We start from the raw sequence: 56,331 nt of genomic DNA on the forward strand, positions 1-56,331 counted from the left end.
TCTACCGACTGAGCTAACGACCCATCGAAATCATTTTTTAAAGCATGGTGGTCGTTACTGGGCTCGAACCAGTGACCCCCTCCTTGTAAGGGAGGTGCTCTCCCAGCTGAGCTAAACGACCTGGGATTCAATGTTCAGAGTGGTGGGTCGTGTAGGGTTCGAACCTACGACCAATTGATTAAGAGTCAACTGCTCTACCGACTGAGCTAACGACCCACATCCTGAACCTTTCACCAACCGCATGTGGCGGCCAGTGTTACAACATGGTGGTCGTTACTGGGCTCGAACCAGTGACCCCCTCCTTGTAAGGGAGGTGCTCTCCCAGCTGAGCTAAACGACCTGGGATTCTGTGTTCAGAGTGGTGGGTCGTGTAGGGTTCGAACCTACGACCAATTGATTAAGAGTCAACTGCTCTACCGACTGAGCTAACGACCCACATCCTGAACCTTTCACCAACCGCATGTGGCGGCCAGCATTACAACATGGTGGTCGTTACTGGGCTCGAACCAGTGACCCCCTCCTTGTAAGGGAGGTGCTCTCCCAGCTGAGCTAAACGACCTGGGATATGACTGAAATGATGGTGGGTCGTGCTGGATTCGAACCAGCGACCAATTGATTAAAAGTCAACTGCTCTACCGACTGAGCTAACGACCCTCACCACGACCAGTGCCGACTGCATTACTGCTCCGGCTCTGACGGCGGCCTATATTACGGATTTATCATCCTGGCGCAATAGAAAAATCTTAAATTAAATCTGATTGTTCACTGCGCATACAAAGCAGAGAGTTCTTTACAAGAGTGTTACGAAAACAGTGACATGCAGCAATGTCACAGCTTGGCCAGACTCTGTTTGGCCAGCTGGGCCGGCGAGGTGTTGGGGTAACCCTTGATCACCTGCTCATAGAAGGCCTTGGCCTCTGCTTTTTTACCGTCAAGCTGGGCGAGCATGCCGAGTTTCAGCAGGGCATCGGCCCGCTTGGGTGACTTGCTGTATTTGTTCGCCACCGTGGAGAACTGGCTCGCGGCCCCCGCCCTGTCACCCTTGTTGAACATCAGCTGGCCGAGCCAGTAGTGGGCATTGGGAACATAGCTGGAGTTCGGGAACTGCTTGATGAACCCTTCGAAGGCAGGAATGGCCTTGTCATAGTTCTTCTCCTTGAGCACCATGTTCACGGCCGCGTCGTAGGCCTGGTTCTCATCCTGGTTGGTGGAGTAGTTGGCAGCCGTGGCAGGAGGCGTTGCAGCACCTGCAGCAGGTGTTGCGGGCGCGGCGGCAGGCTGGCTGTTGGCCACCTTGTCGAGCTCTTGGTAGAGTTGGCGCTGGCGCTCCTGGGACTGCTCCATCTGGTAGGTCTGCTGTTCCAGCTGACCACGCAGCTCGGAGACCTCCCCTTGCAGGGAGTCGACCTGTTGCTGCAGTTCGGCCTGCAGACGCAGACGGGCATTGAGGGTACGCTCCAGCAGAGCAACCCGGTCTTCCAGGCTGCCGGTCGGTACGATGGCACCATTGTTGCCGCTCAGCACCACGCCGCTGCTGCCAGAATCCCCGCTCAGATCGCTCACCGGTGCCGCCGCTTGCGCATTCAAAGCAACCAACACGGCCAGCGCAACACCAGCTTGCTTGTACACAGATTTCATTCGGATCAAACCTTAGCGTTTAGTGCAAATAAAACGGCCAGCGCATAGTCGCTCGCTGATACAGATTTCATTCGGATCAAACCTTGACGTTTAGTGCAAATAAAACGGCCATCGAAATGGCCGCTTGCATATAAACGAACTTCGTTCGACTCAAACCTTAGTAAACCAGGACCGCACGGCGGTTCTTGGCAAAGGCTTCCTCGGTGTGGGACAGATCCAGCGGCTTCTCTTCGCCATAGCTGACGATGGAGAGCTGCTCGGCCTGCACACCCAGGGTTTGCAGATACTTGGCAACAGCCTTGGCACGACGCTCACCCAGCGCGATGTTGTATTCCGGCGTACCGCGCTCGTCGGCGTGGCCTTCGATCAGTACCTTGACGCTCGGACGTTCACGCAGGTAGCTGGCGTGGGCATCCAGCAGGTCGGCGTACTGACCCTGAATGTCGTAACCATCGTACGGGAAGTAGATCACGTTGTCGCGTTGCAGCGCTTCGAACTTCTGACGCATCTGCTCTTCCGGGGACAACATGCCATTGGCGCCGCCGGTTTGTACGCCGCCCATGCCGTCGGTCATGCCGGACTCGGCGCCAGCGGCGTCGGAGTCGGAAGAGGAGCTACAGGCAGCCAGGGTGAACAGTGGCAGTGCGATGGCCAGACCCTTGAGCAGTTTATTGAGTTGCATGCTATTTCCTTAAACCTTTATAACAAAACAAAAAACAATCGATTTTTATCAATTCAAGAAGGGCGACCAAGCTGGTGCACGAATTTCACCGCTACTGGTCGGAAGCACTGCCTTGAAGCGACCGTCGGTCGACACCAATGCAAGACTCTTACGACCCTGATAGATGGTGGCATAAATGATCATGCTGCCATTGGGAGCCACACTTGGCGATTCATCCAGAGCACTCTGGGTCAGTACCAGCATGGCTCCATTTTCCATATCCTGGCGAGCGATGCGATATTGTCCCTGAACCCGGGTCACCATCACCATGGACTTGCCGTCCGGTGTGATGGATGCCCCCTGGTTGGAATCCCCTTCCCAGGTCATCCGGCGAGTCATGCCAGTCGCCAAATTTACGCTATAAATCTGGGGTTTGCCACCACGTTCAGAGGTGAACAGCAAAGTTTGACCGTCCGGCATCCAGGAGGGTTCGGTGTCGATGGTGCGGTTATTTGTGACTCGAGTGAGTTGCTTGCTAGCAACATCAACGACATAGATGTCAGGCTGCCCATCTTTGGACAGAACAATAGCCAAACGACGACCATCCGGAGACCACTCCGGCGCACCGTTGATGCCACGGAAGCTGGTGATCAGACTGCGCTGCTGGGTGTAGATGTCCTGCACATAGATCTCGGACTTCTGGTTCTCAAAGCTCACGTAAGCCAGCTTGCTGCCATCCGGCGACCAGGCCGGGGACATCAGGGGTTCACGGGAGCGCAGTAGAGTCTTCTCGTTGTAGCCGTCGTAGTCGGAGATCCGCAGCTGATACGGGAACTGGGTGCCCTGCTGCACGGAGACATAGGCCAGACGAGTCAGGAAGGCACCACGCTCACCGGTCAGACGCTCGTAGACGATGTCGGAGATGCGGTGGGCAAACTGGCGCATCTGGGCACCCGGGATGGTCGCCATGCGGCTGTCCAGGATGTAACCGTTCGCCTCACCGCCCTGGGTCTTGGCCAGCTGGCCTTTCAGGACGTCGACCAGCTCGAAGTTGATCTTGTAGGTGCCATCACCCACGGCGGCGATGGAGCCGACCACCACGGCTTCGACCCCCTGGGAAGCCCAGGGCGCGAAGTTGATCTCGCCGCTGGTGCTCGGCGTCTGCGGCATCTGGCCACGGGCCAGCGGCTTGAACTTGCCGCTGCGCATCAGGTCGTTGGAGACCACTTCCGCGATATCCTGCGGCAACTGGCCATTGCCCTCCCACTTGAAGGGGGCGATGGCGATGGGGCGCGCACTGTCGATACCGCCGGTGATGACGATGTCCAAGGCCGCCTGAGCGCTCTGGCCTAGCAGAAGGCAGCCAACCAAAGCAAAAAACACTTTTCTTATCATGGCTTAAATACTCTGTTCCAAAAAAATGAGAGGTGAAATCCCTTTATCAGCAGATGCTGCCAACCACGGTCATTGACCCCGTTCTATCACGCTTAGATGCTCGGTTCTAACTTGAGGTTAAACTCCTTCAACATCTCGAATGCCGCCGGATCCTTCGGCACCGGCAACTGGTTGGCCTTCAGAACCGCCGCCTTGCCGGAGCGGCAGACCGCCGGATCACCCTGACCGTTGTCCACCGAGATGACGAAGCCGCTACTGGCCAACTTGACACCGATAGTACATGTTTTGCCCCGCATGGTGGGATCCAAAATCATGTAGCGCTCGACCGTGGCCTTGATGAGGGCGGCATACTTGTCGACCTCGCCCTTGGCGGCTGCCGATGCTGCCTGACTGCGCGCATTGGCCTCGGCGGCCAGCTGCTGCTCCATCATGGCTTCCATCTCTTTTTGCAACTTGGCCTCTTCGGCCGCCTTGCGCTTGCGCTCCGCCTCAATCTTGGCCTTTCTGTCAGCCTCGGCCTTCGCCTTCTTCTCTGCGTCAGCTTTTGCCTTCTTGTCAGCCTCTTCCTTCGCCTTCTTCTCGGCCTCCGCCTTGGCTTTCTTCTCGGCTTCCGCCTTCGCCTTTTTCTCGGCTTCGGCCTTGGCCTTCTTCTCGGCTTCCGCTTTCTTGGCCTTGGCCTCTTCCGCCTTGGCCTTCTCTTCAGCCTGCTTCTTCTCCAGCTCTTCTTTTTTCTTCTTGAGCGCCAGCGCCTTGGCCTCTTCCGCCGCCTTGCGTTCGGCTTCGGCCTTCTTGGTCTTCTGCTCTTCCAGCTTGCGGGCTTCCTCGGCTTTCTGGGCCTTCTCTTCCGCCTGCTTCTGTTCAGCCTCTTTCTTCTGCTTGTCGGCTTCGGCCTTGCGGGTCGCCTCTTCGGCCTGCTTGCGCTTGGTCTCGGCGATACGCAGACGCTCCTGCTCCTGTGCCAGCTCGCGTTTGACGCGCTCAGCGTCTTCCTTGTCCTTCTGCTGCTGTGCAGCCTTGGGCTGGGCCTGCTTCTGCTGCTGGACCTGCTGCATCTGCTGCTCCAGCATTTCGCTGTCCATCATGACCGCATTGACGATCTGTCCCTTGGACTCGGGGCGCTTGGGTTTGCTGAAGTCGACACCGACCAGCAGGATGATGCCGATGATCAGATGCAGCAGCAGCGACGCGACGAGATAACCGGAAATACCACGCTTCACATCCATCTCCGTCAGTTCACCGGATCCGTCATCAGACCAACCTGAGGCACACCGGCTTTCTTGAGGGCCACCATCAGCAGGATCACCTCCTCGTAGCGTACGGACTTGTCACCGGCGACCACCACGGGCGCGTTCTGGTTGATGGCCAGATAGCCCATGGCCTTCTCGGTGATGTACTGCTGCATCGCCTCTGGGGTGCCGCTCGGTACGGGTTCGTCATCCGCCTCGCCGGCCTTGATGACGTACTCACCCTCGGTATTGACGCTGACGATGAAGGGCGGCTTGGAGTCTTCCGGCAACTGCTCGGACTCCGCCTGGGGCAGGTCGACCTTGACCCCCTGCGTGATCACGGGCGTGACCGCCATGAAGATGATGAGCAGCACCAGCATGACGTCGATATAGGGCACCACGTTGATCTCGGCGACCTTCTTGCGTTTGAGCCGCTGATAGGTTTGCATTACTTCTCACCCTGCTGTGCGATTTGGCGGTTCAGAATGGTGGTGAACTCGTCCATGAAGTTGGCGTAGGCGTTTTCCAGCCGTTCGACCTTGTTGGTGAAGCGGTTGTAGAAGATAACGGCCGGGATGGCGGCAAACAGACCCATGGCGGTGGCGATCAGCGCCTCCGCGATACCCGGTGCCACCATCTGCAGGGTCGCCTGCTGAACCTGACCCAGAGCGATAAAGGCGTTCATGATCCCCCAGACGGTACCGAACAGACCGATATAGGGGCTGATGGAGCCGATGGTCGCCAATACCGGCAGGTTGGACTCGAGATCGTCCACTGCACGGGACAGAGAGACCCGCATGGCGCGATAGGTACCGTCCATCACCGCATCCTGACCGCGGGCACCGGCCTTGAGCAGGCGGGCATACTCCTTGAAGCCGGAGTAGAAGATGTCTTCCATGCCTTCGATGTCGTCACGACGGGAGGAGGACTCCTGGTAGAGACGATTGAGGTCGACCCCGGACCAGAATCTGTCTTCAAACTGCTCCGAGGCGAGGTTGGCCGCCTTGATGGCCTTGGAGCGCTGGATGATCAGCGCCCAGGAGACGACCGACATGCCCATCAGGGTCATCATGACCAGTTTCACCAACAGACTGGCTTGCCAGAACAGGCCAATAAACGAAATTTCAGCGTGCACTTAACAGCACTCCCTTGATTTTTTCAGGTATTGCAACAGGTTTCATTTGCGGATGACTGACACAGGCGATCTGTACCATGGCCTGAGTGATCAGCCGTCCATCAGCCGCCAGGATCTGCTGTGAAAAACGCATGGAAGCGCGTTTCACTTCAGTTACTTGCGTCATTACGGTCAGCAGTTCATTGAAGCGGGCCGCCGCGCGGAAGTCGATTTCGGTGCGACTCACCACAAACGCGATCCCTGCCTGCAGCAGGACATCCTGTTCGATGCCGCCTGCGCGCAGGAATTCGGTGCGGGCCCGTTCCATAAACTTGAGATAATTGGCGTTGTAGACGATGCCTCCGGCATCCGTGTCTTCGTAGTAGACACGCACCGGAAACTCAGAGACTTCCCCCATAAAAATCTGTGATCCATTCGACAGTCAGATGGGGGGCTATCATAGCGCAGGGCTGAATAGGAAAGAAGCAGGGGGAGACAGGGAAATCCCGTCTCTTCCTGTTTTTTATGGCGTGCTGCGGCGCCGACAGACCGAAGACCACAGGGCTGTCAGCATCGCAAGAAAAGCGGAAAAGAGAAGTGGCTGCGAGCGGCGTGACGAGCGAGGTTCGGTTGCTCTGACCGGGCGACGGCACGCCCGTCAAAAAAAGAAGAAGGAGGTGGGCTGATGCCGACCTCCTTCATCATTTATGGCAGGTAGTAGCTGCTGGTCAGCCAGAGCCCGCAGAGCAGGCTGGGCAGGGCGAGCCAGGGGAAGAACAGCACGCGACCCACCAGGCTGCGCGGGTGAAACCCCAGTCCATGCATGACACCGCAACAGACCGCCCACATCAGCCAGGGCGCAAGCCAGAGGCCGTGCTCACTGGTGTTGGCCGCGACCAGGTTGGGCGCCTGCAAGATGGCGACAGCCAGCAGGGCCGCCGCCAGCAGCATCAGACCTTGCCATGGCTGGCGCTCCAGAGGAGCGGCCAGCCGGGCGAGCCTGTCACTTGTCTTCATCAATCTGACGATCCAGGTTCTCGGTGTGCTCCAGCCAGAGCGCATTGATAATCCCAAACGCACAGGCCAGCAGCAGCCCCAGGATCCAGGTGAAATACCACATATCAGGGCACCTTCTTAGTAGAGCGATTGTTGGTTGTCTTCGATGTGCTTGTTACTCACCCGGCCGAACATCTTGATGTAGGTCCAGATGGTGTAAGCCAGCACGGTCGGCACGAAGACGACTGCGACTACCGTCATCACCTTGAGGGTGTTGAAGGAGGCGGTGGAATCCCACATGGTCAGGCTCTGGGACGGCTCGAGGCTCGAGGGCATCACGAACGGGAACATGGAGAAGCCCGCGGTCAGGATGATGCCGGCGATGGCCAGGGAGGAGAACAGGAACGCTACCCAACCCTTGTCCAGCTTGGCCGCCACGGCGGTCAGCAGACACATCACCAGACCCAGCACGGGTGCGGCAATCATCCAGGGATAGAGGTTGTAGTTCTGCATCCAGGCACCGGCCTGCACCACCACTTCCTTGTGAAGGGGGTTGGTGACGGCGTCGGTGGCGACGGAGCCCACAATCACATAACCATCCATGCCGCTCACCCAGACACCGGCCAGGGCGAACAGCACCAGGGTCAGCAGGGAGAAGATCATGGCGGCGGTGCGAGAGCGCGCCAGCACTTCACCTTCGGTCTTCATCATCAGCCAGGTTGCACCCTGGGTGATAATCATGAAGAGGCTCACCAGACCGGCCAGCAGACCGAACGGATTGAGCAGACCGAAGAAGTTGCCGTGATAGGTCATCATCAGGAACTGGTTGAAGCTGAACGGTACACCCTGCAGCAGGTTGCCGAACGCCACCCCGAAGATAACAGGGGGAATGGCGCTACCAGCAAACAGAGCCCAGTCCCAGTTGGAGCGCCACTTGGCGTCTTCCTGCAGGGAGCGGTACTTGAAGCCGACCGGACGGAAGAACAGCGCCATCAGGGTCAGGATCATGGCGATGTAGAAGCCGGAGAAGGCCGCCGCATAGACCATGGGCCAGGCGGCAAACAGGGCACCACCGGCGGTCACCAGCCAGACCTGGTTGCCTTCCCAGTGCGGCCCCATGGTGTTGAGCATCACGCGACGCTCCACATCCTTCTTGCCGACGAAGGGGAGCAGGGCGCCCACCCCCATATCGAAACCGTCGGTGATGGCAAACCCGATCAGCAGCACGCCGACCAGCACCCACCAGACCAGACGCAACAGTTCGTAATCAAACATGGGTCACTCTCCTTATGCCTTGCTCTGTTCGAAGTGGTACTTGCCCGTCTTCAGGCTGCTTGGGCCCAGGCGCGCATACTTGAACATCAGGTACATCTCGATGATCAGCAGTACTGTGTAGAACAGGAAGATCCCGATCAGAGAGAACCAGATCTCGGACGCAGGAATGTTGGATGCAGAGACATAAGTCGGCAGCATCTCGGCGATGGTCCAGGGTTGACGACCATACTCAGCGACAAACCAGCCAGCCTCGATGGCGATCCAGGGCAGCGGAATGCCGTACAGCAGCGCCTTGAGCAGCCACTTGCGCTCACCGATCTTGTGGCGGGTGCTGTCATAGAAGGCCAGACCGATCAGCACCAGCATCAGGATGCCGCAGGCAACCATGATGCGGAAGGCGAAGAACAGCGGCAGTACCTGCGGGATGGAGTCATCCACGGCAGCCTTGATCTGCTCGTCGGTGGCGTCGGTCACATTGGGGGTGTAACGCTTGAGCAGCAGACCGTAGCCCAGATCCTGCTTCACTTCGTCGAAGCGGGCGCGGGTATCGTCGGACTTGTCACCGGATTGCAGCTTGGTCAGCAGGTCGTAGGCGGTCATGCCGTTGCGCACGCGCAGCTCATGCTCGCTCTTGAGATCCTTGAGACCAGTTACCTGACCGTCCAGGGAACGGGTGGCGATGATGCCGAGGGCATAGGGGATCTTGATGGCGTAGTCGGTGCGCATCTCCTCCTGGTTCGGGATCCCGAACAGGGTGAAGGATGCCGGAGCCGGCTCCGTGTTCCACTCGGCCTCGATGGCCGCCAGTTTCACCTTCTGCACTTCCCCGGTCTCGTAGCCGGACTCGTCACCCAGCACCAGCACGGAGAGGATGGAGGCCATGCCGAACGCGGCCGCGATGGCGAAGGAGCGACGAGCGAACGCCACATCACGATTCTTCAGCAGGTAATAGGAGGAGATCCCGAGCACGAACATGGCGCCCGTGGTATAGCCTGCCGCCACGGTGTGGACGAACTTGACCTGGGCAACCGGGTTGAACACCAGGTCGGCGAAGCTCACCATCTCCATGCGCATGGATTCGAAGTTGAACTCGGCACCCACCGGGTTCTGCATCCAGCCGTTGGCGACCAGGATCCACAGTGCGGAAAGGTTGGTCCCGAGCGCCATCAGCCAGGTAGCCGCCAGGTGCTGGCGCTTGCTGAGACGATCCCAACCGAAGAAGAACATACCGACGAAGGTGGACTCCAGGAAGAAGGCCATCAAGCCTTCGATGGCCAGCGGGGCCCCGAAGATGTCGCCGACATAGTGGGAGTAGTAAGCCCAGTTGGTACCGAACTGAAACTCCATGGTGAGCCCGGTGGTAACCCCGAGGGCAAAGTTGATACCGAACAACTTGCCCCAGAACTTGGTCATGTCCCGGTACACTGTGTTGTTGGTCATCACATAGACAGACTCCATGATCGCCAGGATGAAGGCCATCCCCAGCGTCAAGGGTACAAACAGGAAGTGATAAAGGGCCGTCGCAGCAAATTGGAACCGCGATAGGTCTACCACATGCTCAGCAATCATGATGTTTCCTCACCGATTATTGGCACGGCTATTTTAAGTTTTAAGGACAAAGCTTCCATAGGAAGTCCCCGAACGGTCGGTCACCCCTCGCGGACTGACCGGATTCGACTGCCACCACATTAACAACAAGGCAATATACAGGAACAAAAAAAGCTAATGTTTAACATCTAATAAACAATAACCAGGGTTCTATTCCCGCCTATAATGATCGCTGTTTTATATCACCTTTATTTGATTGAAATCAATGTAAAACCACCCTCAATACATGTTTTTTCAAGGTAACTTATGGGGCTTTTCCCATTAATTATGGGAGCTTCATCACAAAAAACACCAAGCCGTAAATAATTGATTTAAATCGATTTTATGACACATCAAAATAGTTTCAATTCTGTTAAACAAATACGCAACCCCGGAAATAAAGCCCTCGCGTCTCGATTATTTCAATAAATGGCCAGGCTCATCCAAAAATCAATTTAAACCCAGTAAAAACACATGTTTATGCGGATTGACACCCCCACCAAAATCATTAGTTTATCTAATCAAAAGCCCATAGATTTTCTTGTTTGTCCCACCCGGAAAGAGCTCCTACAATGCGCCTCGCAGTGAGGGCATACCTCTGAATACAGGCCGGTCATTCCGGGTTCCCGGTACGTATTCGATGAACATTTCGAACCTGTTTGTTGGGATTAATGATGAAAAAGTTTGTTGCCAAGACCATCCGTTACTACAAGCTTTCTTTCGTTCAACTCTATCAAATGAACCGACTCTGAAGCCTCGCGACGGCTCCTCTGTTTTTTCCCGACCGGTCTGCAGACGCGCTCACTGTCTGTGAACATCCATCCTGAATTGTCTTTGCCCACCGCCTGTGCCGTGGGCTTTTTTTTGCCCGCAAAACAAAAAGCCGCCTCAAGGGCGGCTTTTTGGTTCATATCGCAACGTCTACTGATCTGCCGGTCGTTCCAGGCCAAAGTGTGCGTAGGCTCTCTGAGTTGCGATCCGCCCTCTGGGTGTACGTTGCAGATAGCCTTGCTGGATCAGATAAGGTTCCAGCACGTCTTCTATGGTGTCCTTCTCCTCACCGATGGCGGCGGCCAGGTTGTCGAGCCCGACGGGCCCCCCCATAAACTTGTCGATGACGGCCAACAATAGCTTGCGATCCATGAAGTCGAAACCTTCGTTGTCCACGTCCAGCATGTCCATGGCTCGGGCAGCAATGGGTCCGTCAATTCGCCCGTCAGACTTCACCTGGGCAAAATCTCGTACCCGCCTTAACAAACGGTTAGCAATCCGCGGTGTCCCCCGGGAGCGACGGGCTACCTCGAGAGCGCCGTCTTCCGTCATGTCGAGCCCGAGGCAGCGGGCGCTGCGAGAGACGATGTCGGTCAGGTCCTTGACGTTGTAAAACTCGAGGCGCTGCACGATGCCAAACCGATCCCGCAGGGGGCTGGTGAGGGAGCCGGCCCGGGTGGTGGCACCGATCAGGGTGAAGGGAGGGAGATCGAGCTTGATGGAGCGGGCCGCTGGCCCCTCCCCTATCATGATGTCGAGCTGGTAGTCCTCCATGGCCGGATAGAGCACCTCCTCCACCACCGGGCTGAGACGGTGGATCTCGTCGATGAAGAGCACATCGTTCGGTTCCAGGTTGGTGAGGAGCGCCGCCAGATCGCCGGCCTTCTCCAGCACGGGGCCCGAGGTGGTCTTGATGTTGACCCCCATCTCGTTGGCGACGATGTTGGCCAGCGTGGTCTTGCCAAGGCCGGGAGGCCCGAAGATCAGCAGATGATCGAGGGCCTCCCCGCGCTGGCGGGCGGCCTCGATGAAGATCTCCATCTGATCGCAGACGTGATCCTGTCCGGTGTAATCGGCCAGCTTTCTGGGCCGGATGGCCCGATCGATGATCTCGTCCTCACGGGCGGCACCGGCCGAGATGAGGCGATCCGCTTCAATCATTGTCTACCTCACACCAGGCTGCGCAGGGATTCACGAATGATCTCCTCTACCGACATGCCGTCGGCAGCCACCTTGCTGACGATCTGGCTGGCCTGCTGCGGCTTGTAGCCGAGGGCCACCAGTGCACTGGCCGCCTCCTCGCTCGCATCCGGGGCTCGCAGCGGGCTCTCTTTCGCGGGCAGGGTGATTTCGGCCGGGGAGAAGAGATCGTGGCTGACCCAGCCCTTGAGGCGGTCTTTCATCTCCACCACCAGGCGCTCGGCGGTCTTCTTGCCCACGCCGGGCAACTTGACCAGGGAGCTTATCTCCTCGCGCTCGACGCTCATCACAAACTGGGTGGCCGTCATGCCGGAGAGAATGGCCAGTGCCAGCTTGGGGCCGACCCCGTTGGTCTTGATCAGCTCGCGAAACAGCGCCCGCTCCTGCTTGTGGTTGAAGCCGTAGAGCAGCTGGGCATCTTCACGCACCACGAAGTGGGTGTGAATGACGGCCTCCTTCCCGAGTTCGGGCAGATCATAGAAGCAGCTCATGGGCATATGAACCTCATATCCCACCCCTCCGACTTCCAGCAACACCTCGGGGGGTTGCTTCTCGATGATGACGCCTCTCAAGCGACCGATCATGTTCTTTTCCTCGCCACGCAGACTCTCGCAAATTGGGTCATAGCATAAAGAATAACTGGATAAGTATCCAGCATAGGTCCATGCAGATCATGGGATGACCCGCTCTTCATACCCGGCCATTTCCCTCGTTCAGAACACTGTCTGTCACTTTATTTTCCATCGGGGATGGCACATCTTCGTCATTGATTGAACACTGAAATGGTCTTGTTCGGCACCATGGAAGGCTTGAATCATGAAAATCGTCACCACATCCAACCTCGGACTCACCATTCTGCTCGGCTGCACCCTGGGCATGGGGGCGATCGGCTGGTATGGCAGCCAGCGGCTGGCTGATCTGCTCTCCTACGTCCTGGGGGCCGCCTGGCAGACGGCAGATGGTGCCATGGAGGGCTCCATCGAACTCGGCAACCAGTCGCTCTATATCCAGAAGATGCTCTCGGGGATCCCCCTCGACGCACCGGAGCTGCAACGGGCAAAAGAGGCGGCCAGCGACGCTTTGCGCCGGGTGGAGCAAGGCGGGCTCATCGATGCGGCAGCCATCACCACGCTGAAGCAGCATGAGCAGACCTATCAGCAAGAGCAGGCACAGCTGCTGACCCTCTATCGCACCTTCACGAGCGCCGATGAGGCGCTGCGCGCCAGTTCTGAACGCATGTCACGCCTCTCGACCAGGCTGGAGGTGATCGGTGACGAGGCCGTCGAGAGCCTCACCCGCTCACCGGATCAGGCCATCAGCTGGAACGGCGGCCTTGCAACCCGCTGGCAGGCGGCCGATGGCAGCATGGAGGCCAACATCGGATTCCTGCGCCAGCTCTATGCGCTGGAGAAGATGCAGAGCGAAGGCCTCACTCCTGCCATCCAGGCCGAGCTGGCACAAGCCACCCGCTTCTATCAGGACGCGGTTGACGGCATGCTGGCAACCGGCCAGTTCGATGTGCCCGGCGACGGGGAGTTTGCAGGCCAAATGCTCTCCACCCAGTATCGTGCCCTGCAAGCCGACAATGCCCGCCTGATCCGTGAATGGACCACAGCCCTGAGCGCTTATCAGAACCAGCTGGCCCGTTACGAACACAGTGCCGACCAGCTCAGGCTGGCGCTGGTCGAGGTCGAGGCCCAGGGGGACGCCACCGTCGAGGATCAGGTTCACCAGCTCAACGCCATCATCGACTACACCAGGGGACTCATCCTGGGGGGCTTGCTGCTCAGCCTGCTGATCGTCACCGGCTGCGGCTTCTGGCTGGTTCGCACCATTGTTCGCCCGCTACTCCAGGTCGACAAGCGCATGCAGGACATCGCCGCCGGGGAAGGAGATCTCAATGCCCGCATCAACCTCTCACGCGACGACGAGATTGGCTCCCTGGCCGGCAGCGTGGATCGCTTCATCGAGAAGCTGCAGAAGATGATCAGCGCCACCATGGACAACAACCAGCACATCAACCAGCACGTGCACACCTCGGTCAACCGGGTCCAGGCCATCAGCCAGAGCAGCCGCCAGACCGCTGCGCATGCCCAGGCGCTGCACCACGACAGCGAGCAGATGGTGCAGGTGGCCACCACCATCTCGGGCAACTGCAACCTGGCGGCACACAACGCCAACGAGGTACGCCAGCTCACCACGCAAAGCAGCCAGTATGTCTCCTCCGCCACCGCCGGCATGCAGCGGGTGGTCATGGAGGTGGGTGAATGTGCCACCGCCATCAACGCCCTCAAGGAGCAGGCAGGGCAGATTGGCCAGATCATCTCCACCATCAGCAATATCTCGGAGCAGACCAACCTGCTGGCTCTCAATGCCGCCATCGAAGCCGCCCGGGCGGGCGAGATGGGGCGCGGTTTTGCCGTGGTGGCCGACGAGGTGCGCACCCTGGCCAATCGCACCGCCACCTCCAGTGCCGAGATAACGGATGTGATCAACAGCATCCAGCAGCAGACAGAGCAGGCTTATCTGATGATGCAACGTAACCTGAAAACCGTGGAATCGGGTATGGCGGACTCCGACAACACCAAGCAGATCCTGTTCAAGGTAGAAGAGGCCATCGATCTGCTCGCCGACATGGTGCAACAGGTGGCAGAGGCGACCAGCCAGCTCTCCCACACCCTGGGGCACACCACGGGCAAGGTTTCGGATATCAGCCTGCAGGCCCAGACGGGCGAACAGGAAGCCCAGGAGTGCCTGCAACTGGCCTCCTCCCTCCATCAGGCCAGCCAGCAGCAACAGCAGTTGCTGTCGCAATTTCGGGTCTAGTGCGGGCGGGGCAAGGCCCCCGCCCTACCCCAGCGCCGCTGAATTTAGCCCTTGGGCCGGGGGGCTTCGCCTGTTAAAATTCCGCACTTGAAATTTTCCAGGGCCAAGCCGCCCGAACTAGCGAAGGTCTACCGCGATGCGTACCAGCCAATATCTGCTTTCCACTCTCAAGGAAACCCCCTCCGACGCTGAAGTTGTCAGCCACCAGCTGATGCTGCGCGCCGGGATGATCCGCAAACTCGCTTCCGGCATGTACGCCTGGCTGCCGACCGGCCTGCGGGTCCTGAAGAAGATTGAAAACATCGTCCGCGAAGAGATGAACAATGCGGGTGCCGTCGAAGTATCCATGCCGGTGGTACAGCCCGCCGAGCTGTGGCAGGAGTCCGGCCGCTGGGATGACTACGGCCCCGAGCTGTGCCGCCTGACCGACCGTCACAACCGCCCCTTCGTGCTGGGGCCGACCCACGAAGAGGTGATCACCGCGCTGGTCCGTTACGAAGTGAACAGCTACAAGCAACTGCCGCTGAATCTGTACCAGATCCAGACCAAGTTCCGCGATGAAGTGCGCCCCCGTTTCGGCGTGATGCGTGGCCGCGAATTCCTGATGAAGGATGCCTACTCCTTCCACATCGACAAGGCCTCCCTGGTCGATACCTATGAGAAGATGCACGCGGCCTACTGCACCGCCTTCACTCGCATGGGTCTGAACTTCCGCCCGGTGCAGGCCGATACCGGCTCCATCGGGGGCACCGGCTCCCACGAATTCCAGGTGCTGGCCGAGAGCGGTGAAGACTTGATCGCCTTCTCCGATACATCCGATTACGCCGCCAACATCGAGATGGCCGAAGCCCTGGCACCGGCTGGCGAGCGCGCTGCCGCAACCAAAGCCCTGACCAAGGTGGCCACCCCGGCCGTCCACACCATCGACGAAGTGGCCACTTTCCTGAACGTGGCGCCGACCGCCATCGCCAAGACTCTGCTGGTACTGGCCGAGGAAGACGAGCACGGCAAACAGGCCGTCATCGCCCTGGTATTGCGTGGCGACCACGAGCTGAACGAAATCAAGGCCGAGAAGCTTTCTGGCGTGGCTAACCCGCTGACCTTCGCCAATGACGAGCAGATCAAAGCGGCCGCCGGTTGCGACGCAGGCTCCATCGGCCCGGTCGGCTTTGCCGGTCGCATCATCGTCGATCGCAGCGCCGCCCATCTGAGCGATTTTGTTTGCGGCGCCAACGAGACCGGTTTCCACCTGACAGGTGCCAACTGGGATCGCGACATCGCCTCTTTTGAGGTTGCCGACCTGCGCAACGTGGTAGAAGGCGACCCGAGCCCGTGCGGCCAGGGCAAGCTGCTGCTCAAGCGCGGTATCGAAGTGGGCCACATCTTCCAGCTGGGTACCAAGTACTCCGAAGCGATGAAGGCGAGCGTGCTGAACGAAGGCGGCAAGTCCGTCACCATGGAGATGGGTTGCTACGGTATCGGGGTTTCCCGTCTGGTGGCTGCCGCCATCGAGCAGAACAACGACCAGTACGGCATCATCTGGCCGGACGCCATCGCCCCGTTCGAAGTGGCCATCGTGCCGATGAACATGCACAAGTCCGAGCGCGTGGCCGAGCAGGCACAGCAGTTCTACGCCGAGCTCAAAGCCGCCGGTGTGGACGTGCTGTTTGACGACCGCAAGGAGCGCCCGGGGGTGATGTTCGCCGACATGGAGCTGATCGGTGTGCCCCACGCCATCGTCATCGGTGACCGTGGTCTCGACAACGGCGTGGTGGAGTACAAGTGCCGCCGCTCCGGCGAGAAGCAGGAAGTGGCGATCAAAGAGATCGTTGCCCTGCTCAAGGCCAAGCTGGGTCGCTGATAACGCGACATACCGCCTTTCGCTTTTCATAGGAAAGCCCCGAGTGCCACGGCACTCGGGGCTTTTTATATGGCTCTCAGCCATGATGCACAAAAATGCGTCTCCAGCGTGAACCAATGAGATAACTGCATTGCCCTGTACACGGCACAGCTGATTTCCTAGACTGGCGCTCTTTACCCAGCTTGCCCGAGAAGTTATGTCCATCGCCTCAGCCAATACCGTTGTCGTGCTCGACTTCGAGACCACAGGGCTTTCACCCGGACAAGGGGATAGAGCCATCGAGATCGGTGCCGTCAGAATCAAGGATGGCCATATCAGTGAGCGTTTCTCGGCATTGATGAATCCGGGCTTCAACGTGAGCAGCTTCATCGAGCAATATACCGGGATCAGCAATGCCATGCTGAAACAGGCTCCCCCCTGTAACGAGGTGATGGCGGATTTCGTCGACTTTATCGGTGATGACAATCTGGTCGCCCACAACGCCTCCTTCGACAAGCGCTTTCTGGATGCGGAAATAGAGCGATTGCCGGCGCAATACCGCGGCCAGTTCGCCTGTTCCCTGCTGCTATCGAGGCGCCTGTTTCCCGATGCCCCGGATCACAAGCTGGGTACCCTGGTGCAATACCGGAGCCTGCCCAATGACGGGGTGTTTCACCGTGCCTTGGCGGATGCAGAGGTGACGGCCCACCTCTGGCTTGCCTTGTTGGAAGAGCTGGCGTGTCGACATGGCATTATCGACCCGGACTTTGAATTGCTGCTGACCCTTGGCAAGAAGCCAAAACAGGCGATTCCATCCTTCCTGCGGGAATATGCGACTCGGAAATAATATGTGCCGACATGCATCATCAATCATCCATGCCATGTCGGCACTGAATTTACCCGCCTTCACATCCATGATGGCCCGGCGTAAAGAGAGGCAGGCAAGCAGATAATTTAGCACTGCACATCAATGAAAAAGCGCGCCAAATGGCGCGCCTTTTGTTTCTGCTCTTCTGGGCGGCAAGGGCCGGAGCCCACTATCTCAACTATTGCGACCGATAAAGAGATCGGTCACATGGCAGCTACTTCTCGCGGCCAGCGCATCCAGCATGTAGGCTGCCGCGTCTTCCGGCGTCATGAAGCCGCTCGGGTCCACATGATCCGAATTCTCCCAGAACTCGCTGCGGATCCCGCTCGGATAGAGGTTCACCAGTCGCAGGGGAGCACTCTTCAGCTCGGCCCGCAAGGATTCGAGAAAGCCGCGCATGCCCCATTTGGAGGCGCAATAGAGGCTCTCGTTTGCCTTGCCGGTCTGGGCGGCAGAGGAGAGCACATTCGCCAGCACCCCGCCCTTGTCGCCGATGAGGCGTACCGTCTGCTGGGCCACCAGTATGGTGGAGATGAGATTGCTCTCCACCACCCGGCGGATCTGCTCGGCGGTGTAGACACCCACCGGGCCGAACTCGCCGACACCGGCACAGTGGATCACCATGTCGGGCAGGCCGCCCCACTCCACCGCAGCGGCAAAGGCGACATCCACCTCTTCGTGGTGCGCCAGATCGGCGGCAATGCCGATCACCGCCTTGCCGAGCAGCTCTTCCTGCTCCTGCAGTTTCTGGTAACGGCGACCCATCATGGAAACCTGATGGCCGCGTTCAACCAGCCCTATGGTCAGGGCGCGGCCCAGTCCGGACCCCGCGCCAGTCACTATGATGTGGCCCATGTGTGCTCCTCAGGGAGATCAGAAGGTGAATTCACCACCGATGAACCAGCCGTCGATGGTCTGATCGACGCGATCGAAGTCCATCTCGGCCTCACGCCAGCCGGCGCGGATCTTGAGCGGCACGGAAGAGAACTTGTAGGAGCCGCCCAGACGGTAGTCGTAGTTGTCGGCATCCTGCACCCGCATATCGCCAAACGCCGCAAAGCCGGTCCCCGGGATGCGTACTTCACCCCCGGTGTAGGCCATCAGCACATCCTTGTCATAGGAGTAGTGCTGGGTGTTGAAATCACCGTCGTAGCGACGACCGGTCAGACCCAGATCGATCTGGAACAGATCGTTGTTGAACAGGCGATAGTAGAGGCTCAGGTCGTAAGCCAGCAGATCGTTGTTGAAGCTGCCGCCGCTGCTGCTGAAGTCGGACATTTCGAACTTGGCGTTGGGCAGCAGCAGGATGCCGTGCTCCAGTTGCAGGTAGCCGCTCCAGTTGTAGTTCTCGTCGTAGCTGCCATCGGCACCCACGCTGCTGACCTGGCCACTTCCCTGGGCATTCCACAGATCGGCACCCGCCGCAAAACGCCAGTCATTGGCGGCCATGGCCCCATGGCTGAGCAGAGCCATCACAGTGCCGGCAATCAGGGTCTTCTTCATCACTTCGCTCCATTTTGGACTGGAAAGGCCATCATTTTACCCGCTGGGCAAGGAATACCTAGAGTAAAAAGCTGAACAAGCGTCCATAAATGTCAGTGCTTCATCCCTTTCATGGGTTCGACCGGCTTCACGGGCAGGCTCAGTGACAGCGTCTGACCATCGTCCAGGGTCAGGGTCAGCGGGAAGGGCGTGCCCTGGGCCAGGGTATGGATGTCGAACAACATGATGTGCAGGCTGCTGGGCTTGAGCACGGCCTCCCCCTTGGCCGGGATCTCGATGCTCTCCACCTGGCGCATCTTCATGACGCCGTTCTCGTGCAAATGGGTGTGCAGCTCGACACGGCCCGCCTCAGGGGACGCACCCGCCACCAGTTTCACCGGTTTGTCCCCATCGTTCCTGAGCACCATGAACGCCGCCGTGTTCGGCGAGCCAGGGGGCAGCAGGCGCACATAACCATCGACCGCGTCGACCTTGGCCAGGGCCGGGGCGGCCAGAAGCAGTGCCATGGTGGAATAAAACGCACGTTTAAACATGGTTGAAATCCTTTTATGATGTTGTTAAACGAGACAAAGCTTACCCCTGTGGCAAGCATTTGACAGCCCCCGACAACAAGGATTCAGACATGGCCCTCACAATTCTGGCCGAACAGCAGGACGGCTTGCTCACCCTGACCTTCAATCGACCGGAAAAGCGCAATGCCCTCAACACGGAGACGTATCTGGCGCTGACCGACGCACTGCGCCAGGCCGCCCGGGACGAAGAGGTCCATGTGCTGCTGTTGCAGGGCCAGGCGGAGTGCTTCACCGCCGGCAACGATCTGGCCGACTTTGTTGGCAAGCACGCCCTTGAGCCGGACGATCCCATCCTGCAATTTCTGCACACCCTGGCCGACTTCCCCAAACCGGTGATCGCCGCCGTGGGCGGCCCGGCAGTCGGCATCGGCACTACCCTGCTGCTGCACTGCGACCTGGTCTATCTGGGTGACAACGCCCGGCTGCAGCTGCCTTTCGTCGAGCTGGGGCTGGTGCCGGAGTTTGCCGCCAGCTTGCTGCTGCCACGCGCCGTCGGTCACCTCAAGGCGGCGGAGCTGTTGCTGCTGGCAGAGGCCATCGATGGGGAAGAGGCGCTGCGTCTCGGGCTCGCCAACCGGGTGCTGGCCCCGGCGGACCTGCTCCCCTTCGCTCGGGAGCAGGGACTGAAACTGGCGGCCAAGCCGCCGATGGCGCTCCAGAAGAGCAAGGCGCTGCTCAAGCAGGAGCTCAAACAGGCGGTGCATTTCGTCATCGACCTGGAAGCGCGCGCCTTCGCCCAGGCCCTGCAAGGGGAAGAGGCGCAAAGCCGCATCGCCAGCAAGCTGCAAAAACGGCGCTGAACTCAGTTGAGACGGAACCGGCCTATCAACTCGCAGCCCTGCACCCTGTCCTGCACCTGAATAAGCCGGGCAATCTCCGGATTGGGGTGGCGCTTCAAGAAGGAGAGCAGGGCGGCGCGGCAGCAGCCCAGCTCACTGATGAGGGATTCGCACTCCCGGTTGGGGCACTGGGGCACCAGGGCGGTGACCAGCTCGGAGGCGAGCTTGAGGTAGCGCAGTTCATAGGCGGGCTCTTCCATGGCACGCCAGAAGTCAGCCATGCGGTGACAGGTGGCGACCCGCATGCTGGCCAGTTCGTCCAGATCCCCGGAGGCCAGCTCATAGACTTCCCCCAGGGCCTGCTGATAGAGGCAGATCGCCGTACCCAGAGCCCCCATGCCAAGGGCATTCTCCGCCTCCAGCATGTAACGTTGCCAGTTCTGATGTTCCATGTTCCTCTCCTTTGCCGACACGAGTGGAGTCTGTATCATGGCCAATCGAGAACAAATATCAACCAGACCCTTTGTGCTGGTTTTTATAGCACTTGGCAACCTGGGGGCGTCTCGATTACGATCCTCACCCTCGATATTCAACTGCATGCATCACTCATGACGCCTCGTCTCCCTCAAATGCTGGGCTGCTCCCTGCTCTGCATCCCCCGCATGCTGGTCTGGATCTATTAGCTGCGCTCTATCGAACGCCACTAACCAGATCCATCAACAAGAGGGAATACCAAGATGAAACCCTGCAAGCACTGGTCTCAGGTCGAATATCTGCACCTGACTGTGACCAATCCCAACATCTGTCTCAAGGGGAAGCACAGCTACTACTCCGGCGCCTGGGACGGTCCGTTCGAAGACGCCGCCGTACGCTATCTACATGGCGACAGCTTTAGCCGCCATCCCGACACTGGCTGGGAACCGCTATGGCACATCGACAGACTTCACATCGGCGACTACGTGCAGATCGCCGCAGGTGTGAAGATCCTGATGGGGGGCAACCATACCCACAATACCGACTTCATCAGTACTTATCCGTTTCTGGAGATGGAGGCACTCAAGCGCAGTTATCGACCGGCTGGCGATACCTGCATAAGCAATGATGTCTGGATCGGCATGGACACGATGATTATGCCCGGAGTCAGTATTGGTGATGGTGCCATCATTGCAGCGCGCTCGCTGGTCAATCAGGATGTCCCACCCTACGCCATGGTCGCAGGGACGCCCGCCAAAGTCCTGCGAATGCGTTTCGGCGATGACGACATCGTGCGACTGCAGGCGCTGGCCTGGTGGGACTGGCCCGATGAAAAGGTACAGGCGCTGCTCCCCTGGATCCAGCAAGGGGAAGTGTCCCTGCTAGAGCAAGCGGCCAAGCAGTGGCAAGAGCATTCGAGCCCACTCACTGGGCGCTGAATACAAAAAAGGGCGACCCGGTGTCGCCCTCTCTTGTGAATATATTTGCTCATTTCGCAATTTGTGACGGATTGACGCGACACTGCTTGCCGGGGTAACCAGGCAGATCCGCCGCCTTGCTGCTGCACGCCAGCCGTTTGGCTTCGGCGAGGCGATCCGCGAGGTTGACCTCATCGATCGGCTGCCAGGCCATCTGCTGGCCGAGCCAGCTGGCCCAGGCAAACTCGACGAAGTAGACCTGATCCTTCTTGCTGAAGTAGCCCGCATCCTGCAACAGCCCCGCCAGGGTGCGGTAGGGATAATCCGGCAACTCACCGATATGGCCGGGCAACTGCTCGGGAGTCAGGGGTTGACCCCGTTCATCCTTGAGCCAGGCCCAGTGGTTGTTCTGCATCTGGCTCCAGAAATTGGCCCTGTCCTGCAACCGTGCGATCACCTTGACCCTGACCTGCTTCACCCCCTGCTGCCACAGCGCCTTGGTCAGGTGGTGCCTGTCCACCAGCCAGTAACCCCCATCCGGCGCGATGACGATAGGGATCTCTTTCTTTTTCATCAGTTTGTCGAGCTGCTTCTCGCTCTTGTCCGCCAGCTCCCGGGCAGTGGTATCCACCTGCAACTGACCGACGCCACCCTGGGTGGGGTGCAGCGCCTCTATGTTTACCTCGCACCAGCTTCCCACCGGGCTGCTCTTCTCGCACGGGGACAACGCCCAGGCGCCCTGGCTCAGCACGCAGGCCAACAAGATCCATGCTCTCATCACTCTCTCCTTTTCCTGGCGCTCACGGCGCCCCCTCGTTGACAGCCGCATCGGATATCATGGGACTCATGCTGGCGGTCTGACCAGCAAAGGGGATATCATGATTTCCCATCTGCCGGCGATGCATTCTCGCCGAGTTTTCTCCCCGCTTCACACATTTTGAAGGATTCACCATGAAAGGATGGAGCCCCCTGTTGGCCCTGCTGGGCTGTGCCTGCGTCCAGGCTGCCGATGTGCCGCCCGGTACCCCACTCGCCGCCGAACAGGCCGTCGTCCGTCATCTCAAGGATGAACCGGCGAGCCTGAGCCCTCTCAAGCTGGTGGGACTGCCGGAGCTGCAGGTCCTCAGAGACCTTTACGAGGGGCTGCTGACCCAGGGGCCGGACGGCAAGGTGCTGCCCGGGGTGGCCGCGAGCTGGGAGAACAAGGACAACCGGCAGTTCACATTCCATCTGAGGCAGGATGCCCGCTGGTCCAACGGCGACCCCGTGCGCGCCGCCGACTTCGTCTATGGCTGGCGCAAGCTGGTTGACCCCAGGGAAGCCGCCACTTTCGCCTGGTTCGCCCAGCTCGCCCGCTTCGACAAGGTGGACGACATAGTGGCAGGCAAGCTGGCCCCCGATGCGCTCGGGGTGGAGGCCGTCGATGACCATACCCTGAAGGTGACCCTCTCCCAGCCGGTGCCCTATTTCCTGAGCCTGCTGACCCACCCCAGCCTGTCGCCCCTGCACCAGGCCAGCATGGAACAATATGGCAACCAGTGGACCCAGCCCGGCAAGCTGGTGGGCAACGGCGCCTTCGTGTTGAGTCACCGGGTGGTGAACGAGAAACTGGAGCTGACGCCCAATCCCTACTACTGGGATCGCGCCCACACGGTGCTGACCCGCGTCACCTTCGTGCCCATCAACCAGGAGAGCGCGGCCACCCACCGCTATCTGGCCGGGGATCTGCACATCACCGAATCCTTCCCCAAGGAGCAGTACCAGAGCCTGATGGCCCAGATCCCGGGGGAGGTCTATACCCCGGAACAGCTCGGCACCTACTACTACGCCTTCAACACCCAGCGCCCGCCCCTCAATGATGTGCGGGTGCGCCAAGCGCTCTCCTACACCATCGACAGGGGCCTGATTGCCGACAAGGTGCTGGGCACCGGGGAGAAACCGGCCTACCACTTCACCCCGGACGTGACCGCCGACTTCGACCCCAAGCCCAATCTGCTTTCCACCAGCAGTCAGCAGGCGCTGGACGAGCGTGCCAGAGCCCTGCTGAAAGAAGCGGGCTACGGCCCAAGCAATCCCCTCAAGCTGACCCTGCTCTACAACACGGCGGAAATTCACAAGAAGATGGCACTGGCCATCGCCAACCTGTGGAAACAGAAGCTGGGGGCCCGGGTCGAGCTCACCAACCAGGAGTGGAAAACCTATCTCGACAGCCGTCAAAGCGGCCAGTTCGAGGTGATCCGCTCCTCCTGGGTCGCCGATTACAACGACCCCTCCGCCTTCCTCGGGCTCTGGGGATCGGGCCACAGCGGCAACATGGCCCGGTTCGCCAACCCGGCTTACGACAAGCTGCTGGCGCAGGCGGCCAACAGTCAGGATCCCGCAGAACGGGCCCGCCTGTTCGATGAGGCCGAGGCCATCTTGCAGAAGGAGGCCCCCATCGCCCCCATCTACCAGTACACCAATGCCCGGCTCATCAAGCCCTGGCTCAAGGGGTATCCCATCAACAACCCGGAAGACGTGGCCTACAGCCGTCAGCTCTACCTCGTCAAACACTGAGTCCGGGGAGGGGTCGGGACATCTGACCCCTCCTGGCACTGTTCCTGTTCAAGTTCCCGGCATAAAATGCCGCCTCTTTTCATTCATCAACCCCGTGATCCGATCCTGCCATGCGTGCTCTGCTCCTGATTGCCCTGTTTGTTGCCCTTCCCGCCAAGGCCGCCGATGAAACCGAATGCCGCCAGGCCTTCCTCGAATGGATGTTGAGCCAGCAGAAGCAGTTCAGCGACCGCAAGGCCAGCAAGATGGAGCGGCGCAATGCCGAACGAGCCATCGATCAGGCCCGGGATGCCTTCGCCAAGCAGGAGAGTTTCTGCCAGGCCATGGCCTGGGTCGCCAGCGCAGAAGACAATGACCCCCGCTTCAAGCCGAGGACGGGGGAGATCCACGACTTCACTCCCCGCGGCTGAGCCGCCATCTACGACTTTTTTCAGCCTTTCCCGTGTTGATTTATTGACCCAAGCCAAGGTGGTGTAACAGTCCGCATCTACAATGACGCCGTAACAATCACAAAAATAAAAAATAATTTTATCAGTTACTTGGCTCATTCAGGATGCGCACATGACCACAACCCGGCACGAAGGGGAGATCCGTTTCCCCGATCACATATCACTGATCTCGACCACGGATCCCGCCAGTCACATCACTTATGCCAACCAGCACTTTTGCGATGTGGCGGGCTACAGCGCGACCGAAATGGAAGGGGAGCCCCACAATCTGGTCCGCCACCCCGACATGCCCAAGGCCGCGTTCGCCGACATGTGGCGCCGCCTGCAACAAGGAAAGAGCTGGATGGGGCTGGTAAAGAACCGCGCCAAGAGTGGTCAGTTCTACTGGGTCAACGCCTACGTCACGCCGATTCTCAACGATCAGCAGCAGATCATCGAATACCAGTCTGTCCGCACCCGTCCCCAGGATCACGACATCGCCTGGGCAGAGCAGCTCTATGCCCGGATCCGTGACGGCAAGGCACTGCCCTGGCTGGCCCGGCTGACCCTGGAGCCGGGGCAGCTGTGTCTGCTGCTCTCTGGCACCGCCCTGCTCGGCATGGGGGCCAGTCTGGTCACCGGCCAGCCGGGGTGGGGAGTCATCACCCTGCTCTGCTTGCTGGCCCAGATGGGACATGGCTGGCATCTGCAACGGCGGCTGGCCAGGCTGCTGGCCATGGCGGGCGAGGAGCAGGGCAGCGCCCTTTGCCAGGTACTCTATGCCAGGCGTCAGGACAGCCTGGCCGCCCTTGAACTGCTGCTGCGCATGAAGAAGGCGGAGCTGCGCGCCGTGGTAGGTCGCAGCGCGGACACCAACCAGCAGATCCTGCAGGCGGCGGAAGATGACAGGGGGCATATCCAGACCATAGACACTCACCTGCAACAGCAGCGGGCCCAGAGCGAGCAACTGGCGGCGGCCATCACCCAGATGAGCCAGTCCATCCGCGATGTGGCTGACAATGCCCACCAGGCCAATGCGCTGGTGGGCGAGGTCCAGCAGGTGTCCGCCAGTGGCCAGCAGGCGCTGGCCACCACCCGGGATTCGGTCGACAGGCTTCATCAGGAGCTGGACGCCAGCCAGGGCGTGCTGGCGCGCCTGACCCAGGACAGCCAGAAGATCAACGGCATTCTGGAGGTGATCGGGCAGATTGCGGATCAGACCAACCTGCTCTCCCTCAATGCGGCCATCGAGGCGGCACGGGCCGGTGAACAGGGGCGCGGCTTTGCGGTGGTGGCCGACGAGATACGGGCCCTGGCCCAGAAGACCCGCAGTTCTACCGGCGAGATAAGCGACATGATAGGGGCGCTGCAACAGAGCACCCGGCAACTGTCCGATGGCATGGAGCAGGGGGCCCAGACATCAGTGCTCTGCCAGCAGCACATGGGGGCCACCGCCGAGGTGCTCGACCAGATCAACCGGATGCTGGCCCGGGTGACCCACACCAGCGACGAGATAGCCCAGGCGGTGAGCCAGCAGGCGGATGTCACCAGCACCCTGGATCAGGGGATCCACCAGATCCACCAACTGGCGAGCCACACCGCGGACAACAGCCGTCAAGCCCTCGATGGCATCACCCTGCTGGTGGAGCGGCTGCAAAACCTCTCCCGCCTGATCAACCAGTTCCACGACTGACCCCCTTGCCGTGTAGTTTGGCGCGCCCCCGGGCGCGCTGCCGATCTCTCCTCTCCTTCACGACGACAGGCTCCCGCCGGGGGCAAGAAGTCCGTCTCAGGATTTGCCCTTGAACTGCTTGATGCTTCGCTTGCCCTGGGTGCGACGGTTCGCCTGCTTGTCTCTTGGCGCCCGTTTGCTCTCCCCGCTGGCGGGTTTGTCGGTCACCGGGAAACCTGCCAGCGCCGCCAGGGGCAGGGGCCGACCGGTCAGGGCCCGGATCCCCTCGAGCGCCTCCCCATCCCCGTGGCAGGTAAGGGAGATGGCCAGACCGCTCTGTCCGGCACGGGCGGTACGACCGATACGATGCACGTAGACGGGCGCATGCTCCGGCAGATCCAGATTGATCACCACCGGCAATGCCTCCACGTGGATGCCGCGCGCCATCAGGTCCGTGGCCACCAGCACCCGCACCCTGCCCTCCTTGAAATCCGCCAGCGCCTGCTCCCGCGTGGCCTGATCCTTGTTTCCGTGCAGGGCCGCCACCGTCATGCCAGCCCTGGCGAGTTTCTTGGCCACCCCGTCCGCGTCGTCCCTGGCACTGATGAAGACCAGCACCTGGGGCCACTCTCCGGCCTCCAGCAGGGCGATCAGCGCAGGCACCTTGCTGCTCCTGTTGACCAGATAGAGCCGCTCCTCGATGTCGTTCACCAGGCTGTTGAGCGGCTCGGCCTCGATGCGCACCGGATCCTGCAGCAGGCCCGAGGCCAGGCTCTCCAGCTCGACCGGCAAGGTGGCGGAGAAGAGCATCTGCTGCCGCGCCTCCGGCATTGCCTTCATCAGCCACTGGATATCGGGCCAGAACCCCATCTCCAGCAGGCGATCCGCTTCATCCAGCACCAGCATGCGCAGGGCACCCAGCCCCAGCGTCTGCTGGGCCAGCAAGTCCCGCAACCGTCCGGGGGTCGCCACCAGCAGTTGGGGGCCGAGAGCCAGTTCCTGCTCCTGCCACTCCTGGGCCACCCCGCCACACAGGGTCAGAAGGCGCACCCCCAACCCGTCGGCAATCTCCTGCAGGGCGGCGCTCACCTGGCTTGCCAGCTCCCGGGTGGGGACCAGTACCAATCCCTGTACCCGGTCACTGGCTGCGTCCAGCCTCTGCAGCAGCGGCAGGCCGAATGCCAGGGTCTTGCCACTGCCGGTCCTGGCCAGGGCAAGCAGATCCCGTCCTGACAAGGCAGCAGGAATGGCTAGCTGCTGAATGGGGGTCGGTTTTTCCAGCGCTGCGGGCAGCAGGGGCAACAGGGCGGGGTCAAGGGCGAGTTCGTCAAACGTCATGGGGATCGCAGATACAAGCTGAACGAGGATGTGGAGGCGAAGTCTAGCCAGACCCACCCCATAAGTAAAAGGTTCGGGAGCGCAATAAAAACGGCCTGCCCCGTGTGAACGGGGCAGGCCGTCAGGCAATCAGCCTGTGGCGCGACTTACAGAACGGCCAGGGCGGCGGCGTAGTTCGGCTCGTCGGCGACTTCGGCCACCAGCTCGCTGTGCAGCACCTTGTCATGCTCATCCAGTACCACGATGGCACGGGCAGCCAGACCCACCAGCGGACCGGAGGAGAAGGCCACGCCGTAGTCCTGCAGGAAGGAGACGCCACGCAGGGTGGAGAGGTTCACCACCTTGTCCAGACCCTCGGCGCCGCAGAAACGGGCCTGGGCGAACGGCAGGTCGGCGGAGATGCACAGCACGACGGTGTTGTTCAGGGCGCTTGCCTGCTCGTTGAACTTGCGTACGGAAGTGGCGCAGGTCGGGGTGTCGACGCTCGGGAAGATGTTCAGGATCTTGCGCTTGCCGGCGAAGGTCGCCAGGGTCGCATCGGACAGATCGCCAGCAACCAGGGAGAAGGGCTTGGCCTGCTCACCGGCAACGGGGAAGTGGCCGGAGACGGAGACGGGGTTGCCTTGCAGGGTGACGGTATTGCTCATGTTAGGTCCTTGATGATTGATGTGGGATCCAGGGTCCCCAGTATAGGCCCGCCACGGGATGACAAACACCCGCTAATGAAAGGGATTTGGCATCCCTTTGCATCCCCCCTGCTCCAGAGGCAGCTCAGCGGCCACTGACATGGCCCCGGACAAAGAGGAGAAGAGGGCTTGACCTTGGACTTTACACCAAGGTTTACACTCGGCTCAGTCATCCAGGATCCCGCAGGGGCGGGATCCCTCAAGAGGAACGCATCATGAGCAAATCCTGCTGCAGCCATCAACACGCCGCCGCCCCCATCAAGGCCGTCAGCAAGGCCGCCACCCCACAGGCCGGGCACAGCCACACCAGCCACTGCTGCGACAACGCGGCACAGGCCAGTGGTGTCGCCAACCCGACCCGCCACGATCATCAGGGGCAAAGTGGCGCAGACGGCCCGGGGGATGAAGAGCCCCCCAGAGGCACTTGCGCCACCGACACAGCCCACGACCACGATCATCATGAGCAGGGGCACGCCCACACGGGCGCCGCGACCGAGCCGCCGCTGGCTACCCCCGAGCAAAACAGCCGCCGCCACAGCTGGCAGGTGCTGGGCATGGATTGTCCCAGCTGTGCACGCAAGATAGAGACCGCCGTCAGCCGGCTGGAGGGCGTACAGCAGGCTCGGGTGCTGTTTGCCACCGAGAAGCTGGTGGTGGATCTGGCCCCCGGCCTCTCCCCCGATCCCGTCACCGCCGCCGTGCTGGCCGCCGGCTTCCAGCTCAAAGGGGGAGCTCAGAACACGGCTCGCAGCGAACCGGGCCGCAGCCCGCTGATGCAGAGAGTCAGCAACCTGCTCGGCAAATACTGGCAGCCCCTGTCGCTCGCCGGCTTGATGGGGGTGGCGGCCCTGCTGCCGAGCCAGATCGGTCAGCCGCTGTTTACCCTGGCCACCCTCTGGGGGCTGTGGCCCATCTCCCGCAAGGCATGGGCGCTGACCAGAAGCGGCTCCCCCTTCGCCATCGAGACCCTGATGACGGTCGCCGCCGTGGGGGCCCTGTTCCTCGGTGAAACGGCCGAAGCGGCCATGGTGCTGCTGCTGTTCATGCTGGGGGAACATCTGGAGGCCTACGCTGCCGGCCGCGCCCGCGCCGGGGTCACCGCCCTGATGGCGCTGGTGCCCGACAAGGCGCTGCGCATCCGCACCACTGCCGAGGGCGAGGTGCGCGAAGAGGTCGCTGCCGACCAGCTGCGTCCCGGTGACATCATCGAAATCGCCCCGGGCGCCCGCCTGGCCGCCGATGCCCGCCTGCTCGACCCCCTCGGCGCCTTTGACGAGAGCGCCCTGACCGGCGAATCCATCCCGGTGGAGCGCCGTCAGGGTGACAAGGTCCCCGCCGGCAGCCTGGCGGCGGATCGGGTGCTGCGCCTCGAGGTGGTGTCCGAACCCGGCAACAACGCCATCGACCGCATCCTGCATCTCATCGAGGAGGCCGAGACCCAGCGCGCGCCCATCGAGCGCTTCATCGACCGCTTCAGCCGCTGGTATACCCCGGCCATGATGCTGGTTGCCCTGCTGGTGGTGCTGGTACCGCCGCTTGCCTTCGGCCAGAGCTGGGACGAGTGGGTCTATCGCGGGCTGGCGCTGCTGCTGATCGGCTGCCCCTGCGCCCTGGTCATCTCCACCCCGGCGGCGGTCACCTCGGCACTGGCGGCAGCCACCCGGCAGGGTGCCCTCATCAAGGGGGGCGCCGCGCTGGAGCGCCTCGCCCACATCGATACCCTGGCCTTCGACAAGACCGGCACCCTGACCCTGGGCAAGCCGCAGCTGACCGAACTGGTGAGCCTCAATGGCCAGCCGGAGGCCGAACTGCTGGCGCTGGCGGCCGCCATCGAGCAGGGCTCCCACCACCCGCTGGCCCGCGCCGTGGTGACGGCGGCAGGGAAGCGGGGTCTTGCCCTGGCGGCGGCCCAGGATCTGCGCGCCCTGCCCGGCATGGGGGTAGAGGGTCGCATCGACGGCACCCTCTGGCAATTGCTGGCGCCGAGTCGGGTCGCCTCCCTCGATGACGCAACACGGGGCCGGGTCGCCGCCCTGGAGCTGCAAGGCAAGACAGTCGTGGTGCTCGATCAGCCCGACGCCGCCCCGGCCGCCCTGCTGGCCCTGCGCGACCAGATCCGGCCGGAAGCGGCTGCGGCGCTGCAAGAGCTCAACCAGCTCGGTCTGCAGAGCATCATGCTGACCGGCGACAACCCCCGCGCCGCCGAGGCGATCGCCACCGAGCTCGGCATGGGCTGGCGCGCCGGCCTGCTGCCGGAGGGCAAGGTCGATGAAATCGCCACGCTCGGCCTCAGCCAGAAAGTCGCGATGATCGGCGACGGCATCAACGACGCCCCGGCCATGAAGCGGGCGAGCATCGGCATCGCCATGGGAGGCGGCACCGACGTGGCGCTGGAGACCGCCGATGCGGCACTGACCCACAACCAGCTCGGCGGGGTTGCCGCCATGATCCGGCTCTCCCGCGCGGCGCTGGCCAACATCCACCAGAACATCGCGCTGGCGCTGGGGCTCAAGGCCATCTTCCTGGTCACCAGCCTGCTCGGCATCACCGGCCTGTGGATTGCGGTGCTGGCCGACACCGGCGCCACCGCCCTGGTCACCGCCAACGCCCTGCGCCTGCTGCGAAAACGCTAGGCCGACCGTTAACGGTACAACCAACAGCCGCCCCAACGGGGCGGCTTTTTTATTGCCTCTCCCACAGCAAAGAAAAAGCGCGGCTGCCGGTCGGCAGTCGCGCTTTGCTTACTCTCTCGGTGTTATCCCGCCCTTGGCGAGGCGGAATTCAACCCGGGGCTGCCGAGCCAACCCCGGGCTCGATGGGAAAGACTTACTTGGCGCTGCACTCCTGGATGATGACGCTGCCCACCTCGCCGGAAGTCTGAGTCGGGTCAACCTTCACCAGGAAGCTCCACAGACCCTGTTCCAGCGTGATGCTGTTGTTGCCCATGCCACCGTCGCCGTGCTGGAGCGGGTAAACCTGCTCGGGCTCCAGTGCGATCAGGGTGCCACCGGCATCCTTCACGAAGAACTGCTTGCTCCAGTTGCCATCGTCGTTGGCAAACTTGAAGTCAAAGCTGCCCGCGTAGTTGAAGGTGGCCTGATAGATGGCGAGGTTGCCTTCCATCCCCTTGTAGCTCAGCTGGTAGGCCGGCTGGGCGTTCCAGTCGCTCAGACTGCCGCGCACATAGAGCGGGAAGCCGAGCGGATTGCCCGCGACGGTATCCAGCACCTTGCAGCTCTGCGCCGGTTCGGTGTAACTGACGCTCAGGGTGGGCTTGTCCTTGTTCATGGCGGTGAAGACAAACTTGTAGGTGCCAGCCCTCTCCACGTTGAACGGCAGATCCCCGCCATTGGCACAGAGCGTATTGACCTGGCCGGTCGCAAGCTGGTCGGTATCGCTGCACTTGCCGTAATTGACGGGGCCACTCCACTCGTTGCCAGCGATCTTCACCTGGGTCGACCCCAGCTGATCCGCCGTCACCTCGGTGGTGAACTCATAGGTGAAGTTGCCACTGAAGTTCATCTTGTTGACCGGATCCCACTGATTCAGGAAACCGCGCACGAACACCTCGGTGTCACCAAAGGGAGGCAAGGTGCTCAGATCCGTCTTCTTGCTCACCGGCAGCCCCGCGCCCTGGGCACCGCTCTGCGGCTTGACGAACACCGCCGCCGACCAGGCGCCAAGGGTCAGCTGACCGCTGTCATTGGCCGCCCCGCTGGCGATGCTGTCGGAGTCACGGTGGGCACCGCTCAGGACCATGCCGGTCAGATCGATGGGCTGATCCTTGCCGTCACGGAAATCGCCGATGCTCTGGGGCCGATTGGTGGCGTTGATCATCACCACCAGGCCGTCGATGGCCGGATCCAGATCCGCACCGGCGCCCACCCCGTCATCCACACTCATCACGATGAGACCCGGGATCTGCTCAGGGCCTGTGTTGCGGAAGTCGACCCGCTTGATCACCTCGGCGCCGCTGCCAAGACGCAGCAGACGAGAGGATTGACGCAGTTCGGAGAGCTCCTGGTAGAAGTTCACCATCTGATGCATCTCGGCCGAACCCGGCTTGGCGTGCTGGCCAAGCACCTGCTCGATCAGCTCGTAGTTGGCCTCGTCCTTGTCCTTGCGCGGCAAGCCCTTGTCGAAGTTGTTGTCGCCAAGGGTGTAATCGACCCGGTTGTACCAGTCACCGGAGTCGTAGCTGTCCCGCTCCATGGACTTGGAGCGCAGCAGTTCGACACCCGCGTGGGTGAAGGGAATGCCCTGACCCAGCATGGCAGTCGCCAGAGAGACCCCCTGCATCCGCACCAGGTCGGCCCCGGCGGGTGCCTTGTACGCCAGGTTGTCGAACAGGGTCTGGTTGTCGTGCTTGTCGACATAGTTCTGGATTTCGGTCGGATCCTGGGCATAGCCCGCCGGTTGACCGTTGTAGTCGATGTCGGAGCCTTTCTTCGGAATGCCGTCCTTGTCGGTCAGCACAAACTCCTTGAGGTTGCCCGCCATGCCGAGGCGCACCAGATCGGACTGATGCAGAGCGGTGGCGAGATCGACGCCGTCCAGCTCGTTGGCATCCACCAGGGCACCGTTGCCAAAGCCCTGGGTCTTGCGAATGGCTTCGCCGCCGTCGAACGGGCTGCCCCCGCGCACCGCATCACGCAGCCGGTCGGAGAAGGAGCCGATGCCGGTACCGGCCAGATGCTTCTGGGTCGCCTGCACGAAGCGCTTGTCATCCTGTACCTCGCCGAAGTTCCACCCCTCGCCGTAGAAATACATGTCCGGATTGACCTTCTTCACCTCGGCCAGGGCCTGCACCATCTGATCTTTCGGGTGATGGCCCATGAGGTCGAAGCGGAAGGCATCGATCTTGTAGTCCCGTGCCCAGGTGACCAGGGAGTCATCCATCAGCTTGGCGAACATGGCGTGTTCCGGCGCCGTGTTGGAGCAGCAGGTGGAGTTTTCCACCGAACCGGTCTCCGGATTGAGGCGCTGGTAGTACCAGGGCACAATCTTGTCGAGCACGGATTTGGAACCGAGACCCGCTTCGTTGGTGTGGTTGTAGACCACGTCCATCACCACGTTCATGCCGATGTTCTGCTTGATGGCCTGCACCATCTCGCGGAACTCCTTGATCCGGGTCGTCCCCTCCGCATTGGTGGCGTAGGAGCCTTCCGGAGTGGTGTAGTGGTAGGGGTCATAGCCCCAGTTGAAGGAGTCCACCCCGCGCAGATAGCCGTACAGCTCCTGCACCACGGGGTTCTCCTTGCTGTCGCTGGCTTGCAGATCACCGAGCACGGCTTCGATGGTCTCGCCGCCACCACAGTGGCTGGCAAACCTGGAGTTCTTGACCTCGGGATTGACCTCGCACAGCTTGCTGAAGTCATCGCCGATGTTGGCCACCTTGGCCGGGTCCTCGTTGACGGTAGCGATGTCGAACACCGGCAGCAGGTGCAGGTGGCTGACGCCGCTCTTGGCCAGGGATTTCAGGTGGGTGACGGGCACGCTGTCGCTGTCGGTCAGCCCGAGGAACTTGCCGCGGTGCTCCACCGGCGTCGACTCGTCGTTGCCGGTCAGATCCCGGACGTGGGCCTCATAGATGGTGATGTCGGCGGGGTTCTTCTGGCTGTGGGGCGCCTTCAGGCTGTCCCAGCCTTCCGGCTTGAGGGCCGGATCGTCGAGATCCACCACCTGGCTGAACTCGGAGTTCATCGCCAGGCTCAGGGAGTAGGGGTCGGTCACCTGATAGGATTCCAGCTTACGGCTGACCGGGTGATAGACCTGGATATCGTAGCGGTAGTATTTGCCGACCAGATCGCTGCCCCCCTGCACGCTCCAGCTGCCGCTGGCCTCGTCCAGGGTCATGGCGCGCTCGCCAAGCGACTTGTGCTGCTCGTCGAACAGCGCCAGCTTGACCGACTTGGCGGTCGGCGCCCAGAGCCGGAAGGTGACATTGCCCCCCTCCACCACGGCGCCGTAGGCCAGCTTGGTGGCCGCTTCGCTGTAAAGGGCATCGAGGGCACCGGCACTCTGCACCAGGGTCGCCCCCTGCAGGATGCCGTCCGCATCGGTCCCGATGGCGACCAGCTCACCCTTGAGCAGGGGCTTGAGATCTTTCCCCGCAGGCAGGGCGAAGGCGGCGGCATCCTTGAGGTGCGGGTATTTGGCCTGCTGCTCTTCGGTCAGGCTGGTCGGGGTCAGCTTGAGGTAGGGGAAATCGAATACACCCTCGCTGTTTGCGGTGATGGTGCCTGACTCTGTGTAGTAGAGGCGCACATAGGGCTTGTCCTTGCCCCCTTGCCAAATCAGGGTGTTGTCGTCGATGAGATGGGCACTGGCCCCCGCCACGCCGAAGGCGGCGGTGAACGCTTCCGCCCGGCTGCCGAAGATCTCGTTCTTGCCGGCGACGATGGCCACGGTGCGATCCGGGTGATCACTGAAGACCACCTTCATGTCGCTGCCGGTCAGGTTCGCGAGATCGCCGTTGCGGGCGATGAAGTTGATGCAGCCTTCCATCTTGGAGAGCGGCACGACCCAGGCCGGACCAAAACTGTCCGCCGCGGACGGCGTCTTGCTCTTGTCATCCCAACCGGTGTTGAGGCCGCCCTCCGAGGTCGAGTTGCAGGCGTCGTTGTTCCACAGGTGCAGGCTGTGGCTGGCGAACGGGCCGGTGACACCGCGCGCCGCGCTGGTCTGGGTATCCACCAGGGCGATGACCGCTTCGTCGGGGCCGGCCGTCAGCAGTTCGGCCGGGGGCTGGACGTTGGGAAGACGAGCGACGGGCTCATCCTGAGGGGCAGGGGCAGGAGCAGAAGAACTGTTGTCGTTACAGCCTGACAAAAGCGCGAGCAGTGAGGCTGTTACCAGCGCCACTTTGGTCTTTTTCATATCCATTTTTTTATAATTCCCGCTGTAGTTAGTCTCGATATCCGAGTACCCGGTCATTGCCGAGCGGTGTCATATTAATCAGCGGGAATTGCCGTAAATGTGAGCGGATGGGCAAAAAAAACCAATCCGCATCAACAAGATAACGTTTTCATAACGAAAACTCGATCGCGCTCACAGACCTGGCACCGCTTTCGGCCCATACCAGCGAGAAGAGGGGAGCGAGTGACGAAATCAATGTCCAATCAAATGGATAGAGGGGGCTGGGTGATGAAACGGATTGAGGAGCAGGCCAGGCGGCTGGACCAGGAGTATCAGGGCATTGCCCAGTTGTTCGATCAGTTCTGCCAGCAGGCCGGCGTGCTCGCCGAACGCTATCACTTCTTCAACTGGCCGGATTATGAAGAGAGCCCTCCCCTCGCCCGCGCCTTCACCCTGCTGGGGGAACCACGGGAGCTGCGGCTGCGCTGTCAACCCGGCGAGGGGGGGTCCCTGAACGGCCTCCTCCAGGTGTGTGGCGAGGAAAGCAAGGTTCACGCCAGCCTGGGCTTTCATGCCGACGGCCACCTGCTGCTGGAGCCGGGCCGCCTGCTCGACGACCCGCCGGGACTGCTGCTGAGGCTGATGCTGGGCTCCCTCTGGCAGGATCAGGAGAGCGAGCCTCCCCGCTGACCCCCGCCAGGGGCGTCAGTCGGCAGACACTTCGATGGTCAGGTGCACCAGCTCCTCGTGGATGGCGAGGCGCTCGCGGATCGCCTGTGCCGGGACCGGGGTCGCCATCTGCAACGACATCGCGGCGGCATACTGCATCTGCCCCACCCGCCAGACGTGCAGATCGCGGATCTCGGCGCCAGGCAGCTCGGCGATCACCTCGCGGATCTCGTCCACCAGGGGCGCATCCATCTCCGCATCCAGCAAGACGCGCCCGGTATCACGCAGCAGCCCCCTGGCCCACACCGCCACCAGCACGGCCCCGGCGATGCCCATCAGGGGATCCAGCCAGTCCGCCCCCCACAACATGCCTCCCACCAGCGCCAGAATCGCCAGCACCGAGGTGGCCGCGTCCGCCAGCACGTGGAGGTAGGCGGCGCGCAGGTTGAGATCCTGATGGCCGTGGTGGTGATCGTGCGAGTGGTCGTGATGACCGTGATGGTGGTCGTGACCATGGTGATGGCCGTGATCGTCCCTGAGCAGCCAGGCACAGGCCAGATTCACCAGCAGGCCCAGCAGGGCAATGCCGATCGCCTGCTGATAATGGATGGGGCTGGGGTCCAGCAACCTGGCCACCGACTCGAACAGCATCAACCCCGCCACCCCCACCAGCAGCAGGGCGCTGCTGAAGCCCCCCAGAACCTCTATCTTCCAGGTACCGAAGCTGAACCTGTGATCCCGCGCAAAGTGGCGGGCAGCGCGATAGGCCAGCACCGAGAGGCCGAGGGCCAGGGCATGGGAGCTCATGTGCCAGCCGTCGGCCAGCAGCGCCATGGAGTTGTAGAACCAGCCCCCACCGATCTCCGCCACCATCATGACGACGGTGAGCAGCACGGCCCAGCGGGTCTTCTGTTCGGCCAGGGGATTCCCTTCGTGGACGACGGGGTGGTGGCAGTGGGATGAGGCGAGGGATGACATGGATTTCTCCTGAAAACGAGGATGCCATATACTATACCCCAGTATAGTTTTATTGATCGAGAGGATCCTGGATGTCACACACGGTTCACGACAAGAAGAAGCTGCTGGCACGGGTCAGGCGCATCAAGGGGCAGACCGGTGCCCTGGAGAGCGCTCTGGAACAGGAAACAGACTGCGCCGCCATCCTGCAGCAGATCGCCGCCATCCGCGGCGCCGTCAACGGCCTGATGCTGGAGGTACTGGAGGGGCACATGCGCGAGCATCTTGGCGCCGAGGAGGCGACCCATGCCGAGCGGCTGGAGGATCTGGATCAGGTGGTGAGGGTACTGCGTTCCTATCTGAAATAAGGGCGCCCGGTGATGACGGGCGCCCCTGTCAGTCGAAGTCCGCGTAGGGAGTGAGAGGCCTTGGCGGCATGTCGAGATCCCCTTGCCAGGGCTTGAAGGTGTAGCGCAGGAACAGGGTGACATGGCTGGGGGCATAGTCATCCGCCTGCTGGATGTCCACCCGGTCACCGATGCGCCAGTGCTCCGTCAGCCTGTGTTCCACCACGCCATTCAGGGTGTAGCCGAATCCACTGCTACTGCCCCCTTTCACAGGCGCATTTCTGTCTGGCAAACCGCTTGGCAACAGGCCTTCCAGCGGGTAGCGGCGACTGTCGTCGGTACGGGCGTAGGACCAGGATCCCGATCCCCCCAGCTCCCACGACCAGTCCGGGGTTCGCTGCCGGTAGCTGACCGGCACCGAGAGCGAGAAGTACCCCTGCGGGCTGTAATACCCCCCCTGCCCCAGGGTATAGCCCCCCAGATCCTGCTGGTAGTGCCACAGCATGGTGCTTAGCCCCACGCTGGCACGGCGATGGGTCTCGTTGACGAACTTGTAATAGCCCCCTCCCATGAGCCGGGTGCGCCAGTTGTCGGGCACGTTCTTGCCGGTCAGCAGGTGCTGCTGGGCGCTGCCCCAGAACCCGACGGCCCCTCCCAGATCCCGGCTGAGATCGAGGCGGATCCCGTTCGCCCGCACCCCGCCCCAGCTGATGCCCGTGCCCGGATCCACCGTTCCCCCATAGGAGAGCAGCGAGCTGCTGACGGGCCGACGCGAGAGGGTCATCCCCCACCCCAGCGTGTGCCAGTCACCGGTCAAGGTGGCGCCACCAACCCAGTCCACCACCTCGAAACCGAGGGGCGTGGTCCCCAGATCGAACGCCCAGGCCCCCCGCTGCCAGCCTGCCGCCAGGGTGGTCCCCCGGCTCTGCTGGTGCGCGTCCCCGCGACAGTCCCTGGCCGCACAGGTACCGAACTGCGCCCGGTAAGGGGAGTCCGGCAGATCTCCGGCATCCATGTCGACCAGTTCAAGGCGGCCGAAGGCGGTACCACCGGCCAGCGGCGTATCCAGTTGCGCCATCTGGGTCAGCGCCCGCAAATCCGAGTAGCCCCCGGTACCGCTGGAGCCCCAGTAATCGCTGTCGAGGGAGAAGGTGGTCTGGCTCTGCCGGTAATGCCTGTCGAGATCGCTGCGCAGGCCGGATGTCAGCCACCCCTCCCCATCCTGACTGCGGGCCAGCCGGGTCAGCTCGCCCCCCTCCAGATCCTCGCGGGGGGCCAGACCTGCGGCCACCAGCCCCTTGCGATCCCGCACCAGGGCCTCTTCCACATCATGCTCGGCAAAGCGCTGGCGGGCGGCATCGCGCCAGAACAGTGCCGCCTGCTGGGAGGCCGGTTGCAGCGCCACCAGGGGTTCGTAGTCGGTGAAGATGGCGCGGGCTGTCTCGCCCTCTCCCAGCGCCTGATAGAGATTGGCTACCCGGCGGTAGTAGTTGGCCCCCTCCGGGGGCAGCGGGCTGACCGGCCAGGCGGGCAGCCAGTGACGGGCCTTTGCCAGATCGCCCCTGGCCTGGGCCAGTTCGGCCATGCCAAGCCTGGCCTCGGGCTGTTGCGGCGTGCGGGCAAGCACCTCCTGATAGCGCTGCTCCGCCAGTGCATAGGCCCCCCGATCCGTGGCCCACTCCGCCAGCATCAGGCTCGCCTCTTCATCCGGCTGCAACGGCTGAAGCAGGCGTTCGGCCCCCTCATCATCCCCGGCCTCGTGACGCGCCCTCGCCCTGGCGAGCACCTCGTCACGGGCGAGGCGCAGATCCAGCGCATCCATGTCCTGTGTCCAGACGGACCTAGGGATGGCGGCCAGCACCCCTCTCGCCTCCACCGTCTTGTCCTGCCCCGAGAGATAGAGGGCGGTGGCGTAGCGCAGAGTGGCGTCCTGGGGCCGCGCCGCCAGCCGTTCCCGCAAGAGCCGCTCCCCGCTACCGGCTTCCCCGAGGCGGGCCCGGGTATCGGCTACTCGATAGGCCAGCCACACCTCTTCCGGGGTCAGCGCGAGTGCCTGCTCGCGAAGGCGCAGCGCCGCCGCCACCTTGCCGGTCCGATCGAGCTGATCGGCCTCCTCCTGCAACAGCCCGGCCTTGAGCCGCCGCCCTTCGGCCTGCATCCCGGGGGTGCCCTGCTGCTCCAGCAGGGCCAGGGCACGCGCCGGATCCTGCTCCTTGTAGAGATCGAACAGGCGGGCCAGGGCCCGCTCCCGCGCGCTCCCCATGGCGAGCGCCTTGCGATAGGCGGACTCCGCGTCGGCATCGCGATGACGGCCACGCTCGCTGTCTCCGAGCCCCAGCCAGGCTTCGGGCTCACGCCCATCCTGGGCGATGGCACGGCGATACAGGGTCGCCGCCTCATCCCACTGCTCCCGTTCCAGGGCGCTGCGCCCCTGGCTCACCAGCAGCCAGTAGCGGTTGGTGGCCAGCAGGCTGCGCCATTTGTCCTTGTCGGTCACCTCGGGGTGTGCCAGCACCCGTTCAAACTGGGCGATGGCCAGCGCTCGCTGATCGTTGCGGGAGTAGGCCTGCCCGAGGGCCCCCATGAGTTCGGGATCCCCCGGGTTGGCAGCCAGGGCACGCTGCAAGCGGGAGATGGAGGCACCACCTCCCGCCGTGCTTGCGAGCGCCGACTAGCGTGCACGATAGGCAGGCGAGGCCCACTTCTCCTCCTGGGTAGCGAGCAGCTGTTCCGCCTTGGTGGTATCCCCTTCGCCAAAGAGCACCATGTACTCCTGCAAGGCAGCGATGCTCCCGGGACCGATGGGCAGGGATTCGATGTCCGCGAGCCAGATCTCGGCGGCCTCGTCCCGCTGATAGGGGTCTCGCGCCATCTCGCGCAACAGGTTCTGCGCCCCCTGACGCCGACCCTCCGCCAGATAGAGGCGAGCCAGCCCGCCCCGCACTCTGGGCTCACCCGGATATTGCCGGTTGAGTGCCTCCAGGGCCGCCAGCCCCTTTGCCTTCATGGCCGGGATCCGTGTCTGCAACAGGGCATAATCCACCGCCACGTCGAGATTGGGGGGCAAGTCACCGGAGAACAGGGAGCGATAGAGACGCTCGGCCTCCTCCAGCCTGCCGGCGCTGGTCAGCAGCCTGGCTTGTTGCAGTTGCTGGCGCCTGGCCGGTTCGTTCAGGGCCAGGTTGGCCATGCCCTGACGATAGAGCGCAGAGCCGGGGTCTTGCTTGCCAAGGCGGGCCAGCAGTGTCCCGGCCTCCTTGACCTTGCCCTGGCGCAGGGCCTGACGGGCCTGGGCTGCCAGCAGCTCCGGATGATCGGGCTCCACCAGGGAGAGAGAATAGAGGCTGTTGCTGACGAGATCTTCCCGCCCACGGGCCTCGCCAATCCTGACCTGCTCCAGCAGCCAGGCCACCGGCTGTACCGTCCCTTGCGCCAGGGCTCCGCTCATCAGGCAGGCGAGCAGGCACCCCAGGGTCACTCTGCCTGACATGACTCGCTCCAATCCGGCTGCAGGGTACCGTCGGCGGCAAAGCGATAACGCCCCTGATCCCAGCCTGCGCCGAACAGGGTCAGCACGCTGCCGTAGTAGGCATCCGCATCCAGCCCGTGATCGGAGACCTGCTTGCGCAAGGTGACCTGCGCCGGCAAGCCCCGTGACAGGGGCAGGAGGGCGGCGGCAAAGCCGCTCGGCCCCTTGCCCTGAACCTGACCACTTTGGCTGGATACCCGCTCGGGAAGATGACCCGATTCGGTCAGCTGCGCCAGCATGGGGGCAAAGTGGGCCACCAGGGAAGCCCTGGCGGGATCCTCCTCGCTCAACATGCCGAGCCAGAGATAGACGCGGATGGCGTCATAGCCACCGGTGTCGCCCTTGTCCGCCGTCACCTGCCACCCCTTGTCGGCCTGCCAGTCCACCCAGCCCGGGGCAAAGCCACGGGGCGTACTCTCCTGCAACAATTTGGGCAAGAGGGCCCGCATCTCGCCCCAGGGCCCCTTGAAGGAAGCGAATCTGGCCAGCAGTTGTGGGGGCAGATAACTGGGGTTGAGGGTCCAGCGTCCCTCCCCCTCATAGCCTTTCGCCCCGGGCAGCAACACGGGGCCGAGACCCGGCAGCGTGGCGACCTCCTCCCGGGCGATACGCCGCAGCAACAGGGTGCCGAGGGCAGAGTAGCTGTGGTTGTCCCACAGGCGACCCGCCTCCAGCAGGCTGTAGGCTATCCAGAGATCCGAATCGGACGCGCTGTTCGCATCCAGCACACCCCAGTTGCCGTCCTGCTGCCTGCCCCAGAGCCAGGATGGCAGGAAGCCGGTCAGATCCCCGCGGGCGAGCTGCCGCTCCGTCCAGTCAAGCAGGCGGGCAAAGGTCTCCCTGCCATCGTTGACCAGGGCGAAGAAGAGGGCATAGCTCTGGCCTTCCGAGGTGGTGATGCGGCGCCCGTCGGCAGGGTCGATGACCCTGCCCTCTTCACTGATGTAGTGCTGGCGAAAGTGATCCCACTCCGGCCAGTGGCAGACGGCCTGCGCCGGGAGGGAACAAAGGGCCCAGAGGAGCAGGGCACCACAGACATTTTTCATCTGAGTCATCTCTTAATCTTCCTTCAGACGGCGGCGACTGGCACTGGCAAGCAGCACCCGCAGGCCCCAGCCCAGTACCAGCATGCAGAGCAGGGTCAGCCCGGCAAGACGCACCTGATAACGGGCAAACAGTTGCCAGAGACGCTCCCACCACGGCAGGTAGCCCACCTCGTAGCGCTCCCCCACAACCAGACTCTTCACCCCGGATTCCCGGATGATGGCCACCGAGCCTGCCACCTGATCGCGCAGGGTCCGGGTCTGCAGGGCATCATTGAGCAATGTGACCCCCGCCGGTCCATCCGCCAGCAGTGCGACCAGGCTGCGCTGATCATGGGTCGGCGATTGCAGCCCCAGGATGACGGCGATGGCCCGGTTGCCCGTCATGCCCACCCGGGCCTGGGGCTGGCGATCGGCCATGGTGTGCAGCAGATCCCCCTTGTGCTGGCGGGTTGGTTCGTTGACCCAGCTGCGCGTGGATTGCAGCAGGGCGTCGGGAGCCAGATCCCCTCGAAACTCCTCCGGCAGGGTGCCAATGAGCAGGGTATCCCGATCCGCAGTGCGCGCCCGCTCCCAGTCGTCCAGAACCTGCAGGGAGAGCGCCGGATACCCGGTCTCGGCCCCGATGGCACCGACGGCATCGAGCAAGGTGGTGATCTGCCCGGGATGGGGTCTGGCCGGCATGACAATCTGGGTGTCGGCGAGATCCGCCATCCGGCTGAACGGGAAGCCGGCATAGGCGAACGCCTTGAGGTCGGGCACCTCGATGAAGTGGCGATAGCCGGTGAAGTCGATGGTGGAGCCCTCGTCAATGCGCACCTGATGGGTAGGCGGCATCATCAGGTCGCAACGGCCATCCTCCGTCCCTCCCATGTATTACTGGGCATACTCGAACGAGAAGCTCAGGCTGTTGGCCTGGGTGGTCTTGAGCCCGGGCATGCGCAGCGCCATGGTGTCGCCGTCGTCGGCAAACCAGAGCGGCAGGGTCAGCAACCGCTCACTCTTGACTTCGCCGGGCTCGAGCGTGAACGACTTCATGAGCTGGCCGTTGACCCCCACATCCAGCCGGGAACCGTCGCGCAGGGTGGGCGAGGTGTGGTGATACTTCAGCTCCGTCCTGATGCCGTTCTCCCCCAGCAGGTAGAGATCCGGCGGCAGGCGCAGCGTCAGGCTCATGGGCCACAGCGTGCGCCCCGTTGCCTGCAACTGGCCCGGGTACTCCGTGAGCTCGTCAAAGCGCATCTTGCGATCCAGTCGCACCCAGTTCGGGGCGTCGTAGGGTTGACGCGGGGAGAGCGGCTTCACCTCGTCCACCATGACGCTCTGGCCACGCAGCATGACATCGCCTCGCGCCAGCCCCTGCACCGCCGTCAGCAGATCCTGCTGATCACGCCCCAGGATCAGCAGCAGCTTCACATAGGGGTTGTCGGGGGAGCTGATCATGTCGATGGTGGGCCCCTTCACCTCGGGATAGTCCACCAGGAAATCGGGGCGCGCGTCATTGGTGGCAAAGATCACGGCGTTGCGATCCGGCAACTGGTTGATGAGCACCGGGAAATGCTGGCCCCGCCACTGGGCCTTGGTGCCGAACCAGGAGGCCAGCACCGCCGCCGCCTGCTGCTGCTCCGGGGGCACTGAGCCCGTGAACACCATGGGCAGAGTCAGCTTGCCATTGTCCCGCACGTCGAGGAACGGCATGGGGAAGAAGGAGAGCTCGTTGCGCACCGGCAGGGTCTGCAACTGCAGGGTCAGCTTGCTGTCCCGGTTGACGTTGAGCCAGAGGGTATCGCTCGCCGGGTTCTCGCACACTTTCTGATAGTGGCCGACGAAGCTCACCTTGAGGCGGTTGAAATCCTTGGCATAGCGGGGATCCAGCTCGATGCTGGCATGGGTCATCGTCCCCATCTGATCCTGGTTGAGGGCCGTCACCCCCATCAGCTCGTCATTGAGATAGACCTTGACCTGGGAGATGAGCGGCAGCAGGGAGGGCGATGGCGTGAAGTTCAGGTCCAGGGTGGCCCGGGTCACCACCTCGTCCCGCCGCACGGTGAAGTCGGCCAGTCCGTCTGGCGTATTGCCGCGCAGGGACAGGGTGCCTGGCGATGATGCCATCTGTTCAAAGCTCATCCCCTGGGTGCGCACCGGAGCGGGAACAGGCGGCAGGGGGCCGACGGCCTCGGCGGCGGTCGCACCCTGAGCCATCAGCAGGAGAGGAATAAGGTAGCGTTGTGGTTTCATCATCCTTTCACTGTCTGTGAGGTCGGAGTCCCGGCCCGGAAATCTGGGGAGACGCGACGGGGAACGAAGGAGAGGAGCCAGCGAGCCAGCTTCTCGAGGAGGATACAAACAAAGCCGATGGGTGAGGTACGGGCCAGACGCCAGTAAGCCCCCCAGCCGAGCAGGGTAATGTCTATCAGGCTGTGGAGGGGGCGATCCTCGCCCAGACGCTGCTGCCACAGGGACCAGGTATCGGCCCGGGCGAAGGTGCACTGGATGAACTCGACATGCTGCGCCTGCGCCATGGGTTCCAGCTCCAGTCCCAGCTTGCAGCCGAACACCCGCTGCACCTTGGCGGCGAACGCCTGCTCCCGCTGGTCATGGCGCAGCAGCAACCAGACCCTCTCCTTGTCGGCCAGGGGCAGGGGCGCCTCGAGCAGCACCCCGACCCCCCGTTGGAGTAATCCCTGACGGTACAGGGGTAGAGGTGACCGTTCGCCAGCCTGATGGCCGCCGGCATCACCATCTCCACCCTGGGGTTGGCACGGACCTGCCGCGATTCGAAGGCCTCCGCCAGGGCGCCGCCCAATATGGTCATGTTGTAGAGGGTCCAGATCATGCTGAGGATCAGGGTCGGCACCTCGTCGGCAGGGCCGGTGCCGATTCGCCAGAGGCCGAACCCCAGCCCGCACAGATTGAGCAGGATCAGCAGCAGATAGGGGCGGGAGACCGACAGATCGAGGAACACCTCCTCCGTCATCCCCCCCTTGGCGGTCACGTTGAACGTCCTCTTGTGAGGTGCAAAGAGCGCCACCGTGGTCGGCCTGGCGATGTACCAGGCCAGCACCGTCTCATAGACCTCGCCCCAGAAGGAGTGGCGCACCTTGCCCTGCAACCGGGAGTTGGTCAGGGCGCTGTGGAAGATGTGCGGCAACATGTAGAGGGCGATGGCCGCCGCCGGGGCATAGATGATGTAGGCGTGCAGGATAAGGAAGGCGAGCGGCGCCGTCAGGAAGATGAGCCTCGGTATGCCCGAGAGGAAATGCAGCATGGCATTGAAGTAACACAGCCGCTGCCCCAGCTTGAGCCCCTTGCCGAAGAGGGGGTTGTCCAGACGCAGGATCTGCACCATGCCGCGCGCCCACCGGATGCGCTGACCGATGTGGGCAGAGAGGCTTTCGGTGGCCAGCCCCGCCGCCAGCGGGATCCGGATATAGGCCGAGGTGTAGCCGAGGCGGTGCAGCCGCAGGGAGGTGTGGGCATCCTCGGTGACCGTCTCCACCGCGATGCCGCCGATCTCGTCAAGGGCAGTGCGCTTGATGACGGCGCAGGATCCGCAGAAGAAGCTGGCGTCCCACATGTCGTTGCCATCCTGCACCAGGCCGTAGAAGAGGGCCCCCTCGTTCGGCATCTTGCGAAACCGTTGCAGGTTGTGTTCGAACGGATCGGCGGAGAAGAAGTGGTGGGGGGGCTGGACCACGCCCAGACGGGGATCCCGGTAGAACCAGCCCACCGTCATCTGCAAAAAGGAGCGGGTCGGCAGGTGGTCACAGTCGAAGATGGCGACCAGATCCCCGGTGGCCATCTTGAGGGCGTGATTGATGTTGCCCGCCTTGGCGTGCTCATGGGTCGACCGGGCCACATAGCGGATCCCGGCCTCCTCGGCGAAGTCGCGAAACGCTGCCCGCCCCCCGTCGTCAAGCAGCCAGATGGTCAGCTTGTCGGCGGGCCAGTCGAGCCCCATGGCGGCGTAGACAGTCCCCTTCACGATGGCGAGATCCTCGTTGTAGGTGGGGATCATCAGATCCACGCTGGGCCACTGGGCCGGATCCGCCGGCAGTTGTGCCGGAGGGCGGTGCAGGGGCCATGCGGTCTGCCAGTAGCCGAGCAGCAGCAGGCCGCAGGCCAGGCTGACGGGATCGAACCAGTCGAGGGTCGAGGTGTAGCGCCACCAGATGTAGCGGCAGGAGATGGTGAGGGAGAGCACCATCATCATCAGCATGGGATAACGGCCCGGCACGGCCCGCAGGATGAAGGCCATGGCCGCCAGCAAGAGGACGAACACCAGTTGCGCCTGCAGGGTGAACGGCTGGGTGACGCAGAGCAGGGAGAGGCTCCCGGCCACCACGCAGAGCAGCACGCTCTTCCAGCGTGCCTCGCGGGGCGTGGCCCTGGCGGCGGCCAGCCCTTTCTCCTCCTGACGGGCCAGGAAGGCGCCGAGAGTCTGAGTGCCCCGGTGCCAGAGCCGTTGCCAGGAGGCAGGCCAGCGCAGAGGGATGGGCTGTGGGCGACGCACTATCATCCAGAGGCTCTGCAACAGAACGCGCAGGGGATCCCCCACCCGGGGGTGCGTCAGCTGGGGATAGAGCCCCCGGGCATGGCCCAGCACCCATTGCCAACCATGACGCTCGAGGGGGAAGATAACCCAGGCCAGCAGCCAGCCCAGGGTCAATGCGGCCGCCCCCGGGCGGGAAGCCCCCCGCTCGCGCAGTGCGCGATAGCGCTGCGAGCACCAGAGGCCCGCAGCCGGCGTCAGCAGACGCACTCTCATCGGGGGGCCTCCCCCTCTGCCAGACACCAGGTCGCCAGGGCGGCCAGCTCGTGGGCAACCAGGCTGGTGGGCGCATAGCGGCCGACCGGCAGCTTGGCGGCCATGGCCTCCGCCATGGCTTCGTCCCTGTGCAGATGAAGATTGAGCAGAGGGAGCCCCCCTGCCAGCCAGAGATCCAGCAACCCCTGCTGCAGGGCCCGCTGGCTGGAGAACTGGGTCACCAGCAGACGCTCATCGGCCGCCCAGGGGTGGCGGTGAAGCCGCACATGGCAGTTGGCATCCGCATTGACCACCAGCAAGCGCCTGCAGGGAATGACGGGGGCCATGCCCAGGGGCAGATCCAGCAGTACCAGATCATAGCCATCGATCCCCGCCAGCCACTCGGCCGACGCCCCCTGCCCCCCGCCATGGGAGAGCAGATCCAGTCCCTCCTCCCGGCGGTGAAGCGCTCCTCGCCACTCCCGCGCCGGCTGGGTCAGCCGGCTCCAGCCTCCTGGATCGTCATGGGGCAGGCCAAGGTGGATGCCAAGCTGGTTGTCCGGGCAGAGATCCACCGCCAGCACCCTTGCCCCCTGCTCATGGGCAGCCTGGGCCAGTCCGGCCACGATGGCGGTGGTCCCCACGCCTCCCCGGATCCCCTGCAGGGCGATCACCTTCATGCAGACCTCCCCTCGCCTGTCCCCTCGGGCCCTTTCACCGCCACCTCCGCCAGCAGGGGGAAGCGTGCGCACAAGGCGGCGAGCCGCTCCCTGGCGGCAATATCCTGATAGGAGAGGCTGACACCAAAGGCCTGCTGGACCATGGCCACGTCATTGATCACCGAACCCTCCACCGGGACGCCGAAGGGGGTCTGCATGTCTGATTGCCGTTCGCTGCGCATCGTCACTTCCGGTCTCATTGGGGATAGGGGACCCAGTCCCCCTGCCCCAGCTTGATGTGGTACTTGCCCTGATATTCGATCACCACCGAGCCCTGGTTCTCGGACACCGACGGGGTCTGCGGCAGGTCGCCCAGCAGGGCATCCCAATCGATGGTCTCGCTCCCGAACACATCCTTCCCCACCAGCCTGGAGACCAGTTCTGATACCGCCAGGAAGCTGCTGGGGGTGTCCACATTGCGGGTCGCCTCGTGGGGCGCCTTGGTACCGAGCAGGGCAACCCCCACCGGCACCTGGGTGATGCTCGGGCTGGGAATGTCCCGCAGCCCGGCCATCTGCATCTTGTCGCCGGTGAGAGCGGCGCCGTGCTCAGGCACCATCACCACGGCCACCTTGCGGCCGGATTGCTCCAACGTCGTCATGAAGTCGTCCAGCTGATCCAGCAGGGTCTTGAACCTCGCCTTGTAGGGCGCTATCTGGCGGCTCGCCACATAGCGGTTGCCATCGTGCAGGGCGATGAGGTTGAAGAAGGTGACGTTGCGTGCCGCCTGGCTCTGTGTCCGCTCGTTCAGCCAGCGGCCGAACAGGGCATCCCCGCGATAGATGGGCTCGCCATCGAAGGAGGCGAGGTCATGGGCCAGCCCCTTCTTGTCCATGGGGGTCACATCCAGCCCGGCATACTGCTGCAGGCCGGTCAGGTAATTGCCAAAATCCCCCGAGTGATCCATGGCCACCTGTTTGGCAAAGCCGAGCTGGGCAAGGTTCTCGAACAGCAGACACTGCTTCGGCGCCGTCACATAGAGCCCCTGGTGGCTGGTCTGCCCGCAACTGGCCCGCAGCAGGCGAATGGAGCTCGGGCCGCTGTAGGAGGTGGCGGAGTTGAAGCGGTTGAAGCGAATGTCGAAGTGGGACCAGACCGAGTGCCCTGTCAGGCCGCTCGCCTCCACGTCACGCCAGGCCAGGGAGCAGACATTGATGATGAGCACATCGAAGGGGGTCGCCTGGGCTGGCAGGCTCTCCGGGAAGTGCACCAGCCTCTCCTGCTCCTCCCGATAGAAGTCATCGAGATAGGCGTTGAGGTTCTCGTTGGTCGGCGGGGCACTCTGGTCAAGCTGCTCCTCCATGGGCAGCACTGAGGGGCGGGTCTCCTCCCGGGGCGTGCTCGCTCGCCCCCTTGCTGCTCGCGAAGGGATTGCTCACCTGGGGCGAGACCCAGAGCCAGAGCAGCGCCAGCAGGATCCAGGGGGTGAAGCGCAGCCATTGGGCGATGAACAGATAGAGCGTCAGCAGCACGAACCCCGCGCCGACCATCTCCCAATTGATGAAACGCCCGAGCAGCTCAGCCCAGTAATCCAGGGTGAAGGAGAAGACCTGGCTGCCCTGGGCACGAATGCTCTCTATCCCCGGCAACCAGGTATCGTGATAGAAGATCCCCGCCCCCACCGGCAACGCCAGCCAGTGCCGCGCACGGCGCCACCCGGCCCTTGGCAGGGGAAAGATCAGGAAGGCGGCAAACACCAGGTTGATCAGGGGGTGGAAGTTGAGATATCCCCCCCAGAGCAGGGCGAACTTGGCAAGAAAATAGACATTCCAGCCACCCAGGCCGTGCCAGTCCAGCCAGGGGGAATCGGCATCAGAAACATGTCGGGTCATCGGCGATGAGTCACCTGTTATCGTGGGCCCCCCGAAGGGGCCGGGCACACTGCAATGGTTGTCAAAAGAATAGCCTGACTATATATGCAACTATTTCTTTTGTCTCAGGCGGCGCCGAACCTGGCTCCCCCGGATGGGTGGGAGGGGAATGAGAGGGGCCGTATGCATCCATATATTATCCAAACGATGCCGATAAGGCAGCCTTCTCTGACAAAATGGGGGGAACGTGCAGACGGGATGCAGGATCCTGGCAAGGGCCCCGCATTCACCACTGCGACAGACTTTGTCAGCCCTGTCGCCATCTCGAACAACTTGAGGCCACCACTGGATTGCGCCATCATATCGGCCCGGCTGATGGCCGGCCGAATTGGACAGTCAACTTCAAGGACCCCCCATGTTTGAACACGTCGATGCCTATGCTGGCGACCCCATACTGACGCTAGTCGAAACCTTCCACAAAGATACCCGCGAACAGAAGGTGAACCTGGGGATTGGCCTCTATTACGATGAGCAGGGCCGCATTCCGCTGCTGCCGTCGGTGCAGCAGGCCGAAGCGCAGCGCGCCGCCGCCCCGGCCCCGCGCCCCTACCAGCCAATGGAAGGCGCCGCCAACTACCGCACCGCGGTGCAGCACCTGCTGTTTGGCGCCGAGCACGAAGCGGTCAAGGCGGGTCGCATCGCCACCATCCAGACCATCGGCGGCTCAGGCGCGCTGAAGATCGGTGCAGATCTGCTCAAGCGCTACTTCCCGACCTCCGAGGTGTGGGTCAGCAATCCCACCTGGGACAACCACAAGGCGATGTTCGAGGGGGCCGGCATCAAGGTGCACGACTACCCCTATTACGATGCGGCCACCGGCGGCGTGCTGTTCGACGCCATGATCGACTGCCTGAGCAGCCTGCCGGCGAAAAGCATCGTGCTGCTGCACCCCTGCTGCCACAACCCGACCGGGGTGGATCTCTCCCGTGCCCAGTGGGACCAGGTGATCGCTCTGATGGTCGAGAAGAACCTGATCCCCTTCATGGACATCGCCTATCAGGGCTTCGGTGACGGGCTGGAAGAGGATGCCTATGCCATCCGCGCCATGGTGGCCGCCGGTGTCAGCTTTTTCGTCAGCAACTCCTTCTCCAAGAACCTCTCCTTCTACGGCGAGCGTTGCGGCGGCCTGTCGGTCATCTGCCAGGATGCCGAAGAGGCGAGCCGGGTGCTGGGGCAGATGAAGGCCACCGTGCGCCGCAACTACTCCAGCCCCCCCACCCACGGCGGCCAGATCACCGCTGCGGTAATGAGCCAGCCCGAACTGCACGCCATGTGGGTCGGTGAGGTGACCGAGATGCGCACCCGCATCAAGGCCATGCGCCAGAAGCTGTTCGAGGTGCTGAGTGCCAAGGTGCCGGGCCGCGATTTTGGTTACTTCATCAACCAGCGCGGCATGTTCAGCTACACCGGCTTCACGCCGGAGCAGGTGGACCGCCTTCGGGAAGAGTTCGCCGTCTACCTGGTGCGCTCCGGTCGCATGTGCGTGGCGGGCCTCAACAGCCGCAACGTCGACTACGTGGCCGACGCCATGGCCGCCGTGCTCAAGGGCTAAGCCCGCAAGCCCCGCTCAGGCGGGGCTTTTCGTTTGTCCCCTTGCCCGTGGAACCGTGATGGATCTCATTGCCCTCTCCCGCCTCGGCGGTCGCCACCTGGTGACCCTGCATCTGCTGCTCGACACCCGCAGTGTCACCCGCAGCGCCGAGCGCCTCTGCACCACCCCCTCCACCGTCAGCAAGACCCTCAACCAGTTGCGCGAACTGCTGGGGGATCAACTGCTCTACCGCCAGGGCAACCAGTTGCTGCTGACCCCGTTTGCCGAGCGCCTCGGCCCGACGCTGCGCCGCCTGCTGGGGGAGCTCAACGGCCTCACCAGCCAGGAAGGATTTGCCCCTGCCAACTGGCAGGGGGAGCTGAACCTGGCGATGCGGGAGAGCAGCATGATCTGGCCCATGGGAGCCGTACTGGGTCAGTTGATGCAGGAGGTGCCGGGGCTGATGCCCGTCGTGCGTAACAAGGACGAGCAGGGACTGGCTGCTCTGGCGGCGGGCAAGCTCGACTTCGTGATCCTGCCCCACGATCAGAGCCAGCCCGGGGTCAATCAGCCCGGCCTCGTCTGGGAAACCTTGCGGGAGGACGAGCTGGTCTGCCTGATGCGCGCGGATCATCCGGCGTTGACGCGCCCCTGGGATCTCGATGCCTACCTGAGCTGGCGCCATATCGCCATTCGCGATCAGGAGCTGGCCGACCCCTTCTTCGAGCAGAGTCTGGCCCAGCGCCAGGTACGGCGCAGACTGGGGGTCACCCTGCCGGATTTTGGCAGCGCCGCCGCCCTGCTGCGCCAGAGCGATCTCATTCTCACGGCCGTGAAGGGCTGGGCTACCCGGGCTTGTACCCAGGGGCTGGTGAGCCGCCCTGTCCCCTTCGATTACGGCGCCGTGACCCACAGCCTGGTGTGGTATGGCCCCCTGGGGGAAGATCCCGCCCTGCGCTGGTTCCGTCAGCGCATCCTGCAACTGGCCCGGGAGCTGGACGCCCCAAAATGATGCCTGGTGGCAGGAATCAGGGTTTCTTGGTGTAGATGGGGCCAGGGAAAGAGGTGACGTTGTTGCCCAGTTCGGTGATGCGGGCGGCCCCCTGCTTGCGCACCTGATCGACCCGCAGCACGTGGTGCATGGGAATAAGGGTGCGGGTGACGTCGGCAAATTCGCTCTTCAGCTTCTCGTGGCTGGGGTCGACGATGAGCGCCGTGTGGGTGTCCCACACGAAGTGGGCGATCTCGATGAAGCCGAACAGCTGGCCCTGATTCACCTCTCTTACATAGACTTCGTAACGCTCGCTGTGACAAATGAACTGCACTCGATAAAGGGCGTTGGATTCACTCATGGGTATCTGTTGGTGATGGACGGTTTGCCCATTCTAGCCGTCCCCTCGGACAGCCCCTATAGACAGAGTTCACAGTTGCGTCATATCGGGTCACAGCCTCCCGACGTGCCGCAGAGATCAGATCGCAGGCAGCATCACGGCCCCAAACCCCTTGGCCTTCAATGCGTTGGCAAGCACTGTCAGATCAGCCGACCCGGCTTCTGGCCATGACAGCGCCTCCCCTCGCACCCCATGGTGGCGAAAGCCGTTGAGGCGGATGGGCACGGGCCCGAGGGCACGCAAGAAGGCGGCAAGCCCTGCCTCCAGCGTGCCGTCGGCGGCGAGATAATCGCTCTGCCCCGGTACCTGCAGCAGGCGCACCTCCGCCAGCTTGCCCGCCTGCGCGAGCAGTTGCAGCGACGCCAGCACCCGCTCGCGGCCATAGCCGGTCAGCGAGTGATGCACAGAGTCGCGCCACCCCTTGAGGTCTATCATGGCGCCGTCCAGCACCGGCAGCAGCCGCTGCCAACCCGTTTTCCCCAGGGATCCGTTGCTGTCGAGCAGGCAGGTGAGACGGGCCAGATCTGGCGCAGCCTTGATGGCCGTGAACAGGGCGATCACGAAGGGCAACTGGGTGGTCGCCTCCCCGCCGGAGACGGTGATGCCGGTGAGCAGCGGGCCATAGCGGCGCAGCAGGGCCAGCACCTCTGCCACCGACATCTGGCGCGTCTTGGGGCTGGCGTGACGAGGGCAGACATCGAGGCAACGGTCGCAGTGGGTACAGAGCTCGGCTTGCCAGCTCACCCGCCCCTCCTGCATCGCCAGGGCTCCGCCCGGGCAACCGGGCGCGCAGTCACCGCAGTGATCGCACAACCCCATGGTGTGGGGGTTGTGGCAGCCGGGGCAGCGGAAGTTGCAGCCCTGCAAAAACAGCACCAGCCGGTTGCCGGGGCCGTCCACGCAGGAGAAGGGCAGCCAGCGGCTCACCGTCGCCCTGAGCTCGGCCCCCTTCGGCCTGCCGTTCTCAGTGCTCATTCAAGAGGGTCTCGATGGCCACCACCCGCGGTGCCCGCTGGCGGATCCCGGTCAGCTCGCTTGCCTCGGCGCCGAGGCAGGTGGTCTGCAGCCGCGAGCCTTCTGCCGCGAAGCGGGCCAGGTCGCGCTTGCGGATCATGTAGCCGGTCACCCGCACCAGATCGCTGTCCGCCACGTTGGCACTGAATTCGCGCATGCCGAGGGCGAAGGCCCCCTTGCAGAGCTGCAACAACGCCTGCGGATTTTGGCGTATGGTGGGATCCAGGGTCAGGATCTCGCTGATCCCGGAGTGATAAAAGCCGTGGTGGGGCGCCAGAGCCAGCAGGTGACTGGCGGGATCCGGCTCCTCGCCATAGGGGATCCGAACCCCCGGAGTCACGCCCCTGTCCACGCTGAGTCCCCCCTGGGAGTGGAGCAGGGCGCGGCCGCCCCAGGCATGGGTCTGGCCCCTCCTGGCCACCCATTCGGAGAGGCGAGCCGAGATGCGATAGCCAAGCTGGTTGGCCTCATCGTCATAGCCATAGCGCCACGGCAAGCCTCCCTTCTCCATCAGCAGGTTCACCGCCTCCGCCATGCCAAAGATGCCGAACATGGGGACGAAACGCGCCTCCTCGATCAGCCCCTCCTCCACCAGGAAGCTGTCGAAGAAACCCGACTCCCGGTGCAGGAAAGCGGCGCGCGCCTCGATGAGTCGCGAGGCCTGCTCGCAATAGTGAGGCAGCGTGCGCGCCATGAAATCCTCAACCCCTGCGCTCTGCCCGGCCACGCCCTTGAGGGAGATGCGCACCAGGGTGTTGGCGCCACCGGCCTGCGGCAGGGCGTTGTAGCAGCTGACGATGCCAAACCCACGCTGGTCGAAGGTATCGCGATGGATCGGGTAGTTGGCGATATGCGGCTTGCTGCACTCGGCGATATTCTTCACCGCCAGCAGCAGCAGATCGTCGGGAGTCTGCTCCGGATCGTGAAAGAAGGTGAGGTTGGGGGCCACCTGCTTGAGCTCGTTGTCGATGCGCAGGATCAGGCGGCAGATCCGGTTGTCATCGGGGCCGATATTGACGTGCATGAAGGCGTCCGGCAGCACCCGGTCCAGATAGATCCAGAACCCTTTCAGCTTGCGGTAGAGAGTCTCGTCATCCAGCTCGCCGACAAAGGGGAGCAGCAGCTGATCGAGCCGTCCCAGCCAGACCGGCATCCCGGTGACGGAGGGCACGTGGTGATAGAGGATGCGCAGGGCATCGAGGGCCTCGTCGAAGTCCCGCGGCGGAGCCAGCTCAAGCCAGGCCGAGCCCTGGCGCAAAAACCGCGCGTAATCCGGCAGCACATAGCGCGGCTTGTAGGGGGCGTGCCCCTCGAACATGTCGCACAGCACCCCTTGTGCCATGGCATCCTGCACGGCGGCAGGCAACTCGGGGTAAGGCAACGCGTTTTCGGCGGCGAGCGCCAGGGCCCGACCCTTCTGGGCCGATGAGAGCAGAGGGTCGCGCACGATGCGCTGGCAGGTTTCGGTGAAGGACATGGTTCACTCCGTGGCGGGTGGAGCCAAAATCCTCACACTTGGGAGGTCTTTTTTGAAGTGACATTCCCAACAGAGCGGATATCCCATCAAGACATCCGCCATGCCGGATCACGGCACATCCTTCACCAGGGCCAGAACAGGGCCACGCCCCCCAGCCAACGCAGCAGGAAGAAGCCCCCCATGCCGACGACCACCACCACCAGGGTAGGCAGGCGCAGCAGGGTCAACACCGTCACCAGCAGGGTGGCGGCCAGGTAGTCCGGATCCCAGTCCAGCCCGTGGCCGGGCTCATAGCTGAAGACGATGGGCAGCCAGATGGCGGTCAGCACCGACTGGGCCGAGAAGCTGAGGAAAGCCCCCATCTCGGCCCCCGGCTGATAGCGGGTCAACCGCGAGAAGAAGGCAAAACGGTTGAAGAAAGTGATCAGGGCCAGCAGCCCTATCATCAGCCAGCCCATGATCACCTCCTCATCCGGTGCAATACATAGCCCACCACCATGCCGGCCAGGGCCGAGACGATGATGTGGATCTCCGCCAGCAGCGGCTTGGTGACGAGCGCCGTCCCGCCGCTCACCAGGGTGGCCGCCACCATGGGCAGGTTCTTCATGGCGGGGAGCGTCATGGCGATAAAGGTGGCGGCGATGGCAAAGTCGAGCCCCATCTTGTCCAGCCCCTCGATGTACTGGCCGGCGGCGATGCCGAGCAGGGTCGCCAGGTTCCAGAACAGATAGAAGACAAAGCCCGCGATGAGCGCATAGGCGGGATTGAAGGCGCCGCTGCGCTCCCTCTCTTTCAGCGCCACCGCAAACATCTCGTCGGTCAGGAAGAAGGCGAGGCTGGCCCGCCAGCGCAGGGAGAGCGGCAGCACGTCGCGCCGGAAGGTGAAGCCATAGAGCAGATGCTGGGAGGTGATCACCATGGTGGAGCCCATGATGGGCAGCAGCGGCGTCCCCGCCCCGAACAGGGTGGTGGCCGAGAGCTGGGCCGCCCCCGCATAGACCAGCAGCGACATCAGCTGTGCCTGGAGCGGGCTCATACCCGCCTGAAGCGCCAGGGCGCCGCACAGTATCCCCCAGGGGATGACGGAAATGGAGAGCGGGAGCATATCCAGAGTGGCGCGCCACCAGAGTGCCCCCGTGCGCTCGGGCGCAGGGAGGCGGGTTTCCGACATCATGGGATCATCCTTGTCACAGCCAATGCGAACCGGGAAAACTAGCACGGCGCAGGAGGCAGTGTCACGTCATGGTCTGCGACAAATGCAACGCCCGCATGAGAGCGGGCGTTGGCAGGCGGGATCAGGGCTCGATGATGATGGGGGTGCCTGGCTCGATGGCGTTCCAGATCTCGTCCATCTCGTGGTTCAGCACCGCAATGCAGCCATTGGTCCAGTTGGACGGCTGCACCCTGCGATCCCCCAGGCTGTTGCGCTGGCCGTGGATCATGATCATGCCGCCCGGGTTCACACCCAGCTCGTTGGCGCGCTTGATGTCGTCCAGATTCGGGTAGTTGATGTGAATGGCCTTGTAGAAACCGGAGTTGCTCTTCTTGTAGTCCAGGGTATAGCGACCTTCCGGGGTACGCTGATCCCCCTCACGCTGCTTGTGTCCCTTGGGAGCCGGGCCCAGGGCAATCCAGTAGCGCTTCACTTCCTTGCCATCCTTCATCAGGGTCAGGCTGTAACTCGACTTCTTCACCACCACCATATCGGCGGACAGAGTGGCAAAACTCAACGCGGGCCACAGCCCCAGCAAACACAGCAATACGGCTCTCACTATCCATCCCTCTGCGAGCCTTCTGGGCTCTCTTGTTAGCAAATCATCTGAATGCCGCCACCCTCTGGTGGCGAGCGAGCGCCA

50 protein-coding genes, 6 tRNA genes and 1 pseudogene are annotated in these 56,331 nt (G+C 62.6%); 13 read left to right on the plus strand and 44 right to left on the minus strand.

Annotated elements, in window-relative coordinates; translation table 11 throughout:
• Positions 1–45: 45 nt before the first annotated feature.
• From C3418_RS04305 to ruvA, 20 genes are all read right to left on the minus strand, one after another.
• Positions 46–121: transfer RNA gene (locus tag C3418_RS04305), tRNA-Val, on the minus strand.
• Between the two features lie 19 nt (positions 122–140).
• Positions 141–216, minus strand: a tRNA-Lys gene (locus tag C3418_RS04310).
• 48 nt (positions 217–264) lie between these two features.
• Positions 265–340 (minus strand) — tRNA-Val (locus C3418_RS04315).
• A gap of 19 nt (positions 341–359) precedes the next feature.
• Positions 360–435 (minus strand) — tRNA-Lys (locus C3418_RS04320).
• Between the two features lie 48 nt (positions 436–483).
• Positions 484–559: transfer RNA gene (locus C3418_RS04325), tRNA-Val, on the minus strand.
• A 19-nt stretch (positions 560–578) separates the two neighbouring features.
• Positions 579–654: transfer RNA gene (locus tag C3418_RS04330), tRNA-Lys, on the minus strand.
• Positions 655–828: 174 nt separating this feature from the next.
• Complete coding sequence (gene ybgF, locus C3418_RS04335) at positions 829–1,638, minus strand: tol-pal system protein YbgF (RefSeq protein WP_181023063.1); 810 nt, start codon at positions 1,636–1,638, stop codon at positions 829–831.
• A gap of 157 nt (positions 1,639–1,795) precedes the next feature.
• Complete coding sequence (pal, locus tag C3418_RS04340; RefSeq protein WP_010672877.1) at positions 1,796–2,320, minus strand: peptidoglycan-associated lipoprotein Pal; 525 nt, start codon at positions 2,318–2,320, stop codon at positions 1,796–1,798.
• A 48-nt stretch (positions 2,321–2,368) separates the two neighbouring features.
• Positions 2,369–3,694: a Tol-Pal system beta propeller repeat protein TolB gene (gene tolB, locus C3418_RS04345; RefSeq protein ID WP_010672876.1), complete on the minus strand. Its 1,326-nt coding sequence runs from the start codon at positions 3,692–3,694 to the stop codon at positions 2,369–2,371.
• Between the two features lie 92 nt (positions 3,695–3,786).
• Positions 3,787–4,917, minus strand: a complete 1,131-nt coding sequence (tolA, locus tag C3418_RS04350) for a cell envelope integrity protein TolA (protein WP_042014603.1) — start codon at positions 4,915–4,917, stop codon at positions 3,787–3,789.
• A 5-nt stretch (positions 4,918–4,922) separates the two neighbouring features.
• Positions 4,923–5,369: a protein TolR gene (gene tolR / locus C3418_RS04355; protein ID WP_010672874.1), complete on the minus strand. Its 447-nt coding sequence runs from the start codon at positions 5,367–5,369 to the stop codon at positions 4,923–4,925.
• Positions 5,369–6,043, minus strand: coding sequence for a protein TolQ (gene tolQ / locus C3418_RS04360; RefSeq protein ID WP_213320854.1), 675 nt, complete (start codon positions 6,041–6,043; stop codon positions 5,369–5,371). Before tolQ ends, tolR begins: the two co-directional genes overlap by 1 nt.
• Before the next feature lies 1 nt (position 6,044).
• Positions 6,045–6,452: a tol-pal system-associated acyl-CoA thioesterase gene (ybgC, locus tag C3418_RS04365; protein WP_010672872.1), complete on the minus strand. Its 408-nt coding sequence runs from the start codon at positions 6,450–6,452 to the stop codon at positions 6,045–6,047.
• Positions 6,453–6,739: 287 nt separating this feature from the next.
• Entirely contained in the window at positions 6,740–7,051 is a 312-nt protein-coding gene (locus C3418_RS04370; RefSeq protein WP_039039483.1) for a cyd operon YbgE family protein, read from the minus strand.
• On the minus strand, positions 7,038–7,154 hold the full coding sequence (cydX, locus tag C3418_RS04375; RefSeq protein ID WP_005331536.1) for a cytochrome bd-I oxidase subunit CydX: 117 nt from the start codon (positions 7,152–7,154) through the stop codon (positions 7,038–7,040). Before cydX ends, C3418_RS04370 begins: the two co-directional genes overlap by 14 nt.
• Positions 7,155–7,168: 14 nt before the next feature.
• Positions 7,169–8,305, minus strand: a complete 1,137-nt coding sequence (gene cydB / locus C3418_RS04380; RefSeq protein ID WP_010672870.1) for a cytochrome d ubiquinol oxidase subunit II — start codon at positions 8,303–8,305, stop codon at positions 7,169–7,171.
• A gap of 12 nt (positions 8,306–8,317) precedes the next feature.
• Entirely contained in the window at positions 8,318–9,874 is a 1,557-nt protein-coding gene (locus tag C3418_RS04385) for a cytochrome ubiquinol oxidase subunit I (RefSeq protein ID WP_010672869.1), read from the minus strand.
• Positions 9,875–10,560: 686 nt separating this feature from the next.
• Complete coding sequence (locus C3418_RS04390; protein WP_029313687.1) at positions 10,561–10,803, minus strand: hypothetical protein; 243 nt, start codon at positions 10,801–10,803, stop codon at positions 10,561–10,563.
• A 10-nt stretch (positions 10,804–10,813) separates the two neighbouring features.
• A complete protein-coding gene (gene ruvB, locus C3418_RS04395) occupies positions 10,814–11,824 on the minus strand; it encodes a Holliday junction branch migration DNA helicase RuvB (RefSeq protein ID WP_041211014.1) in 1,011 nt (336 codons plus the stop codon).
• Between the two features lie 8 nt (positions 11,825–11,832).
• Positions 11,833–12,447 (minus strand): Holliday junction branch migration protein RuvA, encoded by a 615-nt coding sequence (ruvA, locus tag C3418_RS04400; RefSeq protein ID WP_010672867.1) that lies wholly within the window; start codon positions 12,445–12,447, stop codon positions 11,833–11,835.
• A 232-nt stretch (positions 12,448–12,679) separates the two neighbouring features.
• Here ruvA and C3418_RS04405 point away from each other — a divergent pair, with 232 nt between their 5' ends.
• The 3 genes from C3418_RS04405 (at position 12,680) to C3418_RS04415 (ending at position 17,376) form a co-directional block, all read left to right on the plus strand.
• Positions 12,680–14,689, plus strand: a complete 2,010-nt coding sequence (locus C3418_RS04405; RefSeq protein ID WP_103858041.1) for a methyl-accepting chemotaxis protein — start codon at positions 12,680–12,682, stop codon at positions 14,687–14,689.
• Between the two features lie 136 nt (positions 14,690–14,825).
• Positions 14,826–16,550, plus strand: a complete 1,725-nt coding sequence (locus C3418_RS04410) for a proline--tRNA ligase (protein WP_103858042.1) — start codon at positions 14,826–14,828, stop codon at positions 16,548–16,550.
• Between the two features lie 196 nt (positions 16,551–16,746).
• Positions 16,747–17,376: a PolC-type DNA polymerase III gene (locus C3418_RS04415; RefSeq protein WP_103858043.1), complete on the plus strand. Its 630-nt coding sequence runs from the start codon at positions 16,747–16,749 to the stop codon at positions 17,374–17,376.
• 195 nt (positions 17,377–17,571) lie between these two features.
• Here C3418_RS04415 and C3418_RS04420 read toward each other — a convergent pair whose 3' ends face one another.
• The 3 genes from C3418_RS04420 to C3418_RS04430 all read right to left on the minus strand — a co-directional run bounded on the left by C3418_RS04420 (position 17,572) and on the right by C3418_RS04430 (position 19,433).
• Positions 17,572–18,252, minus strand: coding sequence for an SDR family oxidoreductase (locus C3418_RS04420; RefSeq protein ID WP_010672863.1), 681 nt, complete (start codon positions 18,250–18,252; stop codon positions 17,572–17,574).
• 18 nt (positions 18,253–18,270) lie between these two features.
• Positions 18,271–18,900, minus strand: coding sequence for a TIGR04219 family outer membrane beta-barrel protein (locus tag C3418_RS04425; protein ID WP_010672862.1), 630 nt, complete (start codon positions 18,898–18,900; stop codon positions 18,271–18,273).
• Positions 18,901–18,992: 92 nt separating this feature from the next.
• Positions 18,993–19,433 carry a copper chaperone PCu(A)C gene (locus tag C3418_RS04430; RefSeq protein WP_103858044.1) on the minus strand — a complete coding sequence of 147 codons (441 nt, stop codon included), beginning with the start codon at positions 19,431–19,433 and terminating at the stop codon, positions 18,993–18,995.
• A gap of 89 nt (positions 19,434–19,522) precedes the next feature.
• On the opposite strand from C3418_RS04430, the gene C3418_RS04435 reads away from it, so the two are divergent.
• Positions 19,523–20,272, plus strand: coding sequence for an enoyl-CoA hydratase-related protein (locus C3418_RS04435; protein WP_041211009.1), 750 nt, complete (start codon positions 19,523–19,525; stop codon positions 20,270–20,272).
• A 2-nt stretch (positions 20,273–20,274) separates the two neighbouring features.
• Here the strand turns inward: C3418_RS04435 and C3418_RS04440 are convergent, their stop codons facing one another.
• Complete coding sequence (locus tag C3418_RS04440; protein ID WP_010672859.1) at positions 20,275–20,703, minus strand: DUF2753 family protein; 429 nt, start codon at positions 20,701–20,703, stop codon at positions 20,275–20,277.
• Between the two features lie 285 nt (positions 20,704–20,988).
• Here C3418_RS04440 and C3418_RS04445 point away from each other — a divergent pair, with 285 nt between their 5' ends.
• Entirely contained in the window at positions 20,989–21,663 is a 675-nt protein-coding gene (locus C3418_RS04445) for a CatB-related O-acetyltransferase (protein ID WP_103858045.1), read from the plus strand.
• A 49-nt stretch (positions 21,664–21,712) separates the two neighbouring features.
• On the opposite strand, the gene C3418_RS04450 is transcribed toward C3418_RS04445, so the two are convergent.
• Entirely contained in the window at positions 21,713–22,420 is a 708-nt protein-coding gene (locus C3418_RS04450) for a ParB-like protein (RefSeq protein WP_103858046.1), read from the minus strand.
• A 173-nt stretch (positions 22,421–22,593) separates the two neighbouring features.
• Between C3418_RS04450 and C3418_RS04455 the strand changes: the two genes are divergently transcribed.
• From C3418_RS04455 to C3418_RS04465, 3 genes are all read left to right on the plus strand, one after another.
• Positions 22,594–24,198 (plus strand): ABC transporter substrate-binding protein, encoded by a 1,605-nt coding sequence (locus C3418_RS04455; protein WP_042881582.1) that lies wholly within the window; start codon positions 22,594–22,596, stop codon positions 24,196–24,198.
• A gap of 110 nt (positions 24,199–24,308) precedes the next feature.
• Complete coding sequence (locus tag C3418_RS04460; RefSeq protein ID WP_010672856.1) at positions 24,309–24,608, plus strand: hypothetical protein; 300 nt, start codon at positions 24,309–24,311, stop codon at positions 24,606–24,608.
• 151 nt (positions 24,609–24,759) lie between these two features.
• Positions 24,760–26,319 carry a PAS domain-containing methyl-accepting chemotaxis protein gene (locus tag C3418_RS04465; RefSeq protein ID WP_069784888.1) on the plus strand — a complete coding sequence of 520 codons (1,560 nt, stop codon included), beginning with the start codon at positions 24,760–24,762 and terminating at the stop codon, positions 26,317–26,319.
• Between the two features lie 96 nt (positions 26,320–26,415).
• Here C3418_RS04465 and C3418_RS04470 read toward each other — a convergent pair whose 3' ends face one another.
• Positions 26,416–27,636, minus strand: coding sequence for a DEAD/DEAH box helicase (locus tag C3418_RS04470; RefSeq protein ID WP_103858047.1), 1,221 nt, complete (start codon positions 27,634–27,636; stop codon positions 26,416–26,418).
• A gap of 146 nt (positions 27,637–27,782) precedes the next feature.
• Positions 27,783–28,283: a thiol peroxidase gene (gene tpx, locus C3418_RS04475; protein WP_010672853.1), complete on the minus strand. Its 501-nt coding sequence runs from the start codon at positions 28,281–28,283 to the stop codon at positions 27,783–27,785.
• A 254-nt stretch (positions 28,284–28,537) separates the two neighbouring features.
• On the opposite strand from tpx, the gene C3418_RS04480 reads away from it, so the two are divergent.
• Positions 28,538–30,955, plus strand: a complete 2,418-nt coding sequence (locus tag C3418_RS04480; protein ID WP_103858048.1) for a zinc/cadmium/mercury/lead-transporting ATPase — start codon at positions 28,538–28,540, stop codon at positions 30,953–30,955.
• Between the two features lie 193 nt (positions 30,956–31,148).
• On the opposite strand, the gene pulA is transcribed toward C3418_RS04480, so the two are convergent.
• Positions 31,149–35,207 (minus strand): pullulanase-type alpha-1,6-glucosidase, encoded by a 4,059-nt coding sequence (pulA, locus tag C3418_RS04485; RefSeq protein WP_103858049.1) that lies wholly within the window; start codon positions 35,205–35,207, stop codon positions 31,149–31,151.
• Between the two features lie 261 nt (positions 35,208–35,468).
• Here pulA and C3418_RS04490 point away from each other — a divergent pair, with 261 nt between their 5' ends.
• Positions 35,469–35,870, plus strand: coding sequence for a hypothetical protein (locus tag C3418_RS04490; RefSeq protein WP_103858050.1), 402 nt, complete (start codon positions 35,469–35,471; stop codon positions 35,868–35,870).
• Between the two features lie 15 nt (positions 35,871–35,885).
• On the opposite strand, the gene dmeF is transcribed toward C3418_RS04490, so the two are convergent.
• Complete coding sequence (gene dmeF, locus C3418_RS04495; protein WP_103858051.1) at positions 35,886–36,827, minus strand: CDF family Co(II)/Ni(II) efflux transporter DmeF; 942 nt, start codon at positions 36,825–36,827, stop codon at positions 35,886–35,888.
• 71 nt (positions 36,828–36,898) lie between these two features.
• Here dmeF and C3418_RS04500 point away from each other — a divergent pair, with 71 nt between their 5' ends.
• Positions 36,899–37,174, plus strand: coding sequence for a metal/formaldehyde-sensitive transcriptional repressor (locus tag C3418_RS04500; RefSeq protein WP_041214512.1), 276 nt, complete (start codon positions 36,899–36,901; stop codon positions 37,172–37,174).
• Between the two features lie 28 nt (positions 37,175–37,202).
• On the opposite strand, the gene bcsC is transcribed toward C3418_RS04500, so the two are convergent.
• The 9 genes and pseudogenes from bcsC to bcsG (C3418_RS24655) all read right to left on the minus strand — a co-directional run bounded on the left by bcsC (position 37,203) and on the right by bcsG (C3418_RS24655) (position 49,023).
• Positions 37,203–39,779 (minus strand): cellulose synthase complex outer membrane protein BcsC, encoded by a 2,577-nt coding sequence (bcsC, locus tag C3418_RS04505; protein WP_181023064.1) that lies wholly within the window; start codon positions 39,777–39,779, stop codon positions 37,203–37,205.
• Positions 39,780–39,824: 45 nt separating this feature from the next.
• A complete protein-coding gene (locus C3418_RS04510) occupies positions 39,825–40,643 on the minus strand; it encodes a tetratricopeptide repeat protein (RefSeq protein ID WP_103858053.1) in 819 nt (272 codons plus the stop codon).
• Positions 40,628–41,737 (minus strand): cellulose synthase complex periplasmic endoglucanase BcsZ, encoded by a 1,110-nt coding sequence (gene bcsZ / locus C3418_RS04515; RefSeq protein ID WP_258039804.1) that lies wholly within the window; start codon positions 41,735–41,737, stop codon positions 40,628–40,630. The genes C3418_RS04510 and bcsZ overlap by 16 nt, the downstream gene beginning before the upstream one ends.
• Before the next feature lie 3 nt (positions 41,738–41,740).
• A pseudogene (gene bcsB, locus C3418_RS04520) lies at positions 41,741–43,966 on the minus strand (cellulose biosynthesis cyclic di-GMP-binding regulatory protein BcsB).
• 172 nt (positions 43,967–44,138) lie between these two features.
• Complete coding sequence (bcsA, locus tag C3418_RS04525; protein WP_258039805.1) at positions 44,139–46,493, minus strand: UDP-forming cellulose synthase catalytic subunit; 2,355 nt, start codon at positions 46,491–46,493, stop codon at positions 44,139–44,141.
• Complete coding sequence (bcsQ, locus tag C3418_RS04530) at positions 46,490–47,152, minus strand: cellulose biosynthesis protein BcsQ (protein WP_039039465.1); 663 nt, start codon at positions 47,150–47,152, stop codon at positions 46,490–46,492. The genes bcsA and bcsQ overlap by 4 nt, the downstream gene beginning before the upstream one ends.
• Positions 47,149–47,373 (minus strand): cellulose biosynthesis protein BcsR, encoded by a 225-nt coding sequence (gene bcsR, locus C3418_RS04535; RefSeq protein ID WP_042014611.1) that lies wholly within the window; start codon positions 47,371–47,373, stop codon positions 47,149–47,151. Before bcsR ends, bcsQ begins: the two co-directional genes overlap by 4 nt.
• 14 nt (positions 47,374–47,387) lie before the next feature.
• The gene (gene bcsG / locus C3418_RS04540; RefSeq protein ID WP_258039807.1) at positions 47,388–48,494 is read right to left on the minus strand and encodes a cellulose biosynthesis protein BcsG; all 1,107 of its coding nucleotides are present in this window, start codon (positions 48,492–48,494) and stop codon (positions 47,388–47,390) included.
• Entirely contained in the window at positions 48,478–49,023 is a 546-nt protein-coding gene (gene bcsG, locus C3418_RS24655) for a cellulose biosynthesis protein BcsG (protein WP_258039806.1), read from the minus strand. The genes bcsG (C3418_RS04540) and bcsG (C3418_RS24655) overlap by 17 nt, the downstream gene beginning before the upstream one ends.
• Positions 49,024–49,417: 394 nt before the next feature.
• Between bcsG (C3418_RS24655) and C3418_RS04545 the strand changes: the two genes are divergently transcribed.
• Together C3418_RS04545 and C3418_RS04550 are read left to right on the plus strand one after the other, a co-directional pair.
• Positions 49,418–50,614: an amino acid aminotransferase gene (locus C3418_RS04545; RefSeq protein WP_103858054.1), complete on the plus strand. Its 1,197-nt coding sequence runs from the start codon at positions 49,418–49,420 to the stop codon at positions 50,612–50,614.
• A gap of 58 nt (positions 50,615–50,672) precedes the next feature.
• Positions 50,673–51,605 (plus strand): LysR family transcriptional regulator, encoded by a 933-nt coding sequence (locus tag C3418_RS04550; RefSeq protein WP_103858055.1) that lies wholly within the window; start codon positions 50,673–50,675, stop codon positions 51,603–51,605.
• Between the two features lie 16 nt (positions 51,606–51,621).
• On the opposite strand, the gene C3418_RS04555 is transcribed toward C3418_RS04550, so the two are convergent.
• The 6 genes from C3418_RS04555 to C3418_RS04580 form a co-directional block, all read right to left on the minus strand.
• Complete coding sequence (locus tag C3418_RS04555; protein ID WP_039039461.1) at positions 51,622–51,945, minus strand: DUF1820 family protein; 324 nt, start codon at positions 51,943–51,945, stop codon at positions 51,622–51,624.
• A gap of 117 nt (positions 51,946–52,062) precedes the next feature.
• Positions 52,063–52,911, minus strand: a complete 849-nt coding sequence (locus C3418_RS04560; protein ID WP_103858061.1) for a YjjW family glycine radical enzyme activase — start codon at positions 52,909–52,911, stop codon at positions 52,063–52,065.
• 37 nt (positions 52,912–52,948) lie between these two features.
• The gene (locus tag C3418_RS04565; protein ID WP_103858056.1) at positions 52,949–54,475 is read right to left on the minus strand and encodes a YjjI family glycine radical enzyme; all 1,527 of its coding nucleotides are present in this window, start codon (positions 54,473–54,475) and stop codon (positions 52,949–52,951) included.
• A gap of 122 nt (positions 54,476–54,597) precedes the next feature.
• Positions 54,598–54,933 (minus strand): AzlD domain-containing protein, encoded by a 336-nt coding sequence (locus C3418_RS04570; protein ID WP_010672834.1) that lies wholly within the window; start codon positions 54,931–54,933, stop codon positions 54,598–54,600.
• A gap of 2 nt (positions 54,934–54,935) precedes the next feature.
• Positions 54,936–55,649: an AzlC family ABC transporter permease gene (locus C3418_RS04575; RefSeq protein WP_041210991.1), complete on the minus strand. Its 714-nt coding sequence runs from the start codon at positions 55,647–55,649 to the stop codon at positions 54,936–54,938.
• 121 nt (positions 55,650–55,770) lie between these two features.
• Entirely contained in the window at positions 55,771–56,247 is a 477-nt protein-coding gene (locus C3418_RS04580; protein ID WP_029313677.1) for a murein L,D-transpeptidase family protein, read from the minus strand.
• Positions 56,248–56,331 lie beyond the last annotated feature (84 nt).

Source organism: Aeromonas sp. ASNIH8 (assembly GCF_002919855.1).
In the GTDB taxonomy this organism is placed as follows: domain Bacteria; phylum Pseudomonadota; class Gammaproteobacteria; order Enterobacterales; family Aeromonadaceae; genus Aeromonas; species Aeromonas caviae.

What these genes read in the sequence shown, in the direction of transcription:
- C3418_RS04500 (WP_041214512.1), top strand. Translation starts at nt 36,899, where the DNA reads ATGTCACACACGGTTCACGACAAGAAGAAGCTGCTGGCACGGGTCAGG.
- C3418_RS04545 (WP_103858054.1), top strand. Translation starts at nt 49,418, where the DNA reads ATGTTTGAACACGTCGATGCCTATGCTGGCGACCCCATACTGACGCTA.
- C3418_RS04570 (WP_010672834.1), bottom strand. Translation starts at nt 54,933, where the DNA reads ATGGGCTGGCTGATGATAGGGCTGCTGGCCCTGATCACTTTCTTCAAC.
- bcsG (WP_258039807.1), bottom strand. Translation starts at nt 48,494, where the DNA reads ATGGAGGAGCAGCTTGACCAGAGTGCCCCGCCGACCAACGAGAACCTC.
- bcsR (WP_042014611.1), bottom strand. Translation starts at nt 47,373, where the DNA reads ATGCGCAGCGAACGGCAATCAGACATGCAGACCCCCTTCGGCGTCCCG.
- bcsQ (WP_039039465.1), bottom strand. Translation starts at nt 47,152, where the DNA reads ATGAAGGTGATCGCCCTGCAGGGGATCCGGGGAGGCGTGGGGACCACC.
- C3418_RS04430 (WP_103858044.1), bottom strand. Translation starts at nt 19,433, where the DNA reads ATGTTTAAACGTGCGTTTTATTCCACCATGGCACTGCTTCTGGCCGCC.
- cydX (WP_005331536.1), bottom strand. Translation starts at nt 7,154, where the DNA reads ATGTGGTATTTCACCTGGATCCTGGGGCTGCTGCTGGCCTGTGCGTTT.
- C3418_RS04425 (WP_010672862.1), bottom strand. Translation starts at nt 18,900, where the DNA reads ATGAAGAAGACCCTGATTGCCGGCACTGTGATGGCTCTGCTCAGCCAT.
- C3418_RS04385 (WP_010672869.1), bottom strand. Translation starts at nt 9,874, where the DNA reads ATGATTGCTGAGCATGTGGTAGACCTATCGCGGTTCCAATTTGCTGCG.
- ybgF (WP_181023063.1), bottom strand. Translation starts at nt 1,638, where the DNA reads ATGAAATCTGTGTACAAGCAAGCTGGTGTTGCGCTGGCCGTGTTGGTT.
- C3418_RS04370 (WP_039039483.1), bottom strand. Translation starts at nt 7,051, where the DNA reads ATGAAGACAAGTGACAGGCTCGCCCGGCTGGCCGCTCCTCTGGAGCGC.
- C3418_RS04410 (WP_103858042.1), top strand. Translation starts at nt 14,826, where the DNA reads ATGCGTACCAGCCAATATCTGCTTTCCACTCTCAAGGAAACCCCCTCC.
- ybgC (WP_010672872.1), bottom strand. Translation starts at nt 6,452, where the DNA reads ATGGGGGAAGTCTCTGAGTTTCCGGTGCGTGTCTACTACGAAGACACG.
- bcsG (WP_258039806.1), bottom strand. Translation starts at nt 49,023, where the DNA reads ATGACCCGACATGTTTCTGATGCCGATTCCCCCTGGCTGGACTGGCAC.
- bcsA (WP_258039805.1), bottom strand. Translation starts at nt 46,493, where the DNA reads ATGAGAGTGCGTCTGCTGACGCCGGCTGCGGGCCTCTGGTGCTCGCAG.
- C3418_RS04455 (WP_042881582.1), top strand. Translation starts at nt 22,594, where the DNA reads ATGAAAGGATGGAGCCCCCTGTTGGCCCTGCTGGGCTGTGCCTGCGTC.
- C3418_RS04435 (WP_041211009.1), top strand. Translation starts at nt 19,523, where the DNA reads ATGGCCCTCACAATTCTGGCCGAACAGCAGGACGGCTTGCTCACCCTG.
- tolA (WP_042014603.1), bottom strand. Translation starts at nt 4,917, where the DNA reads ATGGATGTGAAGCGTGGTATTTCCGGTTATCTCGTCGCGTCGCTGCTG.
- C3418_RS04490 (WP_103858050.1), top strand. Translation starts at nt 35,469, where the DNA reads ATGAAACGGATTGAGGAGCAGGCCAGGCGGCTGGACCAGGAGTATCAG.
- dmeF (WP_103858051.1), bottom strand. Translation starts at nt 36,827, where the DNA reads ATGTCATCCCTCGCCTCATCCCACTGCCACCACCCCGTCGTCCACGAA.
- C3418_RS04480 (WP_103858048.1), top strand. Translation starts at nt 28,538, where the DNA reads ATGAGCAAATCCTGCTGCAGCCATCAACACGCCGCCGCCCCCATCAAG.
- C3418_RS04390 (WP_029313687.1), bottom strand. Translation starts at nt 10,803, where the DNA reads ATGAACCAAAAAGCCGCCCTTGAGGCGGCTTTTTGTTTTGCGGGCAAA.
- cydB (WP_010672870.1), bottom strand. Translation starts at nt 8,305, where the DNA reads ATGTTTGATTACGAACTGTTGCGTCTGGTCTGGTGGGTGCTGGTCGGC.
- pal (WP_010672877.1), bottom strand. Translation starts at nt 2,320, where the DNA reads ATGCAACTCAATAAACTGCTCAAGGGTCTGGCCATCGCACTGCCACTG.
- C3418_RS04565 (WP_103858056.1), bottom strand. Translation starts at nt 54,475, where the DNA reads ATGTCCTTCACCGAAACCTGCCAGCGCATCGTGCGCGACCCTCTGCTC.
- C3418_RS04405 (WP_103858041.1), top strand. Translation starts at nt 12,680, where the DNA reads ATGAAAATCGTCACCACATCCAACCTCGGACTCACCATTCTGCTCGGC.
- pulA (WP_103858049.1), bottom strand. Translation starts at nt 35,207, where the DNA reads ATGGATATGAAAAAGACCAAAGTGGCGCTGGTAACAGCCTCACTGCTC.
- C3418_RS04420 (WP_010672863.1), bottom strand. Translation starts at nt 18,252, where the DNA reads ATGGGCCACATCATAGTGACTGGCGCGGGGTCCGGACTGGGCCGCGCC.
- ruvA (WP_010672867.1), bottom strand. Translation starts at nt 12,447, where the DNA reads ATGATCGGTCGCTTGAGAGGCGTCATCATCGAGAAGCAACCCCCCGAG.
- tpx (WP_010672853.1), bottom strand. Translation starts at nt 28,283, where the DNA reads ATGAGCAATACCGTCACCCTGCAAGGCAACCCCGTCTCCGTCTCCGGC.
- bcsZ (WP_258039804.1), bottom strand. Translation starts at nt 41,737, where the DNA reads ATGACTCAGATGAAAAATGTCTGTGGTGCCCTGCTCCTCTGGGCCCTT.
- C3418_RS04550 (WP_103858055.1), top strand. Translation starts at nt 50,673, where the DNA reads ATGGATCTCATTGCCCTCTCCCGCCTCGGCGGTCGCCACCTGGTGACC.
- C3418_RS04470 (WP_103858047.1), bottom strand. Translation starts at nt 27,636, where the DNA reads ATGACGTTTGACGAACTCGCCCTTGACCCCGCCCTGTTGCCCCTGCTG.
- C3418_RS04460 (WP_010672856.1), top strand. Translation starts at nt 24,309, where the DNA reads ATGCGTGCTCTGCTCCTGATTGCCCTGTTTGTTGCCCTTCCCGCCAAG.
- C3418_RS04415 (WP_103858043.1), top strand. Translation starts at nt 16,747, where the DNA reads ATGTCCATCGCCTCAGCCAATACCGTTGTCGTGCTCGACTTCGAGACC.
- C3418_RS04440 (WP_010672859.1), bottom strand. Translation starts at nt 20,703, where the DNA reads ATGGAACATCAGAACTGGCAACGTTACATGCTGGAGGCGGAGAATGCC.
- C3418_RS04510 (WP_103858053.1), bottom strand. Translation starts at nt 40,643, where the DNA reads ATGTCAGGCAGAGTGACCCTGGGGTGCCTGCTCGCCTGCCTGATGAGC.
- ruvB (WP_041211014.1), bottom strand. Translation starts at nt 11,824, where the DNA reads ATGATTGAAGCGGATCGCCTCATCTCGGCCGGTGCCGCCCGTGAGGAC.
- C3418_RS04465 (WP_069784888.1), top strand. Translation starts at nt 24,760, where the DNA reads ATGACCACAACCCGGCACGAAGGGGAGATCCGTTTCCCCGATCACATA.
- tolR (WP_010672874.1), bottom strand. Translation starts at nt 5,369, where the DNA reads ATGCAAACCTATCAGCGGCTCAAACGCAAGAAGGTCGCCGAGATCAAC.
- C3418_RS04555 (WP_039039461.1), bottom strand. Translation starts at nt 51,945, where the DNA reads ATGAGTGAATCCAACGCCCTTTATCGAGTGCAGTTCATTTGTCACAGC.
- tolB (WP_010672876.1), bottom strand. Translation starts at nt 3,694, where the DNA reads ATGATAAGAAAAGTGTTTTTTGCTTTGGTTGGCTGCCTTCTGCTAGGC.
- C3418_RS04450 (WP_103858046.1), bottom strand. Translation starts at nt 22,420, where the DNA reads ATGAGAGCATGGATCTTGTTGGCCTGCGTGCTGAGCCAGGGCGCCTGG.
- C3418_RS04445 (WP_103858045.1), top strand. Translation starts at nt 20,989, where the DNA reads ATGAAACCCTGCAAGCACTGGTCTCAGGTCGAATATCTGCACCTGACT.
- C3418_RS04575 (WP_041210991.1), bottom strand. Translation starts at nt 55,649, where the DNA reads ATGATGTCGGAAACCCGCCTCCCTGCGCCCGAGCGCACGGGGGCACTC.